At 66.0% G+C, this 54,956-nt stretch carries 58 protein-coding genes (1 of these 58 cut by a window edge); 27 read left to right on the top strand and 31 right to left on the bottom strand.

The annotated features are described in order from the left end of the window. The first annotated feature begins 136 nt into the window (after nt 1–136). Nucleotides 137–3,079 (top strand): TonB-dependent receptor, encoded by a 2,943-nt coding sequence (locus tag K9B33_RS02815; protein ID WP_224546517.1) that lies wholly within the window; start codon nt 137–139, stop codon nt 3,077–3,079. 88 nt (nt 3,080–3,167) lie between these two features. Here K9B33_RS02815 and K9B33_RS02810 read toward each other — a convergent pair whose 3' ends face one another. From K9B33_RS02810 to K9B33_RS02780, 7 genes are all read right to left on the bottom strand, one after another. Then, nucleotides 3,168–3,989, bottom strand: coding sequence for an IclR family transcriptional regulator (locus K9B33_RS02810; protein WP_224546515.1), 822 nt, complete (start codon nt 3,987–3,989; stop codon nt 3,168–3,170). Nucleotides 3,990–4,105: 116 nt separating this feature from the next. Then, the gene (gene pal / locus K9B33_RS02805) at nt 4,106–4,621 is read right to left on the bottom strand and encodes a peptidoglycan-associated lipoprotein Pal (protein WP_224546514.1); all 516 of its coding nucleotides are present in this window, start codon (nt 4,619–4,621) and stop codon (nt 4,106–4,108) included. A 285-nt stretch (nt 4,622–4,906) separates the two neighbouring features. Further along, on the bottom strand, nt 4,907–6,241 hold the full coding sequence (gene tolB, locus K9B33_RS02800; protein WP_224546512.1) for a Tol-Pal system beta propeller repeat protein TolB: 1,335 nt from the start codon (nt 6,239–6,241) through the stop codon (nt 4,907–4,909). Next, nucleotides 6,238–7,299, bottom strand: a complete 1,062-nt coding sequence (locus K9B33_RS02795; RefSeq protein ID WP_224546511.1) for a cell envelope biogenesis protein TolA — start codon at nt 7,297–7,299, stop codon at nt 6,238–6,240. The genes tolB and K9B33_RS02795 overlap by 4 nt, the downstream gene beginning before the upstream one ends. Before the next feature lie 18 nt (nt 7,300–7,317). Continuing rightward, complete coding sequence (locus tag K9B33_RS02790) at nt 7,318–7,782, bottom strand: ExbD/TolR family protein (protein WP_224546510.1); 465 nt, start codon at nt 7,780–7,782, stop codon at nt 7,318–7,320. A gap of 34 nt (nt 7,783–7,816) precedes the next feature. Further along, entirely contained in the window at nt 7,817–8,521 is a 705-nt protein-coding gene (gene tolQ, locus K9B33_RS02785; RefSeq protein ID WP_224546509.1) for a protein TolQ, read from the bottom strand. Further along, nucleotides 8,518–8,988: a YbgC/FadM family acyl-CoA thioesterase gene (locus K9B33_RS02780; protein ID WP_318011072.1), complete on the bottom strand. Its 471-nt coding sequence runs from the start codon at nt 8,986–8,988 to the stop codon at nt 8,518–8,520. Before K9B33_RS02780 ends, tolQ begins: the two co-directional genes overlap by 4 nt. 179 nt (nt 8,989–9,167) lie before the next feature. Between K9B33_RS02780 and K9B33_RS02775 the strand changes: the two genes are divergently transcribed. Continuing rightward, entirely contained in the window at nt 9,168–10,046 is an 879-nt protein-coding gene (locus tag K9B33_RS02775) for a 3-hydroxyacyl-CoA dehydrogenase NAD-binding domain-containing protein (RefSeq protein WP_224546508.1), read from the top strand. Between the two features lie 22 nt (nt 10,047–10,068). Here K9B33_RS02775 and pspF read toward each other — a convergent pair whose 3' ends face one another. Next, the gene (gene pspF / locus K9B33_RS02770; RefSeq protein WP_224546507.1) at nt 10,069–11,091 is read right to left on the bottom strand and encodes a phage shock protein operon transcriptional activator; all 1,023 of its coding nucleotides are present in this window, start codon (nt 11,089–11,091) and stop codon (nt 10,069–10,071) included. A gap of 183 nt (nt 11,092–11,274) precedes the next feature. On the opposite strand from pspF, the gene K9B33_RS02765 reads away from it, so the two are divergent. From K9B33_RS02765 to K9B33_RS02730, 8 genes are all read left to right on the top strand, one after another. After that, on the top strand, nt 11,275–11,448 hold the full coding sequence (locus tag K9B33_RS02765; RefSeq protein WP_224546506.1) for a hypothetical protein: 174 nt from the start codon (nt 11,275–11,277) through the stop codon (nt 11,446–11,448). Between the two features lie 85 nt (nt 11,449–11,533). Beyond that, nucleotides 11,534–12,214 carry a phage shock protein PspA gene (pspA, locus tag K9B33_RS02760; RefSeq protein ID WP_224546505.1) on the top strand — a complete coding sequence of 227 codons (681 nt, stop codon included), beginning with the start codon at nt 11,534–11,536 and terminating at the stop codon, nt 12,212–12,214. Nucleotides 12,215–12,218: 4 nt separating this feature from the next. Further along, nucleotides 12,219–12,485, top strand: coding sequence for an envelope stress response membrane protein PspB (pspB, locus tag K9B33_RS02755; RefSeq protein WP_224546504.1), 267 nt, complete (start codon nt 12,219–12,221; stop codon nt 12,483–12,485). Between the two features lies 1 nt (nt 12,486). Further along, complete coding sequence (pspC, locus tag K9B33_RS02750) at nt 12,487–12,867, top strand: envelope stress response membrane protein PspC (protein ID WP_224546502.1); 381 nt, start codon at nt 12,487–12,489, stop codon at nt 12,865–12,867. Between the two features lie 37 nt (nt 12,868–12,904). Beyond that, nucleotides 12,905–13,195, top strand: a complete 291-nt coding sequence (locus K9B33_RS02745) for a hypothetical protein (protein WP_224546501.1) — start codon at nt 12,905–12,907, stop codon at nt 13,193–13,195. A gap of 27 nt (nt 13,196–13,222) precedes the next feature. Further along, nucleotides 13,223–13,534, top strand: coding sequence for a hypothetical protein (locus tag K9B33_RS02740; protein ID WP_224546499.1), 312 nt, complete (start codon nt 13,223–13,225; stop codon nt 13,532–13,534). Nucleotides 13,535–13,563: 29 nt separating this feature from the next. After that, nucleotides 13,564–13,821, top strand: a complete 258-nt coding sequence (locus K9B33_RS02735; RefSeq protein WP_224546497.1) for a hypothetical protein — start codon at nt 13,564–13,566, stop codon at nt 13,819–13,821. A 29-nt stretch (nt 13,822–13,850) separates the two neighbouring features. Further along, nucleotides 13,851–14,084, top strand: a complete 234-nt coding sequence (locus tag K9B33_RS02730) for a hypothetical protein (RefSeq protein ID WP_224546495.1) — start codon at nt 13,851–13,853, stop codon at nt 14,082–14,084. Between the two features lie 125 nt (nt 14,085–14,209). On the opposite strand, the gene pheT is transcribed toward K9B33_RS02730, so the two are convergent. The 5 genes from pheT to rpmI form a co-directional block, all read right to left on the bottom strand. After that, nucleotides 14,210–16,627, bottom strand: coding sequence for a phenylalanine--tRNA ligase subunit beta (gene pheT, locus K9B33_RS02725; RefSeq protein WP_224546492.1), 2,418 nt, complete (start codon nt 16,625–16,627; stop codon nt 14,210–14,212). Then, nucleotides 16,624–17,718 (bottom strand): phenylalanine--tRNA ligase subunit alpha, encoded by a 1,095-nt coding sequence (pheS, locus tag K9B33_RS02720; RefSeq protein WP_224546490.1) that lies wholly within the window; start codon nt 17,716–17,718, stop codon nt 16,624–16,626. Before pheS ends, pheT begins: the two co-directional genes overlap by 4 nt. An 86-nt stretch (nt 17,719–17,804) precedes the next feature. Further along, nucleotides 17,805–18,425, bottom strand: coding sequence for a LysE family translocator (locus K9B33_RS02715; RefSeq protein WP_224546489.1), 621 nt, complete (start codon nt 18,423–18,425; stop codon nt 17,805–17,807). 157 nt (nt 18,426–18,582) lie between these two features. After that, on the bottom strand, nt 18,583–18,945 hold the full coding sequence (rplT, locus tag K9B33_RS02710; RefSeq protein ID WP_224546488.1) for a 50S ribosomal protein L20: 363 nt from the start codon (nt 18,943–18,945) through the stop codon (nt 18,583–18,585). Nucleotides 18,946–18,958: 13 nt separating this feature from the next. Continuing rightward, nucleotides 18,959–19,162 carry a 50S ribosomal protein L35 gene (gene rpmI, locus K9B33_RS02705; protein WP_007711873.1) on the bottom strand — a complete coding sequence of 68 codons (204 nt, stop codon included), beginning with the start codon at nt 19,160–19,162 and terminating at the stop codon, nt 18,959–18,961. A gap of 158 nt (nt 19,163–19,320) precedes the next feature. Between rpmI and K9B33_RS02700 the strand changes: the two genes are divergently transcribed. The 3 genes from K9B33_RS02700 to K9B33_RS02690 all read left to right on the top strand — a co-directional run bounded on the left by K9B33_RS02700 (nt 19,321) and on the right by K9B33_RS02690 (nt 22,491). Then, nucleotides 19,321–21,471 carry an AsmA family protein gene (locus K9B33_RS02700; RefSeq protein ID WP_224546487.1) on the top strand — a complete coding sequence of 717 codons (2,151 nt, stop codon included), beginning with the start codon at nt 19,321–19,323 and terminating at the stop codon, nt 21,469–21,471. A gap of 65 nt (nt 21,472–21,536) precedes the next feature. After that, complete coding sequence (locus tag K9B33_RS02695; RefSeq protein ID WP_224546486.1) at nt 21,537–21,950, top strand: VOC family protein; 414 nt, start codon at nt 21,537–21,539, stop codon at nt 21,948–21,950. Between the two features lie 4 nt (nt 21,951–21,954). Next, complete coding sequence (locus tag K9B33_RS02690) at nt 21,955–22,491, top strand: O-acetyl-ADP-ribose deacetylase (protein WP_224546485.1); 537 nt, start codon at nt 21,955–21,957, stop codon at nt 22,489–22,491. Nucleotides 22,492–22,517: 26 nt separating this feature from the next. On the opposite strand, the gene K9B33_RS02685 is transcribed toward K9B33_RS02690, so the two are convergent. Next, nucleotides 22,518–23,333 carry an inositol monophosphatase family protein gene (locus tag K9B33_RS02685; protein ID WP_224546484.1) on the bottom strand — a complete coding sequence of 272 codons (816 nt, stop codon included), beginning with the start codon at nt 23,331–23,333 and terminating at the stop codon, nt 22,518–22,520. A gap of 67 nt (nt 23,334–23,400) precedes the next feature. Here K9B33_RS02685 and K9B33_RS02680 point away from each other — a divergent pair, with 67 nt between their 5' ends. Continuing rightward, nucleotides 23,401–23,832 carry a VOC family protein gene (locus K9B33_RS02680; protein WP_224546483.1) on the top strand — a complete coding sequence of 144 codons (432 nt, stop codon included), beginning with the start codon at nt 23,401–23,403 and terminating at the stop codon, nt 23,830–23,832. Nucleotides 23,833–23,880: 48 nt separating this feature from the next. Continuing rightward, nucleotides 23,881–24,117, top strand: coding sequence for a hypothetical protein (locus tag K9B33_RS02675; RefSeq protein WP_224546711.1), 237 nt, complete (start codon nt 23,881–23,883; stop codon nt 24,115–24,117). Nucleotides 24,118–24,139: 22 nt separating this feature from the next. Here K9B33_RS02675 and K9B33_RS02670 read toward each other — a convergent pair whose 3' ends face one another. Further along, on the bottom strand, nt 24,140–25,075 hold the full coding sequence (locus K9B33_RS02670) for a ribose-phosphate pyrophosphokinase (protein WP_224546482.1): 936 nt from the start codon (nt 25,073–25,075) through the stop codon (nt 24,140–24,142). A gap of 224 nt (nt 25,076–25,299) precedes the next feature. Here K9B33_RS02670 and K9B33_RS02665 point away from each other — a divergent pair, with 224 nt between their 5' ends. Then, on the top strand, nt 25,300–26,961 hold the full coding sequence (locus K9B33_RS02665) for an NAD+ synthase (RefSeq protein WP_224546481.1): 1,662 nt from the start codon (nt 25,300–25,302) through the stop codon (nt 26,959–26,961). Between the two features lie 101 nt (nt 26,962–27,062). After that, nucleotides 27,063–28,391 (top strand): glutamate--tRNA ligase, encoded by a 1,329-nt coding sequence (gltX, locus tag K9B33_RS02660; protein ID WP_224546480.1) that lies wholly within the window; start codon nt 27,063–27,065, stop codon nt 28,389–28,391. A 364-nt stretch (nt 28,392–28,755) separates the two neighbouring features. Here the strand turns inward: gltX and K9B33_RS02655 are convergent, their stop codons facing one another. Both K9B33_RS02655 and K9B33_RS02650 read right to left on the bottom strand, forming a co-directional pair. Then, nucleotides 28,756–29,124 (bottom strand): hypothetical protein, encoded by a 369-nt coding sequence (locus K9B33_RS02655; RefSeq protein WP_224546478.1) that lies wholly within the window; start codon nt 29,122–29,124, stop codon nt 28,756–28,758. Next, on the bottom strand, nt 29,121–29,786 hold the full coding sequence (locus tag K9B33_RS02650) for an EI24 domain-containing protein (protein ID WP_224546476.1): 666 nt from the start codon (nt 29,784–29,786) through the stop codon (nt 29,121–29,123). Before K9B33_RS02650 ends, K9B33_RS02655 begins: the two co-directional genes overlap by 4 nt. Nucleotides 29,787–29,899: 113 nt before the next feature. Here K9B33_RS02650 and K9B33_RS02645 point away from each other — a divergent pair, with 113 nt between their 5' ends. After that, entirely contained in the window at nt 29,900–30,913 is a 1,014-nt protein-coding gene (locus K9B33_RS02645) for an adenosine kinase (protein WP_224546474.1), read from the top strand. A 48-nt stretch (nt 30,914–30,961) separates the two neighbouring features. Here the strand turns inward: K9B33_RS02645 and K9B33_RS02640 are convergent, their stop codons facing one another. From K9B33_RS02640 to tsaD, 3 genes are read right to left on the bottom strand one after another with little or no spacing between them, the layout of a single operon-like run. After that, nucleotides 30,962–32,482 carry a lipopolysaccharide biosynthesis protein gene (locus K9B33_RS02640; protein ID WP_411973982.1) on the bottom strand — a complete coding sequence of 507 codons (1,521 nt, stop codon included), beginning with the start codon at nt 32,480–32,482 and terminating at the stop codon, nt 30,962–30,964. 49 nt (nt 32,483–32,531) lie between these two features. Next, nucleotides 32,532–33,503, bottom strand: coding sequence for an NAD(P)H-dependent glycerol-3-phosphate dehydrogenase (locus K9B33_RS02635; protein ID WP_224546470.1), 972 nt, complete (start codon nt 33,501–33,503; stop codon nt 32,532–32,534). After that, nucleotides 33,500–34,534 (bottom strand): tRNA (adenosine(37)-N6)-threonylcarbamoyltransferase complex transferase subunit TsaD, encoded by a 1,035-nt coding sequence (gene tsaD, locus K9B33_RS02630; protein ID WP_224546469.1) that lies wholly within the window; start codon nt 34,532–34,534, stop codon nt 33,500–33,502. Before tsaD ends, K9B33_RS02635 begins: the two co-directional genes overlap by 4 nt. Nucleotides 34,535–34,578: 44 nt before the next feature. Between tsaD and hemC the strand changes: the two genes are divergently transcribed. From hemC to K9B33_RS02605, 5 genes are all read left to right on the top strand, one after another. Next, on the top strand, nt 34,579–35,505 hold the full coding sequence (gene hemC / locus K9B33_RS02625; RefSeq protein WP_224546467.1) for a hydroxymethylbilane synthase: 927 nt from the start codon (nt 34,579–34,581) through the stop codon (nt 35,503–35,505). Further along, nucleotides 35,502–36,173, top strand: coding sequence for a uroporphyrinogen-III synthase (locus K9B33_RS02620; protein ID WP_224546465.1), 672 nt, complete (start codon nt 35,502–35,504; stop codon nt 36,171–36,173). The genes hemC and K9B33_RS02620 overlap by 4 nt, the downstream gene beginning before the upstream one ends. Before the next feature lie 8 nt (nt 36,174–36,181). Then, nucleotides 36,182–37,078 carry a hypothetical protein gene (locus K9B33_RS02615; protein WP_224546463.1) on the top strand — a complete coding sequence of 299 codons (897 nt, stop codon included), beginning with the start codon at nt 36,182–36,184 and terminating at the stop codon, nt 37,076–37,078. A gap of 139 nt (nt 37,079–37,217) precedes the next feature. Beyond that, the gene (locus tag K9B33_RS02610; protein WP_315975805.1) at nt 37,218–37,970 is read left to right on the top strand and encodes an alpha/beta fold hydrolase; all 753 of its coding nucleotides are present in this window, start codon (nt 37,218–37,220) and stop codon (nt 37,968–37,970) included. A 440-nt stretch (nt 37,971–38,410) separates the two neighbouring features. After that, nucleotides 38,411–39,427 carry a fatty acid desaturase family protein gene (locus K9B33_RS02605; protein WP_224546461.1) on the top strand — a complete coding sequence of 339 codons (1,017 nt, stop codon included), beginning with the start codon at nt 38,411–38,413 and terminating at the stop codon, nt 39,425–39,427. 31 nt (nt 39,428–39,458) lie between these two features. On the opposite strand, the gene queG is transcribed toward K9B33_RS02605, so the two are convergent. Then, the gene (queG, locus tag K9B33_RS02600) at nt 39,459–40,517 is read right to left on the bottom strand and encodes a tRNA epoxyqueuosine(34) reductase QueG (RefSeq protein WP_224546460.1); all 1,059 of its coding nucleotides are present in this window, start codon (nt 40,515–40,517) and stop codon (nt 39,459–39,461) included. 22 nt (nt 40,518–40,539) lie between these two features. Here queG and K9B33_RS02595 point away from each other — a divergent pair, with 22 nt between their 5' ends. The 3 genes from K9B33_RS02595 to msrB are packed head-to-tail and all read left to right on the top strand — an operon-like array spanning nt 40,540 to nt 43,212. Further along, nucleotides 40,540–41,529: an ABC transporter ATP-binding protein gene (locus K9B33_RS02595; protein WP_224546709.1), complete on the top strand. Its 990-nt coding sequence runs from the start codon at nt 40,540–40,542 to the stop codon at nt 41,527–41,529. Then, nucleotides 41,526–42,716, top strand: coding sequence for an ABC transporter permease (locus tag K9B33_RS02590; RefSeq protein ID WP_224546459.1), 1,191 nt, complete (start codon nt 41,526–41,528; stop codon nt 42,714–42,716). The genes K9B33_RS02595 and K9B33_RS02590 overlap by 4 nt, the downstream gene beginning before the upstream one ends. Before the next feature lie 19 nt (nt 42,717–42,735). Beyond that, a complete protein-coding gene (msrB, locus tag K9B33_RS02585) occupies nt 42,736–43,212 on the top strand; it encodes a peptide-methionine (R)-S-oxide reductase MsrB (protein WP_224546458.1) in 477 nt (158 codons plus the stop codon). Here msrB and K9B33_RS02580 read toward each other — a convergent pair. From K9B33_RS02580 to purH, 5 genes are all read right to left on the bottom strand, one after another. Beyond that, nucleotides 43,199–44,956: a hypothetical protein gene (locus K9B33_RS02580; RefSeq protein ID WP_224546457.1), complete on the bottom strand. Its 1,758-nt coding sequence runs from the start codon at nt 44,954–44,956 to the stop codon at nt 43,199–43,201. The two genes, msrB and K9B33_RS02580, sit on opposite strands and share 14 nt — an antisense overlap. Beyond that, on the bottom strand, nt 44,934–45,332 hold the full coding sequence (locus tag K9B33_RS02575) for a GtrA family protein (protein ID WP_224546456.1): 399 nt from the start codon (nt 45,330–45,332) through the stop codon (nt 44,934–44,936). The genes K9B33_RS02580 and K9B33_RS02575 overlap by 23 nt, the downstream gene beginning before the upstream one ends. A 5-nt stretch (nt 45,333–45,337) precedes the next feature. Next, nucleotides 45,338–46,861, bottom strand: a complete 1,524-nt coding sequence (locus K9B33_RS02570; RefSeq protein ID WP_224546455.1) for an NAD(P)/FAD-dependent oxidoreductase — start codon at nt 46,859–46,861, stop codon at nt 45,338–45,340. A 180-nt stretch (nt 46,862–47,041) separates the two neighbouring features. Further along, nucleotides 47,042–47,374 carry a UrcA family protein gene (locus tag K9B33_RS02565; protein WP_224546454.1) on the bottom strand — a complete coding sequence of 111 codons (333 nt, stop codon included), beginning with the start codon at nt 47,372–47,374 and terminating at the stop codon, nt 47,042–47,044. A 175-nt stretch (nt 47,375–47,549) separates the two neighbouring features. Next, nucleotides 47,550–49,139, bottom strand: coding sequence for a bifunctional phosphoribosylaminoimidazolecarboxamide formyltransferase/IMP cyclohydrolase (gene purH, locus K9B33_RS02560; RefSeq protein ID WP_224546453.1), 1,590 nt, complete (start codon nt 49,137–49,139; stop codon nt 47,550–47,552). A 156-nt stretch (nt 49,140–49,295) separates the two neighbouring features. Here purH and K9B33_RS02555 point away from each other — a divergent pair, with 156 nt between their 5' ends. Continuing rightward, complete coding sequence (locus tag K9B33_RS02555; RefSeq protein ID WP_224546451.1) at nt 49,296–51,254, top strand: alpha/beta hydrolase family protein; 1,959 nt, start codon at nt 49,296–49,298, stop codon at nt 51,252–51,254. Nucleotides 51,255–51,362: 108 nt separating this feature from the next. Here K9B33_RS02555 and K9B33_RS02550 read toward each other — a convergent pair whose 3' ends face one another. From K9B33_RS02550 to K9B33_RS02530, 5 genes are all read right to left on the bottom strand, one after another. Further along, entirely contained in the window at nt 51,363–51,677 is a 315-nt protein-coding gene (locus K9B33_RS02550) for a hypothetical protein (protein WP_224546449.1), read from the bottom strand. 113 nt (nt 51,678–51,790) lie between these two features. Next, nucleotides 51,791–53,557 carry a heparinase II/III family protein gene (locus K9B33_RS02545; RefSeq protein WP_224546447.1) on the bottom strand — a complete coding sequence of 589 codons (1,767 nt, stop codon included), beginning with the start codon at nt 53,555–53,557 and terminating at the stop codon, nt 51,791–51,793. Then, nucleotides 53,554–54,216: a ribulose-phosphate 3-epimerase gene (gene rpe / locus K9B33_RS02540; protein WP_224546446.1), complete on the bottom strand. Its 663-nt coding sequence runs from the start codon at nt 54,214–54,216 to the stop codon at nt 53,554–53,556. Before rpe ends, K9B33_RS02545 begins: the two co-directional genes overlap by 4 nt. A gap of 89 nt (nt 54,217–54,305) precedes the next feature. Further along, nucleotides 54,306–54,797: a diguanylate cyclase gene (locus tag K9B33_RS02535; RefSeq protein ID WP_224546445.1), complete on the bottom strand. Its 492-nt coding sequence runs from the start codon at nt 54,795–54,797 to the stop codon at nt 54,306–54,308. Nucleotides 54,798–54,848: 51 nt separating this feature from the next. Then, nucleotides 54,849–54,956, bottom strand: partial view of an RsmB/NOP family class I SAM-dependent RNA methyltransferase gene (locus tag K9B33_RS02530; RefSeq protein ID WP_224546444.1) — the end only. Its footprint extends 1,185 nt past the window's final position; only the last 108 of its 1,293 coding nucleotides appear in the window; its start codon lies off the right edge, out of view; its stop codon occupies nt 54,849–54,851.

Here is a 54,956-nt window from a genome sequence, read left to right as displayed (position 1 = left end):
CATTGTGGACATGAAAATCACATGATGATTTTTCTGGCAATTGTCAGACTAGCGATATAGGATGATACCTCAGTTCACATAGTGGGACACGATGGACGTCATAAGCGATGGCGCCCGTGACAAATGGGGAGGATTTATGTTGCACACCCGTTCCGCGTTCGCCCGCCGCAGCTCGGCCCTTGCGATCGCCTCCATGCTGCTGGTTGCTGCGCCGGCCATCGCCCAGGAACAGCCGGCGGCCGATCGTCCGGCCGCGGATCCGGGTGTCGCCGACATCGTCGTCACCGGCTTCCGCGCCTCGCTCAGCAGCGCGCTTGGCATGAAGCGCAAGGAAGCCGCGGCGATCGATTCGATCGTTGCGGAGGATATCGGCAAATTTCCCGACTCCAATCTCGCCGAATCGATGCAGCGCGTGCCCGGCGTAGCGCTGGCGCGCGGCGATGGCGGCGAGGGGCGCAATATTTCGGTCCGTGGCCTGGGCGCCGGCTTCACCCGGGTCCGCATCAATGGGATGGAAGGCACGGCGCAGACCGGCTCGTCCGACATTTACGGCGCGGGCAACAACGGCCGCAGCTTCGACTTCAACGTCTTCCCGACCGAAATCTTTTCGGCGCTTTCGGTCCGCAAGACGCCCTCGGCCGATGTGGAGGAAGGCTCGCTGGGCGCAACCGTCGACCTGACCGCCCCCAAGCCGTTCGACCAGAAGGACGATTTCGTCCTCTCCATGACCGCGCGCGGCGTCTATAACGAGCTGTCCAAGAAGGTCGATCCGCGCGCCTCGTTGTTGATCTCCAAGCAATTCGGCGACAGCGGCTTCGGCATCCTCGGCTCGGTCGCCTATCAAAAGCGCCACATTCGCGAAGTCGGCTATTCGGCGGTCGATATCCTGTCCGCCAACACCAATGGCGGTTTCTGTTCGCCGATCGGCTTCGCGCCGCAAAATCCGGCGGACAATGCGATCAAGGGCGCCGATGCACTCAACTGCTCGACCGGCAATCCGCGCACCAGCACCAACGCCGCCTATCAGGCCATCCAGGATCTACGCCGCGACGACCTGTCCGGCGTGGCGGGCAGCGGCGCCTTCCTGCCGCGCATCCCGCGCTACCTCAACAGCGAGCAAAATCAGGAACGGATCGGCGGATCGCTGACACTGCAATTCCAGCCCGACGACCAGACCGACATTTCCGTCGATTTCCTCTATTCCCGCTTCGAAGTGACGCGGCGCGACAATTATATCGCCGCCATCTCCTTCGCCCGGTCGGCCGCCAATAACGGCCAGCCGATGACGTCGGTGCGCGACATCGCATTCGACGAAAACGGCTCGCTGGTTCATGGCGTGTTCGACGGCGTGGACGTGCGGTCCGAAGGGCTTGTCGACCATTTCGTGTCCACCTTCAAACAGGCCAATGTCAACTTCAGGCGCCAGCTGAACGACAGCCTGGAGGTGAGCGGCATCGTCGGCTTCAACCGCTCGATCTGGGACGGGAAGAAGCGGCTCCAGACCTTCATGGACGCGATCGACACCGATAATTTCACGATCGACTTCCGCGACGGCGGCACCACGCCAAAGCTCGGCTTCGGCATCGACGTCAACGATCCGGCCAGCTTCACCTATGGTCCGGGTCGCGCCGACGGCACCGTGCTGGGGGGCTTCAGCTTCCAGGGCAAGCCATCGCGCAACAAGACCGACAATCTGACCGCCGAGGCCAATCTCAAATGGACCGTCAGCGACGCCTTCTCGATCCGCGCCGGCGCCCAATATCGGCGCAGCGACTTCCTGTCCACCTTCCTGCGTCCCTATACCGCCGACACCGTGGTCCGCGCGCTGCCCGCCGGCACGAGCCTGGCCGACATCACCCGCACGATCAGCGGTGTCGACAAGCTATGGGGCAATGGCGCGCCGGCCAGTTGGGTCGCGATCGATCCGGAAAAATGGGCCAACACCTTCGGGTTCGATTCGGTCCGCTATTGCGGGGTCGAATGCGGCGGCGGACGCAGCCGGGTGCGCGAAGAGGTGAGCAGCGCCTATCTGATGGCCAATTTCGACCTGGAGGATGCGATCGGCATCGGCATCCGCGGCGATGCTGGCCTGCGCTACGTCAAGACCGACATGCTGTCGTCGGGCTATGTCACAGTGGCCAGCGCCGCTTCGCCCACCGGCCTCACCGGCCAGTTCGCGGCGGCCAAGAACAGCTATGACGACTGGCTGCCGTCGGCCAATATCGTGGTCGAGCCGATGGACAATCTGCTGCTGCGCTTCTCCGGCGCCAAGGTGCTGGCGCGGCCCGAACTGGGCCTGCTGACCCCGACCAGCGGGGTCAATCCGGTGACCCGTGTCGGCAACGTCAACAATCCCTTCCTCGACCCCATTCGGGCGACCACCTTCGACGTGGCGGTCGAATGGTATTTCCGCCCCGGCTCGCTGCTCTCGGCCGCCTTCTTCTATAAGGACATCAAGAGCTTCATCCAGAATGTGAACAGCCAGATCCCATTCAACCAGCTCGGCCTTCCAGATGCGCTGCTGGAAAACAGCAATACCCTGCCGACCGAATTGTTCACCGTGTCGCAGCCGTTCAACACGCCGGGCGGCAAGCTCAAGGGCATCGAGCTGAACGCCCAGATCCCCTTCACCTTCTTCGACGGGTTCCTCGGCAATTTCGGCTTCCTGGGCAATTACACCCGCGTCACGTCGAAGATCGAATATATCCTCGCCAGCGTGAACGGCGTGCCGACCGTGACGACCACGGCGGACCTGGTCGGCCTGTCCAAGAACACGGCGTCGGCAACGCTTTATTATGAGGATGAGAAATTCTCGATCCGCACTACCGGCAATTTCCGTGACAAGTTCATCCGCGGCATCCCCGCCTCGCCGGGCAGCGACCTGCAGGGCAATGCCAAAACCTTCTTCATGGACGCGTCGGCCAGCTATAATGTCACCGACCGGCTGAAGATCATGGTGGAGGCGACCAATCTGACCGACGAGCAGAACCGGCTCTATATCGACAGCCAGCGGCAGGACACCTTGTTCGAGACCCGGATCGGCCGGACCTTCACCTTCGGCGTCACCTACCGGATGTAATGCGCCTAAAGCTCCTCCCCCAACCTCAAGGGCGCGGCCACCCCGGTGACCGCGCCCTTATTGTGTCCGGCGGCCGGGCGCGCCAATCCTATCGGCGCGGTCCGCTATAACCCACTGCGGCGCCGATCTGCTCGGCCGACCGCATCACCTCCTCGGCCAGCCCCGGCCGCAGGGCGTCGGTCAGATAATGGGCGGCGCTGGCGATCGAGATGGCGATGCAGATCTGCCCCCTGGCGTCACGGATCGGCACCGCGATCGACCGCACGCCATCGCCCAGTTCGCTGTCATGCAACACTTCGCCGCGCGCCTTGTGCGCGCGCATCTCGGCGACATAGGCCTGGATCTGCGCCGGCGTCGCCTTGCCGTCCCTGGCCTCGACGTAGAGGCGCTCCCATGTCTCTTCCGTCTCGTCCAGCAACAGCGCCTTGCCGAGGCCCGTCTCCGCGATCGGGCGGCGATCGCCCGGCGCGGTGGCGACGCGCAGCCGCTGGGTGCCGGTCACCCGGTCCAGATGGCGCGACCAGTCGCCCTCGCGCTTGCCGACGAAGACGCAAAATCCGGTGCGTTCGGACAGGAGTTCCATGAAGGGGCGGGCAAGGCGGACATAATCGATCTGCTCGGTCGCCAGCACGCCCAGTTGCAGCAGCTTGGGACCGAGCGCGAACCCGTCGCGCGTCACCGCGAGATAATTGCGCGATTTGAGCGCCTGCACCAGCCGATGCGCGGTGGTCTTGCTCATGCCCAGCTTGCGGGCCAGGTCGGCGGCGCGGATCGGACCGTCGATCACCTCGTCCATGATGTCGAGCGCGCGCATCAACGTCTGCGTGCCCTTCACTGCTTCCTGCTTCTCGTCGCCGTCCTGCATGATGCCTTCGTCCACTTGCCGTCCCACATAATGGGCGCGTTCCATATAGCGGAAGCATATCGGCCAAATTGGGCAGTTTGTCAGCCGCTTTGTGGTCGCCATGCAAAAGCCCGCCGGTCATCTCCACCGGCGGGCTTTTCAGCCATGCGAAGGCCAGCGGATCAATATTGGATGGTGACGGTCACCGCGCGGCGATTCTGCGCCCAGCTTGCTTCGTCCGAGCCCAGCGCTGCCGGCCGTTCCTTGCCATAGCTGACGGTGGTGATGCGGCCGGGCGCGATGCCCAGCGAGGCGAGATAGTTTTTGGCCGCATTGGCGCGGCGTTCGCCCAGCGCGATATTATAGTCGCGAGTGCCGCGTTCGTCGGCATGACCCTCGATCGTCACGCGCACCGACGGATTCTGCTGCAACCATGCGGCCTGGCTCTGCAACGTCGCCTGATCTTCCGCATCGACATCATATTGGTCGAGGCCGAAGAAGATGCGGTCCGACGATACCGACGCGACGAAATCCTCCTGGCTACCCTTGACCGGGCCGCCGGAACCGACCGGGCCACCGGGTGCGGTCGTACCACCGGTGCCGCCAGGGGCGGGGGGAAGTTCGGCCGGCGGCTTCTTCGAACAGGCGGCCAGCGCGATGATGGCGGTCGCCATCAACAGAGTCCGGGACAGTTTCATGGGGGTCTCCTTCGATATTCTCTATGCCGCCCGCTAGTGGTCCGATTCTGACATTTGCTACCCTATCCGATAAGGCGTGCTCAAATGTCAGAATCTTTTCGGACCATTAGCAATCTTTTGATTTTAGCGGATTTTACGATTTTGACATTTGCAGACCCATCCCAACCGTCAGGGGATGCAAATGTCAAAATCAATCCGTTAAGACAGACATCAGGGTCCGTGATGTTCGTTACGCTGTCAAGACGACTAGGTTCCCCCCATGACCAAAGGCGTCTGAACGCAAGATTACGGCAGCAACGGTCCCCAGGCCGGATCGGACCCGCTCAGCGGCGTCGGAATCCGCCGCTCGTTCACGCCCGTCAGGTCGACCTGCCACACCTGGCTGCTGCCCTGCTTGCCCGGCGTCGTGCGGAAGAATTGCAGCACGCGGCCATTGGGCGACCAGGTTGGCTGCTCGTCCTGCCAGCCATTGGTCAGGATACGCTCATTGTCGCCGCTAGGCGTCATCACCGCGACCTTGAAATCGCCCGACAGCTTGGTGAAGGCGATGAGGTCGCCGCGCGGCGACCATTCGGGGGTCGCATAGCGGCCGCCGCCATGGCTGATACGGCGCTGGTTGGACCCGTCGGCATTCATCACATAGATTTGCTGGCCGCCCGACCGGTCGCTTTCGAACACGATCTGGCTGCCGTCGGGCGAATAGCTGCCGCCGACGTCGATGCCCGGCGACGTGGTCAGCCGCACCGGCGTCCCGCCATTGGCCGACACGCGATAAATATCGGTATTACCCGCCACCGCCATGGAAAAGAGGATGGAACGGCCGTCGGGCGACCAGCGCGGCGCGAAGGTCGCGTTACTGCTTTCGGTCACCAGCTTCTGCTGCCCCGCGCCTATGTCATAGATATAGAGGCGCACGCGGCTGCCCAGATAGCTGACATAGAGGATCGACTTATAATCGGGCGAGAAGCGCGGGGTCAGCGCCATCGACTGGCCGTTGGTGATGAAGCGGTGGTTCGCCCCGTCCGAATCCATGATGGCGAGGCGCTTGACGCGCGCACCCTTGGGACCGCTCTCGGCGATATAGGCGATGCGGCTGTCGAAGAAGGGGCTTTCGCCCGACAGGCGGGCATAGATGGCGTCGGCGCATTTATGCGCAGCCCGGCGCCAGTCGCGCGGCGCGACGACATAGCCCTGCCGCGTCAGTTCCTGCTTGAGCGCCACGTCATAGAGATAGCAGCCGACCGTAATGTCGGCCTCGCCCCCGGTGGTGCGCACGAACCCCTGCACCAGCGCCTGATAGGCGCCCCATTTGTCATAGACCGGGTTGGTGACTTCGGGGAAGGCGACCGCTGGCATCCCGCCAGGCCCCGACGGATCGAACAGGCCGGAGCCTTTGAGGTCGGACGCGATCACCTCGGCCACCTTGCGGCCCAGTTCGCTGGCGGTGCCGGCCGGCGTCGCCACATCCTGCTGCGCGGGCATGGCGGGGACGGCGACCTTGACGTTGCTGTCCACTTCGCCGGTCACATCGACCGACAATTGCGCCATGGCGGGCGCGGACAGGATGGCGGCAAGCGCGACGGTCGCCAGAGAGATGCGGCGAAGGAAGTTGGTCTTCATCGGTTCAGCCTCGCGTCAAAGCGGAGTGGCCGGAGCCATTTCCATTGGTCATAATATTCAGGTGGTAAATTCCGGAAGGGTGCGGCGAGTTTCACCGCCTGGATCGCGCGCTCCGCATGCAGCTTAGCCTGTGGCCGGTTGCTGGCGGTGACGCCGGTCTGGTCGATCACTTCGGGCGCGCCGATCAGCGCGCCGCTCTTGTCCAGCCGCACTTCCAGCAAGGTCACGAGCTGATCCGCGTCCGCGCCCGAAGGCGGCCGCCAGTGCGGCTTCAACTGGCGGCGGATTTCGGCGTCCAGCGCGGCCTTCTGCTGCGGCCCCATGGCGGCGGCAGGCGGCGGCGCAGGGGTGCGCGGCGCGTCATCCTTGGTGTCGATCCCTTTCAGGAAATCCTTGCCCAGCAACGACCCCTTGGGCTTGTCGGCCTTGCCTGCGCCGGATGCCCGCGCAGCAGCATCGGCCTTGGCCTTGGCATCGCTCTTCGCCTTGGCGTCGTTTTTCGCCTTGGCGTCGGCCTTGGCTTTCGCATCCGCCTTGGCTTTGGCGTCACTCTTTGCCTTGGCGTCGCTCTTGGACGGCACGGCCGCAGCCGCCTTTGGCTTTTCAGGCGCAGGCTTGGCCTTGGGCGCGGGTTTTTCTGGCGCTGGCTTGGGCTTGGGCGTCGCCTTAGCCACATCCTTCTTCGGCGGCACCGGCTTGGGCTTGGCCGCGGCTTCCTTCACGACTGGCTTTGGCGGCGTCGGCTTGGGAACCGGCTTCGGCTCGGCCTTGGGCGGCGGCGGCGCGGGCGTCGGCTCCGGTGCGGGAGCAGGCTCCGGCGCGGGCTTGGCGTCTTCCGTCGGGCCTTCTTCCGGCGCGACGCTGGGCGGCGGCGGCTGGGTCGAAACTTGCGGCGCGGTCGATTGCAGCGCGACTTCGTCCACCAGACTCACGTCCATCGGCGGCGACTTCAGCTTCAGCGGGTTTGGGGTGGCCAGGAATCCGGCCGACAGCAGCCCGAACAGCAGGACATGTCCCGCCGTCGCGACGCCAAGGCCGATCTTTTCCGCGCGCTCCATATGGCTGACCTATGGCCCCTATTCTGAACCGTCGCTGGCCGACCCGGTATCCGATCCGGTGCTGACCAGCGAAACCTTGTTCAGGCCCGCGCGATTGAGTTCGCCCATCACCCGCATCACCCGGCCATAGTCGAGCGCGGTGTCGGCGCGCAGAAAGATTTGTGGCGGTTCGGGCTGGCCCGCATGGGCCGACGCGATTTCCGCCAGCCGGTCGGGCAGGTCGGCGTCGCTGATCTGCGCCTCGTCGATGAACAGCCCGCCGTCGCGGTCGATCGACAGGATCGTCGGCTTGGCGTCCGCGTCCAGTCCCTTGGCGCGGGTTTCGGGCAGGTTCACCGGCACGCCGGTCACCAGCAGCGGCGCGGTCACCATGAAGATGATGAGCAGCACCAGCATGACGTCGACCAGCGGCGTCACATTGATGTCGGCCATCGGCGCGCGCCCGCGCCCGCGACGGGCGGAAGGAGGACCGGACATCGCCATCAGCGCGCATCCTTCTTTGCAGCGATGCCCAAGATCATCGCTGCGACTCCAACTCACGGCTCAGCGTGGAATAGAAGCTGTCGGCAAAGCGGGTCAGGCCCGCTTCCAGCCGGTTGATGCCATGGCTGAACCGGTTGTAGGCGATCAGCGCCGGGATCGCCGCGAACAGGCCGATGGCGGTGGCGAACAGCGCCTCGGCGATGCCCGGCGCGACGACCGCGAGCGAGCTGTTCTGCTCTGCCGCGATCGAGGTGAAGGCGCGCATGATGCCCCATACCGTGCCGAACAGGCCGATGAAAGGCGCAGCCGACGCGACCGTCGCCAATATGTTGAGTCGGTCGGACAGGCGATCGACCTCGGACGCGATGACGCTCGACATCGACGTCCCCAGCCGGTCGCGCGTGCCGTCGCGGTCGATCACCTTCTGTGCGGTCGATCGCCGCCATTCGGTGACGCCGGCCGCCATGACCTTGGCCGCGGGGAATTCCGCCTTGCCGCGGGCCTCATAGAAGCGGTCGATATCCTCCGCCTTCCAGAAATCGGCCTCGAACTTGCGGCTTTCCTTGCTCGCCTTGCGCAGGCTGACGCTGAAGCTGATGATGATCGCCCAGGTCCAGATGCTGGCCAGCAGCAAGCCCAGCATCACGCCCTTCACGACGATGTCGGCCTGGAGGAACAGGGCGAGCGGGGATATGGTCGCGGCGTCGGTCATGGCGCCGGCAGGCAGGTTGAGGGTCATGGGTGAATGTCTTCCCCTTGGCAAAGGCGGGTGAAAATTTCGGTCCAGGCTTTGGGTTGGCGCTGCGGCCGGCCCAGGGGCGTCAGCCATGCGACGGTGATGGCGGCGTCCGTCAACTCTTCTTGACCCCGCATGACTCTCTGATGAATGGCGCAGCTCGCCGCGCGCACATCGGTGACGCGGCTCGCCACCATCAGGTCGTCGTCCAGCCGCGCCGGGCGGCGATAGCGAATGGCAAGGTCGGTGACGGCATAGACGCCCGCACCGTCTTCATGGTTGGCGCGCTGGTCGATGCCGGCGATACGCAGCATGTCGGACCGGGCGCGCTCCATATAGCGCAGATAATTGGCGTGATAGACCAGCCCCGACAGGTCGGTATCCTCGAAATAGACGCGCAGCGGGAAATGATGCACGGCGGCAAGGAAGCGTCCGGTCGCCGGCGCGGGCATCAGGTCTGAAACGGACATCGCGCGCTTTTAACCATGGCGCAGCGCCCACGCAAAGCCGGAAATGGCGGATGAACCCGCAATCCGTCCGCCAGTCGCGCACGATCCATCGCCTGCCCGATTACATAGCTGTCCGATACTGGTCGCCGGCCCCGCGCCCCGCTAAGGGAGAAACGACGATTCATGAGGGAGAGCAAGGCATGACGGATATTCGCACGGTAGGCGTGATCGGCGCGGGACAGATGGGGGCGGGGATCGCCCAGGTCGCAGCGCAGGCTGGCTATGCCGTCATTCTGTCGGATATCGACCTGCCCCGCGCGGAAAAGGGGTTGGCGGGCATCGCCAAGCTGCTGGCCAAGGCGGTTGAGAAGGAAAAGATTGCACAGGCCGACGCCGACGCCGCGCTCGCCCGGATCACGCCGGTGGGCGACATCGCCCCGCTGGCCGACGCCCAACTGGTGATCGAGGCCGCGACCGAGCGCGAGGAAGTGAAGCGTGCCATCTTCGCCAATGTCGGCAAGATATTGGCGGCCGACGCAATCCTCGCGACCAACACATCCTCGATTCCCATCACCCGTCTGGCGCAGGCCGCGCCAGACGCGGGGCGTTTCGTGGGCGTCCATTTCTTCAATCCCGTGCCGGTGATGGTGTTGGTGGAGGTCATTCGCGGCCTCGCCACCACCCCCGAAACCGTCGCTGCGGTGGAAGGCTTTGCCGCGAAGATCGGCAAGACTACGGTTCACGCCTTCGACGCGCCCGGCTTCGTGGTGAACCGCATCCTGCTGCCGATGCTGAACGAGGCGGTGTTCGTGCTGGGCGAGGGGGTGGGCAGCGTCACCGACATCGACCAGGGCTGCAAGCTCGGCCTCAATCATCCGATGGGGCCGCTGACCTTGCTGGACTTCGTCGGCCTGGATACCGCGCTGGAAATCCTCAACGTCTTCCTCAGCACCACCGGCGATCCCAAATATCGCCCTGCGCCGTTGCTGGTCAAATATGTCGAAGCGGGCTGGTATGGCCGCAAGACCGGCAAGGGCTTTTACGATTATAGCGGCGCGGAGCCGGTGCCGACGCGCTGATTGCCCATCGAGCGCGGGCTGTTCAGCCCGCGCTCAACCCATGTTTCTTCATGCAGTGGCGCAACTGGTCGTAGGTCAGGCCCAGCCCCTTGGCGGTCGCGCGCTGGTTGTACCGAAATCGCTCCAGCGCGGCGCGGATGATCGCCGCCTCGTGCCCGTCCACGGCGGCGCGCAGGTCGCTAATCTCTTCATAGGTCATGGTGGGTGCTGACGGTGCGGCAGGGGCGTCACACGGTGCCGCCTCGGCCCGTTTCATCATTGACTTGGGCTTCCACGGCGAGGCGAAGGGGTCGAAGGTGATCTGGCTGATCGGCCGCCCCGGCTCGTTCCAGCGATAGACCGCGCGTTCGACCACATTGCGCAGCTCGCGCACATTGCCCGGCCAGCCATAGCCTTCCAGCTCCGCTGCGCAGGCCGCCGTGAAGCCGGGCCATTGCGGCCAGTCGCGCTCGGCCGCCATGCGCCGCCCGAAATGATCGGCCAGCACGGTGATATCGCCCTCGCGCGCGCGCAAAGGGGGCAGGGTGATGACCTCGAAGCTCAACCGGTCGAGCAGGTCGGGACGAAAGCGCCCGGCGTCGGCGGCGGCAGGCAAATCCTCATTGGTCGCCGCGACGATCCGTACGTCCACCCGCTGCGGCCGCGACGCGCCGATCCGCGTCACCTCGCCATATTCCACGACGCGCAGCAGCCGCTCCTGCGCCGCCATCGACAGCGTGCCCAGTTCGTCCAGGAACAGGGTGCCGCCATCGGCCTCCTCGAACCGGCCGGGCCGCGCCTTGGTCGCGCCGGTGAACGCGCCCTGTTCATGGCCGAACAGTTCCGCCTCGATCAGCGTTTCGGGTAGCGCGGCGCAGTTCATCGTGATCAGCGGCTCGCCCCAGCGCGGCGACAGATGGTGCAGCCGCTCGGCGATCAGCTCCTTGCCGGTGCCGCGTTCGCCGATCACCAGCACCGGCCGGTTGAGTTCGGCCGCGCGCCCCGCCTGCTCGACCGCGTCGAGAAAGGCGAAGCTCTGGCCGACAAATTGCGTATTTTTCTCCATGCGCCAACTTATGGTGAAATTTCCCACTCCTTGGCAAGTGGCATATTGGCCCGCTGGCCCGCAACGGCTCAAAAAGCCCAGAAAATCGGCCATTTTTCGAAACTGGCACGGCCTCTGCAAAGCTCAGGGCAATCCGCAAATAATCGCGGAGCCTATGAAGGCCAAGTTTCAGGGAGTATGACGATGACCAACCAGACCAACAGCGTTCGCGAAATCAGCCAGCTGATGTCGGCCGCCATCGCCGCCCTGCTGTTCGGATCGACCATGATCCTTTCGGCGGTCGGTCCGGCCCGCGCCAGCGAAGCCCCGATCCTTGCGACGCACGATACCCCCGCGGCCTTGCGCTACCTCGCATAAGGCGCAAGCCCTGGCCGGGGCGGGAGTGCCCCCTCTCGCCCGCCCCGGCCCCCAACAAGACGATAAGACCAGGAGTGACGTTCAAATGGGTATTTTCTCCCGCACCCGCGACATCATCGCCGCCAATGTGACCGACCTGCTCGACAAGGCCGAAGATCCCGCGAAGATGATCCGCATGATCATCCTCGAAATGGAGGAAACGCTGGTCGAGGTCCGCGCATCGGCCGCCCGCACCATCGCCGACCAGAAGGAAATGCGCCGCCACATCGCCAAGCTGACCGCCTTGCAGGACAGCTGGACCGAAAAGGCGCAGCTCGCTTTGTCGAAGGACCGCGAAGACCTCGCCAAGGCCGCGCTGGTCGAGCGCCAGAAGGCGACCGACATGGCCGATCATCTCGCCCAGGAGATCGAGACGCTGGACGACGCGCTCAAGGCGTCGGAAGAGGATATCGCCAAGCTGCAGGGCAAGCTGCGCGAAGCCCGCGCCCGCCAGAACAGTCTGGTCACCCGGATGCAGAGCGCGGAAAACCGCCTGCGCGTCCGCGAAGCCTATGCCGGCGAGAAGGTCAACGACGCCTTCGCCCGCTTCGACATGCTCGAACGCCGCGTGGACATGGCCGAAGGCCGCGCCGACGCCGCCACGCTGGGCGGCGTCCCCAAGACGCTGGAAGAGGAGATTGCGGAACTGAAGTCGGCCGACAAGGTCGATGCCGATCTCGCCGCACTCAAGGCGTCCATGAACGCCGACAAGACCGGGGGAGCCTGATCCGATGGAAGACGTGTTCCTGCCGATCATGGTCTGCGGCATGCTGTTCATCGGCATGCCCTGGCTGATCTTCCACTATGTCATCAAGTGGAAGCAGGCGCCCAAGATCACCGACGAGGACGAGAAGCTGCTGGACGACCTCCACCTTCTCGCCCGCCGGCTCGAAGAACGGCTCCAGACGGTCGAACGGATCGTCGCCGCCGACAACCCCGATTTCCGCCCCTCTCGCCCGTCGGCCGACGACGGCTATGAACTCGACCGGAGGAACTGACATGACCGCCCGCCGCACGAAATTCTACCTCGACAAGAAGAATGGCAAATGGATGGGCGTGTGCTCCGGCATCGCCGACTATAGCGGAATCGACGTGACCTGGGTCAGGGTCGGCGCGGTGCTCGTCACCCTGATGGGCGCCTTTCCCTGGACCCTCATCGCCTATGTCGCCGTCGCCTACTTTGCCGAAAACAAGCCGCTGGGTTTGTATGCCGATCGCGACGACGAGAAATTCTGGCAGGGCGTGCGCACCAACCCGACCCGTTCGACCCGCGACGTCCGCTCCAAGTTCCGCGACATCGATCGCCGCCTGGCCGACATCGAAATCCACTATACCAGCCGCAACACCCGCCTCGCCGACGAAATCGACAGCCTGCGCTGAGGCGCGTGGCAGAGGGGATTAGAGGGAGCCAAGGATCATGAGCTTCGCAGGACCAAGCTTCATCGTCGCCATCGTCGCCCTGTCCATGGGCGCCTGGGTCATCACCACCTGGATGCGGGCGCGCTACGGCTATCCGCTGACCGACGACAACGGAAATACCGTTCATCGAAGCGATCCCGACGCCGGTCGAAAAATCGACCTTCTTTCCAACGAAAACGAAAAGCTGGTGGGCCGCATCAGCCGCCTCGAAGACCGCATCGCCGTGCTGGAGAGGATCGCCACCGATCCCGCCGCCCGCACCGCGCGCGAAATCGACGCGCTGCGCTGATACCGGCCGACCAAGGGGAGTATCATCATGTTTCCATTCGAAGCCTTCGCCCCGGTGGCCGTTATCGTCGGATCGCTGGCGGTCGGCGGCTGGGTGTTCACCACCTGGTTGCGCATCCGCCACGGCTATCCGCTGGAAAATAGCTGGGGCAAGGCCGTCTATCCGCAGAAGAACGAGGAAATGGTCGAGCGCATCAAGCTGCTGAGCCAGGAAAACGCCCAGCTGCGCGCCGAGATCGGGTCGATGAAGGATCGGCTCGCCGTGGTCGAACGCATCGTCACCGACGAAAGTCACCAGCTGACCCGTGAGATCGAACAGCTGCGCGGCCCGGCCAACTGAGCGCACGATATAATCAAGGGACAAAACAGATGATCGACAACCCTTTTTCCATGGTCGTCCTTATCGTGGCGATCATCGCAATCTCGCGGGTTTTGCAGGCCAAATATGGCGTCGTTCGCCGGCACAAGGGCGAAGAGTTCATCCAGCGCGGTCCCGATCCGGATACGGAAAGGCTGCGCGCGGAAATGAAGGCGCTCAAGGATCGCGTCGCCGTGCTGGAACGGCTGGCGACGGACGGCTCCACCGCGCTGGAGCGGGAATTCGAAAAGCTCCGGGATCGCGACTGAGCGCGGTCTGACCGGACAGGGAGGCTTATATGCAAGACCCCTATCTCTATATCACCCTGGCGGCGGCTGGCCTGATCGGCCTTGCCATCATCGCGGCGGCGGCCTTGCGCGGCTGGAGCGGCTGGCTGGAGCTGAAGCGCGCCGAACTGGGCCGCCGCTTCGAAGAGGCTGCACCGCCGAGCGCTTCCGCCCGGATCGAGGTCGCCGACCTCAAGGAACGCATCCGCAAGCTGGAAGCGATCGCCGCGGGCGTGGATCTGTAGGGCGGTTGAGAGGGTATTTACCCTCTCAACCGTTCGGGCTGCGCCTGTCGAAGCCCTGTTCCTGTCGATGCAAAAGGGCGCGGTGATCGTTCACCGCGCCTTCTTTATAAAAGCGATGAGGATGTTCAGCCGCGCAGGCTTCCGCCCAGCTTCTGTGCGGCCTTGACCACTGCGGCGCTGATCGCCTCCAGCTCTTCCTGGGAAAAGCTCTTCTCGCCCGGCTGCAACGTCACTTCTATGGCCAGCGACTTGAAGCCATCCTCCACCCCCGGCCCGACGAAGACGTCGAACAGACGCACATCGACGATGCTCTTCTTGTCCGCACCCTTGACGCCCCGCACCAGCGCATCGGCCTCGACCATGTCCGGTACGAGGAAGGCGAAGTCGCGCTTCACGGCCTGCAATGCGGGCGGCGCATAAGGCGCGCGCATGAAGCCGCTCTTGCGCTTGCCCGGAATCGCATCGAGGAAGATTTCGCCGGCGACCACGGTGCCGGTCAGGCCGAACTGCTTGGCCAGCGACGGGTGCAGCACACCATATTCGGCGAGCACCGCCTTCGGCCCCAGCCGCAGCGTGCCAGACTGGCCGGGATGATAGGCGGCCGAAGCCTCCCCGAAATTCTGGAGATTGCCGACCGGCGCGCCGGCGGCGGCCAGCAACGCAATCACTTCCGCCTTGGCGTCGAACGCGTCGAAGCCCTGCGCCTTGCCGCTCTGCCAGCCCCGCGCCAGCTTCTCGCCCGCCAGCACGAATCCGACGGTCGCCCGCTCGCCTTGCTTGAAATAGCGGCGGCCCAGTTCGAACAGGCGAACGGAGTTCGCGCTGCGATCGACATTGCGCTTCGTCGCCGAAAGCAGGCCGGGCAGCAGCGATGGCCGCATGACCTTCAGCTCTTCGGAGATCGGGTTCGCCAGCGTCCAGTCGCCCCCGCCCACGGCGGCGGCTTCCTTCTGCGAAATGAAGGACCAGTTGATCGCCTCAGCCAGCCCGCGCGCGGCGGCAGTGCGGCGCACCCGGCGCTCGACCATCTGCTCGGGCGTGGCGGTCGGGCGAGCGACGCCCGGCACGCGCGGCAGCGGGGTGGAGGGCACATGGTCGAGACCGACGATGCGCACCACCTCCTCCACGATATCGGGCCAGCCATCGACGTCGCGGCGCCAGGTCGGGACCATGATCGTCCAGCGACCCGGCACCGTCACCGGCATCCCATCTTCATATTCGACGCGGCTCGCTTCGCCGCTGACGCCGAAGCCCAGGCTTTCAAGGATATGCTTCTGTTCATCGGCGGGCACCTGCACGCCGGCCAGGGCCAGGCACTGGTCGGGCGCATAGGCCACGGTCCGCGGCGTCGCGGGCGGGGTGCCGGCGCGGGTCGCCTCGCTGGGCGTGCCGCCGCACAGGCTGACGACCAGGCTGGTCGCGATCGACAGGCCGTCGTCCAGGAACGCCGGGTCGACCCCTCGTTCGAAGCGGCCGCGCGCGTCGGAGGTCAGGGTCAGCTTCTGCCCCGTCACCGCGATCCGCTCCGGCGTGAAATAGGCGCATTCGATCAGCACGTCGGTCGTGGCGCTCGTCGCACCCGAATGTTCGCCGCCCATGATCCCGCCGATATCATGCACGGCTTGCATGTCGGCGATGACGGTCATCGTCTCGTCGACGGCGTAGCTCTTGCCGTTCAGCGCCAGCACTTCCTCGCCGGCCTTGCCCTTGCGCGCCACAAGGCCACCTTTGAGCGTCGCCATGTCATAGACATGCAGCGGCCGGCCGAGATCGAACATGATGTAATTGGTGATGTCGACCAGCGCGCTGATGGGCTTCTGGCCGATGGCCTTGAGCCGCTTGCTCATCCATTCGGGCGAAGCGCCATTGGTGACGCCGCGCACGGTGCGCGCGAAGAAGGCCGGGCAGCCGTCGCTATCGTCGGTGCGCACGTCCGGCCCCGGACCCACGCCCTCGATCGTCGGCACGATGATGGCGTTGAGGGTACCGAGGCCCGCTGCCGCCAGATCGCGCGCAATACCGCGCACGCCCATGCAATCCTGCCGGTTCGGGGTGATCGACACATCGATGACGGGATCGTTCAGGCCAGCCCAGTCGGCATAGACCTGACCCACCGGCGCATCGCCGCTCACTTCGATGATCCCGTCATGATCGTCGCCCAGTTCCAGCTCGCGCGTGGAACACATCATGCCGTTGGATTCGACGCCACGGATCGCAGTCTTTTTCAGCACCATGCCGTTGGCCGGCACTACCGCGCCCTCGATCCCGAACACGCCGACCAGCCCCGCGCGGGCATTGGGCGCGCCGCACACGACCTGCAACGGGCTACCGTCGCCATGATCGACGCTCAGCACCTGCAACTTGTCGGCCTGCGGATGGCGCTCCGCCGTCAGCACCCTGGCGATCTTGAACCCGCCGAGCTTTTCGGCCGGATTCTCGACGCCCTCGACCTCCAGCCCGATGGCGTTCAGCGTCTTGAGGATCGTCGCCAGGTCGGCATCGGTGTTGAGATGCGTCTTGAGCCAGCTCAGGGTGAATTTCATGCGCCCACTCCTCCGCTCAGCGTGGGCACGTCGAGCGCCGAGAATCCATAATGTTTCAGCCAGCGCAGATCGCCGTCGAAGAAGGCCCGCAAGTCGTTCATCCCATATTTGAGCATGGCGAGGCGATCGACCCCGGTGCCGAAGGCGAAGCCCTGCCATTCGTCCGGGTCCAGTCCGCACGCCTCGATCACGCGGCGGTTGACCATGCCGCTGCCCAGCACCTCCAGCCAGCCGCCGCCCGCCGCATCGCCATCGCCGCCGATAACGCGCTGGCCGTTCGTCAGCGTATAGCCGACATCGACCTCCACCGACGGTTCGGTGAAGGGGAAATAGCTGGGACGCAGGCGCAGGACGATGTCCTCCCGCTCGAAGAACGCCTTGAGGAAGGTTTCCAGCGTCCATTTCAGGTGGCCGAGCGTAATGCCCTTGTCGATCACCAGACCTTCGATCTGGTGGAACATCGGCGTGTGCGTGGCGTCGCTATCGCTGCGATAGACGCGGCCGGGCGCGATGATGCGGATCGGCGGCGGCGTGCCGTTCATCATCGTGCGGATCTGCACCGGCGAAGTATGGGTGCGCAGCAACATCTTCTTCGCGCCTTCCTCGTCCGGGAAGTAGAAAGTGTCGTGCATCGCGCGCGCCGGGTGCGTCTCGGGAATGTTGAGCGCGGTGAAATTATGCCAGTCGTCCTCGATCTCCGGCCCGGTGGCGACGGAAAAGCCCAGGTCCGCGAAGATTTCCGCGAGTTCGTCCATTACCTGAGACACGGCATGGACCGATCCCTGTGCGCCAAGATCGGCGGGCAGGGTCATATCGACCTTCTCCGACGCCAGCTTGGCATCAAGCGCGGCCTGCTCCAGCGCCGCCTTCCTGTCGGCCAGCGCCACCGTCACGCTCTCGCGCAAATCCTGGATCGGCGGCCCTTTGTCCATCCGCTCTTCCGGCGACATCGGCCCCAGCGTCTTAAGCAGGCCCGTCACGACCCCGCTCTTGCCCAGCGCGCCGACCCGCAGCGCCTCCAGCGCGTCGAGCGTGTCGGCCGCGGCGATGTCGGCGATCAGGCCGGCTTTCAGATTGGCAATTTCAGTCATAAATCTTCCAGAGCCAGTGGTGGCGGATGCATGTCCGCGCCTTAGCGGGGCATGGCGATCAAGGAAAGGGGCGGGCCAGGAAAGGGTTAGGCCCTTGCCCCCAGCAACGCGCCGCCAAAACCGATGAACAACAGTCCGGTGCCACGGTTGAACAGTTTCTGCCGATTGGCGGGCTGCAACCAACGGGCCAGGCTGAGGCCGCCCAGCGCATAAACGGCATACCAGAAGCTTTCGATCACAACGAAACTGGCGATCAGGATTGCCAGTTGCAACCAGAAGGGCCGGTGCAGGTCGATGAACTGGGGGAAAAGCGCCGCTGCGAAGATGATCAGCTTGGGATTGGACAGTCCCGTCAGCATGCCCGTGCCATATAAGGCGCGGAGCGACCGCGCCCGGGTCGCGCCCATCGCGCCAATATCGTCCACCGGCGCGCGCCACGCCTTGACCCCCAGCCACAGCAGATAGGCCACGCCCGCATAGCGCAATATGGCAAACAGCCCCGGCGACGCCTTGAGCAGCGCGCCAAGCCCCAGCGCCGAGGCCGTCAGGCACAGCAGCACCGCGCTCATCAGGCCCGCCATCGTCGCGGTCGCCTTGCGCGGGCCATGGGCAATGCTCTGCGTCATGACATGCAGCATGTTCGGTCCCGGCGTGGCCGAGATCAGGAAGACGGCCGTGACGTACAACCACCACAGATGCAGCGACATGGGATTAATCCCCTCAGATGTCCGGCCACCCCTCAATCCGTTCGGGCTGAGCCTGTCGAAGCCCTACCCTCGTCCAAACGAACGGAGGCCGGAAAACAAAAAGGGCGCCGGAAGCATCTGCCCCGGCGCCCTTTTGACGATCTTGCGATCGGTCCGCTTAAGCTGCGGGCAGCGCAGCCTTCGCCTGGGCGATGATGGCGCTAAACGCCTCGCCTTCGTGCATTGCGATGTCGGCCAGGACCTTGCGGTCCAGTTCGACACCGGCCAGCTTCAGACCGTGCATGAACTGCGAATAGGTCAGGCCTTCGGCGCGGACACCCGCGTTGATGCGCTGGATCCACAGACCACGGAACGAACGCTTCTTAACCTTGCGGTCGCGATAGGCGTACTGGCCGGCCTTTTCGACGGCCTGGCGAGCGATACGGATCGTATTCTTGCGACGGCCATAATAGCCCTTCGCCTGATCCAAAATCCGCTTATGCTTCGCCTTGGTGGTTACACCACGTTTTACGCGTGCCATTGTCCTCTACTCCTTACTTCAGGCCGTAGGGTGCCCAGAGGCGGACGTGCGCCACGTCGGCATCGGACAGCACGGAAGTGCCACGGTTCTGGCGAATATATTTGGCGTTGTGGCTGATCAGGCGGTGACGCTTGCCAGCGACGCCGTGCTTGACCTTGCCGGTCGCGGTGAACTTGAAGCGCTTCTTCACACCGCTCTTGGTCTTCATCTTGGGCATTTTCGTCTCCTTGTCTGGCGCGACGATTACAGACAGCCCCGGCAGCCCTAGTTAGCCGGGCGGTCTCACTGAATATCGCGAACGGCGCGCATAGGCGGGCATCGGCCGGAAAGCAAGACGATTCGGACCTAAAGCATGGGCGCGGCGTTACCCCTGCCATGGCCGACATCGATTCCCCCCCCAATGTTGCGCCATCGGACGGACTCCATGCCCATGTCCGCCGCGCCCGCGACCGCTGGCGGCGCTTGCCGCTGCCGGTGCGAATCATTCTGGGGATCGTCGGTATCCTCTTCGCCTTGTGGCTGATCCTCTTCATCACCAAGGGCCGTTTCCTCAAGGGACCGTTCGAACGCATCCTGACCAGCCGGCTGGAACGGCAGGTACGCGTGGGCGGCGACTTCCAGCTCTATTTCGCGCCCCTCGCCATCAAGTTCCGCGCCGAAGGGTTGCACGTCGCCAACCTGCCCTGGGCCAGCCGCCCCGACCTGTTCCGGGCCGAGCTGATCGACAGCCGCATCGCCCCGCTCAGTCTGATCTTCGGCGCCAAATATCGCGTGCCCTGGCTGGAACTGCGCAGCGCTGCCGTCGATCTGGAATGGTCGCGCGATCACAAGAGCAACACATGGACCTTCGGCGACCCCGACCGGAAGGGCGAGCCGCTCAACCTGCCGTTGATCCGGCGCGCGCTGCTGGCTGGCACGACGCTGCGCTATCGCGACCCCGTGCTGCAACTGGCAACCGACATCGGGTTCGAGACGGTGCGGGCGCAGGACACGCGATTTGCGCAGGACATCCGCTTTTCCGGTCAGGGTATGATGCGTGACCGGCCCTTCACCCTGACCGGCGGGTTGCTGTCCCCGAACCAGACGATCAGCCGTGGCAAGAACGCCCTGGCCGCGCGGGCGGTGGCGGGCGCGACCGTGCTGGAGGTCAGCGGCACCTTGCCCGGCGCGACCGAACTGGAGGGCAGCGACCTGCGCCTCGTCACCCACGGCCCCAATCTCGGCCTGTTGTTCGATTTCCTGGGCGTCGCCATCCCCGACACCCGCGCCTATCGCTTCACATCGGCCCTGACCAAGGCCGGCGAAGAATGGCGCTTCACCCATTTGAAAGGCCATTTCGGCGACAGCGACCTCGCCGGGAAGATGACCGTGTCGCTGCCGAGGGCGCGGCTCCTGATCGACGCCGACCTCGCCACGCAGACGCTCGACATCATCGATGTCGGCCCGTTCATCGGCTATGACCCCGATCGTCTGGCAGCGCAGGGGGCGGCCGGCGCGGTGGAGACGGTCGGCGGCGCGCCCCGCATCCTGCCCGACGCCCCGCTGCGGGTCGAAGCGATCCGCAATTTCGACGCCAATGTCCGCTACACCATGCGCACCATCCGCGCGCCCAACCTGCCGGTGTCCAACGCAGCCGTCACGGTGAAGCTCGACCATAGCCTGCTCACCCTGTCGCCCTTGACCTTCGACATGTCCGGCGGTCATGTCGCGTCGGACATAGAGATCGACGCGCGTCATCGCCCCGTCCGCACGACCTACGACATCCGCCTGTCGCCCACCCCGATGGGCAAGCTGCTGGCGCGCTGGGGCGTGGAGGAATCGGGTACCAGCGGCACGGTCAAGGGGCGGGTGCAGATGACCGGGCTGGGCGATACATTGCATGATTCGCTCGGCACTGCGAACGGCCGCATCGCCATCATCCTGCCCGCCGGCTCGATGTGGGCGCGCAACGTCCAGCTGTCCGAACTGGATGTCGGCACGTTCGTCACCAAGATGTTTTCCGGCAAGTTGAAGCAGCCTGTGGAGATCAATTGCGGCCTGATCGCCTTCACCGTGCGCAACGGCGTGGCGGCGGCCGATCCGATCCTGATCGACACGAAGAAGAATGTGATGATCGGCCGCGGCGGCTTCTCGTTCAGGAATGAAAGCCTCGATCTTGCCTTCCGCGCCGACGGCAAGAAGATCAGCCTCTTTTCCGGCCAGTCGCCCGTCGGCATCAACGGCTATTTCGCAAAACCGGGCATCGCCGTGGTCAGCCCCGAACTGCTGACCCGTGGCGGCGCGGCGCTGGCGCTGGGCGTGGTCGGCACGCCGATCGCGTCTTTGCTGGCCTTCGTCGATTCCGGGGATGCCAAGGGCGCGGCCTGTGGCCCGATCCTGGCGGGTGCCAGCGCGCAGGCGCAGCGCACCAAGGGTGGCCAGCCGCGCGACGATGTCGGCCGCGGAACCACGGCCAAGGATGAGAAGGGCCGGGGCAGCAAGGGCGAGCAGAAGCGCCAGGACAAGAAATTCCTCGGCATCTTCTGATCGGCTTCTGATCGGCGGTGCGCAGGTTTATCCTGCGCGGACAACGACTCGAAGAGGAGAAGGCCATGAGCGACGCACCCTTCGTCATGCCGGGGGTCACCCCGCATCTCACCATCGCCGACGGCCGGGCGGGCGAAGCGATCGCCTTCTACGCCACGGCCTTCGGCGCGACCGAACAATCGCGCCACATGGCCGACGACGGCGTCCGCATCATGCACGCCCACCTGATCGTCAACGATGGCGGGCTGATGCTGAACGACCATTTTCACGAGATGAGCCATGGCGAGGCCGTGCCGCCGCCGGCCGGGGTCACGCTGCATCTGGAAGTCGATGATGCCGATACATGGTGGACCCGCGCGCTCGACGCCGGCGCGACCATTCGCTTTCCGCTCGACAACCAGTTCTGGGGCGCACGCTACGGCCAGGTGATCGATCCGTTCGGCCATATCTGGTCGATCGGCGGCCCGGTGAAGGACTGACGCAATGAACGTCGGCGCGACCCGCTGGGATGTGGTGACGGGCGACATCACAAGCTGCGCGACCGACGCGATCGTCAACGCCGCCAATAACAGCCTGCTGGGCGGCGGCGGGGTCGACGGCGCCATCCACCGCGCCGCCGGGCCGGACCTGCTCGCCGAATGCCGCACCATCGGCGGCTGTCCGACCGGGGAGGCGCGGATTACCCGCGGCCATGGCCTGCCCGCCCGCTATGTCATCCACACGGTCGGGCCGGTCTGGCAGGGCGGGGGGCAGGGCGAATGCGGGCTCCTGGCCAACTGCTATGCCCACGCACTCGGCCTGGCGCGGCATCATGCCCTGCGTAGCATCGCCTTTCCGGCCATCTCGACCGGCATTTACGGTTTCCCCAAGCCCCTTGCCGCCGCGACGGCCGCCGATGCCGTGCGGGACGCGTTGCGCCTGCATCCCGATGCGTTCGACCATATTCTCTTCGTCTGCTTCGACGAATCGACCACCGGCCTGTTCGACCTCGCCGTCAGGAACGCCGCCCCGATCGATTAATGCCCGATCGATTAATGCCCTATCGATTAATGGTCGTGATGATGATGCTCCGGCGCGCTGCCCAGCGCCTCCAGCACATCCTCCAGCCGCGCCGGATCGCCCAGCGCCAGCACATGGCCTTCGCTCTCGGCTGTCAGCGGCTCGCCATTCCAGTCGCACATCAGCCCGCCAGCCCCCTCGACCACCGGCACCAAAGCGGCGAAGTCGTAGCTTTGCAGGCCCGATTCGATGACGATGTCGAGGAATCCCGACGCCAGCAGGCCGTAATTATAGCAGTCCCCGCCATAGACCGGACCCTGGCGCGGCGAGCCACCCGACACCGCGGCGACCAGCGCCATATAATGGGGCACGTCGCCCTCGCCGAACAGATGCGGGCTGGTGGTGGCGATGCCTGCGCCCTCCAGCGCCTTGCACGCGCGGGTGCGCACCGGCTTGCCGTTGAAGGTGGTCGGCTGCCCGCTCATCCCGGCCCAGCGTTCGCGCGCGATCGGCTGGTCGATGATGCCGATGGTCGGCCACCCCGCCTGCGTCAGCGCAATCAGCGTGCCGAAGATCGGCCGCCCGGCGATGAAGCTGCGCGTGCCGTCGATCGGGTCGAGGATCCACACCCGCTCGGCATCCTCGCGCACCGATCCATATTCCTCGCCGATGATGCCGTCGCCCGGCCGTTCCTGTTCCAGGATCGCGCGGATCGCGGCTTCGGCGGCGCGGTCGGCCTCCGTCACCGGCGATTTGTCCGCCTTGATCTCGGTGTCGTAGCGGGCGCGGAAAAAGGGACGGATGGCGGCGCCGGCGGCGTCGGCAAGGCGGTTGGCGAGGGCCAGGTCGTCGCGGGTGGTCATCCCCTTCGCCTAGCGACTTGGACCGCGATACGCTAGACTGAACCACCGACGAGAGAAGGAGAGGAAGATGCCCGGTTCGCCCGTCATCCCATGCCTGCGCTATGCCGACGCCCCCGCCGCGATCGATTTCCTGTGCGCGGCCTTCGGCTTTGCGCGCCACGCCGTCTATCCCGACGAGGCCGACCCCGCCATCATCCATCATGCCCAGTTGGTGCTGGGCGACGGCATGGTGATGCTGGGCAGCGTCAAGGACATGGAGGGCGAGTCGCTCTACACCTGGTCCACCGTCCGCGACCTGGGCGGCATCACGGCCTGCGTCTATGTCGTCGTGCCCGATCCCGACGCCCATTGCCTCCACGCCCGCAACGAAGGCGCGGTCGTGGTGCAGGAGCCGCAGGACAATGACGGCTATCCCGGTCGCGGCTACACCGCGCTCGATCCCGAAGGCAATGTCTGGAGCTTCGGCAGCTACGATCCCTGGACGCCGATCCCCGATTAAGGCTTCGGCAACCCGACCGTTCTAGCCTGCGACGCAAAGGGGGCACGCATAGCGCTGCTGGGTTGGATATTGAGCTTCATCACCCTGTTCGCGGGCCTCGCCCTGCGGCAGGATATGCCGATCGGCGGCTCGGCGACTTTGTCCAACATGGCGATCGGCTTCGCGCTGCTCGCCTGCCCGATGCTCTGGCGCGAAAAGCCGCTCGGCATCTCGCGCGGCCAGCGCATCGTCGTCGCGCTGGTCATGATCCTGACGGTGCCGCTGGTGATGCTGCCCGCGGCCTGAGCGCCGCCAGCCCATTCTCCTTTCAGTCGAACAGGCTGGACACCGAACTCTCGTCCGCGATGCGCTTGATCGCTTCGCCCAGCAGCGGGGCGATGGGCAGGTGGCGGATGCGCTGGGACGTGTTCACCGCCTCGGTGCCCTGGATCGAATCGGTGATGACCAGTTCCAGCAGTTCCGACGCATCGACGCGTGCGACTGCGCCGCCCGACAGCACGCCATGGCTGACATAGGCGATCACGCCCTCTGCGCCCTGCGCCTTGAGCGCGGCGGCGGCGTTGCACAGGGTGCCGGCCGAATCGACGATGTCGTCGATCAGGATGCAGAAACGGCCCTTCACGTCGCCGATGATGTTCATCACTTCCGATTCGCCGGCGCGCTCGCGGCGCTTGTCGACGATGGCGAGCGGGGCGTTGTCGAGCCGCTTGGCCAGCGCGCGGGCGCGCACCACGCCGCCCACGTCGGGGGACACGACCATGATATTCTTGTCGCCGAAGCGCGCCTGGATGTCGGCCGACATCACCGGCGCGCCGAACAGGTTATCGGTCGGAATGTCGAAAAAGCCCTGGATCTGCCCGGCGTGCAGGTCGACCGACAGGACGCGGTCGGCGCCGGCGGTGGTGATGAGGTTGGCGACCAGCTTGGCGCTGATCGGGGTGCGCGGGCCGGGCTTCCGGTCCTGGCGGGCATAGCCGAAATAGGGGACGACGGCGGTGATTCGCTTGGCCGACGCGCGCTTGAGCGCATCGATCATGATCAGCAATTCCATCAGATTGTCGTTGGTCGGATAGGCCGTCGACTGGATCACGAACACGTCTTCGCCGCGGACATTCTCATGAATTTCCACGAAAACTTCTTCGTCGGCGAAGCGACGGACGCTGGCGTCGGTCAGGGGGATTTCGATATAGTCGGCGATGGCGGCCGCAAGCGGCTTGTTCGAATTGCCGGTCATGAGTTTCATGGCGAAAAACCCCAAACTAATTGGCGTGACGAATTGATGACGATGCGCGAAACGCGGCCCCTTTAGCGGCGCAAGTCCCATGTGGAAAGGCGCTTTTGCGCCGTGGGGCAAAATGGACATGCGCATTTTCAGGACGTGCGCGCAGCGGATGTCCGGTTCGAAAATGCGGCATCGAAAAACAGAGCATTTTCGCAAGCGGCGAAAATGCTCTAGGGCGCCGGACCATGACCGACAAACTCGTGATCGCGCTTGCGCAGATGACCCAGTCCGTGGGCGACCTGAAGGCCAATGCCGACGCCATGCTGGCATGGCGCGCCCGCGCGCAGGGCGCCGACCTCATCGTCTATCCCGAACTCCAGTTGATCGGCTACCCGCCCGAAGATCTGGTGCTCAAGCCCGCCCTGGTCGACCAGGCCAATTACCAGCTCGACCGGCTGGCGCAGGAAACCGCCGATGGCGGCCCGGCGATGCTGGTCGGCACGGTGGTCGCTTCGCAGGGCGTTCTCTTCAACGTCGTCGCCCTGCTGGACAATGGCGCGGTCACCGCGATCCGGCAGAAGCGCGAGCTGCCCAATTACGGCACCTTCGATGAAAAGCGCCTGTTCGCCCCCGGACCGCTGCCCGCGCCGATCGATTTCAAGGGCGTAAAGATCGGCGTGCCGATCTGCGAGGATATCTGGTTCCCCTTCGTCACCGCGCATCTGCGCAGCGAGGGCGCCGAAATCCTGATCAGCCCCAATGGCAGCCCCTATGAGGTGGACAAGGACGATCGCCGCTTGAACGCCGTCGCCGGCACCCGCGTGCGCGAAACCGGCCTGCCGCTCGTCTATCTCAACCGCGTCGGCGGGCAGGACGAACTGGTGTTCGACGGCGCCTCCTTCGTGATGAACGGCGACCTGACGCTCGCCCAGCAGCTCCCCGACTGGGAAGAGGCGCTGGTGCTGACGCAATGGGAGAAATGGGACGGCCAGTGGGTCTGCCTGCCCGGCGAGCAGCATGACCTCGATCCGCGCCCGGCCGACATCTACAATGCGATGGTGCTGGGCCTGCGCGACTATGTGAACCGCAACCGCTTTCCTGGCGTGGTGCTGGGGCTTTCGGGGGGCATCGATTCGGCCCTGTCCGCTGCGGTCGCCGTCGATGCGCTCGGGCCGGATCGTGTCTGGTGCGTGATGATGCCTTCGCGCTTCACCAGTCAGGACAGCCTGGACGACGCCGTAGAATGCGCCCGCCTGCTCGGCGTCCGCTATGACACCATCCCGATCGAACCCGCCGTCACGGCCTTCGACACGATGCTGGCACCCGTCTTCGAGGGTCGCCAGCGCGACCTGACCGAAGAGAATATCCAGTCGCGCATTCGCGGTGTGACGCTGATGGCCCTGTCCAACAAATATGGCCATATGCTGCTGACCACCGGCAACAAGAGCGAGATGTCGGTCGGCTATGCCACCATCTATGGCGACATGGCGGGCGGCTATTCGGTGCTGAAGGACGCCTATAAGACGACTGTTTTCGACCTGTGCCGCTGGCGCAACGAAAATGTCCCGTCGCTCGGTCTTGGCATCGGGCCGGAAGGTCCGGTGATGCCCGAACGGGTCATCACCAAGCCGCCCAGCGCCGAACTGCGCGACAATCAGCGCGATGACGACAGCCTGCCGCCCTATGAGATTCTCGATCCGATCCTCTACGGACTGGTCGAGGAGGAATTGTCGGTCGACAAGCTGGTCGAGCGCGGGTTCGAGAAGGAAACGGTCGCCCGGATCGAACGGCTGCTCTATATCGCCGAATATAAGCGTCGCCAGTCGCCGCCCGGCGTGAAGCTGGGCATCCGCAATTTCGGCCGCGACCGTCGCTACCCGATCACCAACGGCTTTCGCACGATATAGGCAACAAAAAAGGCCGTTCGGGCCGAGCGAAGTCGAAGCCCTGCACTGAGCGAAGCGAAGTGACTATGCTACGCGCGAACCGAACGGGTTTAGGACCAATCATGACCGTCATCACCCGCTTCGCCCCGTCGCCGACCGGCCATCTCCATGTCGGCAATATCCGCGCCGCGCTCCACAACTGGCTGTGGGCGCGCAAGAGCGGCGGGCAATTCCTGCTGCGTCTCGACGATACCGATCTCGAACGCTCACGCCCCGAATATGCGGACTCGATCAGGGCGGACCTAGCGTGGCTCGGCCTCCACTGGGACGGTGAGGAGAGGCAGTCGGACCGTTTCGCCCTCTACGAATCCCGGTTCGAAGCGCTCAAGGCGGCGGGCCATGTCTATCCGGCTTATGAAACCGCCCAGGAACTCGACCTCCGCCGCAAGATACTTCTCGGCCGCGGCCTGCCGCCGGTCTACGACCGCGCCGCCCTGTCGCTGACCCCCGACCAGATCGCCGCCTTCGAAGCCGAAGGCCGCGCCCCCCATTGGCGTTTCAAGCTGGACCATGACCAGCCGATCGTCTGGACCGACCTGATCCGGGGCGACCAGCGCTTCGACCCGAAATTGCTGTCCGACCCGGTGATCCGCCGTGCTGACGGTAGCTGGCTCTACATGCTCCCCTCGGTGATCGACGATATCGCCATGGGCGTCACCCATGTCCTGCGCGGCGAGGATCATGTCTCCAACACCGCCACCCAGATCCAGATGTTCACGGCGCTGGGCGCACCGCTCCCGGCCTTCGCCCATGAAGCGCTGCTGACCGGCAGCGAGGGCAAATTGTCGAAGCGCCTCGGCTCGCTCGGCGTCGCCCATTTCCGCGAAATCGGCCTCGAAGCCATGAGCGTCGCATCCCTGCTCGCCCGCCTCGGCAGTTCGCAGCCGATCGAGCCGTTCGCCGACATGCAGCCGCTGATCGACAGTTTCGACTTCGCCCATTTCGGCCGCGCGCCCGCGCGCTTCGACGAAGGGGAACTGGCGACCCTCAACCAGAAGATCGTCCATCTCCTGTCCTATGACGCGGTGGCCGACCGCCTGCCTGTTGGCGTGGACGCTGCCGCATGGGCCGCGATCCGTCCCAATCTGGAGACGGTGGCGGGCGTTGCGGACTGGTGGCGGATTGTCACCGGACCCGTGGATGCGCCTCCGCCAGCGGAAGAGGACCGCGATTTCCTTGCCGCCGCCCACCGCATCCTTGCCGATGCCCCCTTCGACGCCGACATCTGGCGCACGCTGACCGGCGCGCTCAAGGATGAAACCGGACGCAAGGGCAAGGCGCTCTTCCTCCCCCTGCGCCGCGCGCTGACCGGACTGGATCACGGCCCCGACATGGGGCAGCTTCTGCCGCTGATCGGCAAGGATGGGGCATTGGCGCGCCTCCGACGCTGACCACGGATTCGATCAAAAACGGGCTTCTTCGCTCCCTGCCCCGCAAGAGAGAAGACCGTCTTTAATCGACGTTTCAGGCGGTGGCCCACTCCGCCTGTGTCACGCCACAAACCGCTTCCAATGTAGGATTTCGTCTGATCTATCCGGGGTCGTGGACCGGCTTGTTCGCCTCCTGCCGCTTCGGGCCGCGTCGTCGCGCGACAAGCATGGGGCTGTCGCCACACCGGCGTGTCGGCGTCGCGAGGGCGTGACCTATATGCCACCTTGCCGTGACCTGACCGTGGCTTCGAAGGGGCTTTACCGTGGCTATTGGCCCGGCAGGCCCGACAACGGTGTGAACTTCGCCGTTCGCTTCACGAATCGGTCATTTCGCCTGCAACGCCGTCGCACAGGCAGCAGGATCGACATCCGTCCCGGCCGGGCTGCGTGCATCGACATGCGTGACAACCGGCTCCTTGCCGCGCGCCGGCGCGTAGAGATAGGCATCGAGGATGCAGCGGCCGTTGGCGAACTGCAATTTGCGCACCGTGGTTTCGCGGATGTCGAGCCGGGGTTGGCCGAACATCTGGGTCAACGCGCGCGCGTCCGACCCCATCAACGGCCCCTGCTTCATGAAGGCGCTGGCGGGAGGACCGGCCGGCGATGGGGTGTAGCCGGTCCTGGGCACGACGCCACCGCCGCAGGCGGCCAGCGGCAGGCACAGCGCCGCCGTTACAAAAGATCGGAAATTCATGCGGATGTCTTTCGCCCGAGCAACATATGCACGGCCATAGCCGCGGTCCAGATCGGCGCAAGCAGGTTGACCAGCGGGATCAGGAACGCAAGCGCCGAAACGAGCCCCAAAAGCCACCGGCTGCTCCGCGGGATCGGCGGAAGGGCGGGATGACGCGGCTCGACCATGTCGGCCATGTCACGGCCCAGCAGATAGGCGTTCAGAACCAGGAACAGCCCGATGGTCCCCACCCCCGTCACCAGCAACAGCATATAGGCGGGCAACGCCAGCAGGTTCCAGCCCAGCGTGCGCGCCAGCGAGGCCAAGGCGAAGCGCAGGCTGCGCGCCCAGCCGACCGGCCGGGCGGCGAGCGCCGCCTGCGGATAACTGTCGCGCTCCACCGCTTCGATGATGTCGTCGGCGAACAGGCCCATCACCGCCATCGCCACTGCGCGGAACAGCAGCCACCCCGCGCCGACCACCAGCAGCGCCGTGGCGGTCGCTTCGGCAAAGCCGCCGCCGCCCCAGCCCAAATGGAGCCGCAAGGCATGAAAAGCGGCCCAGAGCGCGGCGCCTAATCCTGTGAACAGGAACAAAGTCAGCACCAGCGTCTTGAACAGGAGACGCAGCGCCGCGCCGTGAAAAATGGAAGGAAAGGCGCGCAGGGCGGCGGTCAGGACCATGGCTCCGTCTATCCTCCCGCATGGACGCAAGGTCAATCAGCGCCGTTGCATGGGCGGGCGCGGACCGATAAAGGCGACGAAATTTTATTTCCATTTCAAGATAAGGATATTGCGTGACCGCTTCCGCACAGGTTCCGCCCCCGGCGCTCGACGTTGTCGCGATCGGCAATGCCATCGTCGATGTGCTCGCCCGCAGCGACGACGCCTTCCTGGCCGAACATGCGCTGACCAAGGGCGGGATGCAACTGATCGACGCCGACATGGCCGAGGCCCTCTATGCCGACATGCCGCAGGCCAAGGAGATCAGCGGAGGCTCCGCCGCCAACACGCTGGCGGGCCTTGCCGCGCTGGGGATGAAATGCGGTTTCATTGGCCAGGTCAATGACGATCAGCTTGGTGCAGTGTTCGCCCATGACGTCCATGCCCTGGGCATCCGCTTCGACACAGCGGTGATGCATGGCGAAGTGCCGACCGCCCGTTGTCTGATCCTCGTGACCCCGGACGCCCAGCGGACGATGAACACATTTCTGGGTGCGTCGCAATTCCTGCCCGAAACGGCGGTCGATTTCGACCTGATCCGGTCGGCCAAGATCCTCTATCTCGAAGGCTATCTGTGGGATCCCGAGCAGCCGCGCGCGGCGATGCGGGCAGCGATCGACGCGGCGCGCGGGGCGGGCCGCAAGGTCGCCTTCACCCTGTCCGACAATTTCGTGATCGACCGCCATCGCGGCGACTTCATCGACCTGATCGATCAGGGGATGATCGATATCCTCTTCTCCAACGAGGGCGAGATTCAGTCGCTCGCCCAGATCGACGATTTCGACAAGGCGCTGGCCCGTTTCGCCGACAAGGTGCCGGTGCTGGTATCGACCCGCAGCGAAAAGGGCGCCGTGGCGATCGTGGATGGCGTGCGGCATGAAGCGCCGGCCGCGCCGGTCGCGCAGATCGTCGACACGACCGGCGCGGGCGACCTGTTCGCCGCCGGCTTCCTGGCCGCCCATATCGACGGCCGCAGCGTCGAGGATGCGCTGGCGCTGGGCGCGGCCGCGGCCGCCGAGGTGATCTCGCACTGGGGCGCGCGGCCGGAAGCCGACCTCGTCGTGATCCGCGACGCGCTGTTCGCCTGACCGGGAAAAGGCCCGCCTCTCGTTGGGGAAGCGGGCCTTTCTATCGGGTCACTCCGCCTTCTGCTTGCGGAACAGGGCGCGGTCGTCGGACCCGAAGCCCCAGCGCCAGATGACGAGGCCATAGGCCCCCAATATCGCCCAGACGCCGACTGCCAGCTCGACCCATTCCAGCCGTGGCGGCAAGGCGACGAAACCCGCGCCGACGATGCAGGCGACACCCGCGGCGCTCAGCAGCGGCCAGCGCCAGGCATTGATCGGCGCGTCGAGCAGCCGGGCGAGCAGTCGCGCCTTGACGAAGGCGCCGACCGCCAGCGCCAGGCAGAGCGCCAGCGCCGGCGCCGCCGCCACCCACATCACCGGCATGGCCAGCCGGCGGGCCAGCAGGATCAGCGCAAAGCTGAAGCCCGCCTGCAATCCGATCATGACCAGCGAGATCATCAGGTTGCGGTGGCGGGCGATGTAGACCAGCGCCGATTCGCTGACGACCGCGGTGGCCGCCACCACTTCGGCGAGCAGCAGGAAGGCGAGCGCGCCGGTGCCGCCGACGAAATGCGGGCCGACCAGCCCCATTACCGCTTCGCCGGGGATGCCGAGCGCGAGCGCGATGCCCGCCTGCGCCGCGATGATCCAGAAGCCGACCTGGCTGACCTGGCGGGCGATCGCGGCCAGGTTGTTTTCGGCCAGGTTGCGGGTGATGACGGGCCCCAATATGGGGTCGAAACTCGTCTTGAGCTTTTGCGGCAGCGAGGCGACCTGCTGCGCGACATAATAGATGCCGATCACCGCCGGGCTGACGAACAGGCCCAATATCGCCATGTCGAGCCGGCGCGAACCCCATTCCACGCCGTCCGCCGCGGCGAGCGGCAGGTTGCGTCGCGCAAGCCGCCACAGCCGCCCGGCATCCGGCTTCCAGCCGCGTGGGCGGCCATAATGGCGCGCCATGGGAATGATTGACGCCACCATCGCAGCGATCATCGAGACCGCATAGGAAAGGATGAGGCCGTCGCGCGTCGAGTAGAAAGCGAAGGCGAAGGCGCCGATGCTGATTGCCCAGGGTTCGATGATCGATCGGGCGCGCACGGTCGCGCCGACATCGAAGCGATAGGCGCAGGCCGCCAGCGCCACGTCCGACCCCGCCACCGCGATCACCACCAGCGCCAGCAGCCGGTCGAGGCCGTTGATGCCGCTATTGGGGAACATCGCCTGGGGAAAGGCGACCAGCAGTCCCGCGCCGACCAGCGCCGCGAGCAGGGTGACGACCATGGCGTCGGTCACGACATGAGCATGGGGCCGTTCGGTCTGGCTCAGCGCGCCAGCGAGGCCGCGCTTGAGCCCTAGCGTGGCGAGTTGCGCCACGAACTCGACCACCAGCACGGCATAGGCGAAACGGCCCAGCGCGTCCGCCCCGTACCAGCGTCCCGCGATGAACAGGAAGGGCAGGCGCGCGGCGAGCCGCAGCAGAAAGCCGAATATGTTGGTGCGCCCACCCTTGGCCAGGGCGGCGATGTCATCCTGATCCTTGGATGCGGATGCCTGTGTCGCCAAAGAACCCTGAACCCCCTGCGTCATCATGTTTCTATTATCTGTTCTAGGCGCAATGCGGCGGCGGCGCGACGGCTTATTCGGGCCGCAACGGCCGCGCGAGCAGCGCGTCGATCACGGCGCCGAGCGGCGCGGCGTCGGTGAGCAGCGCACACACCGCCTCCACCACCGGCATTTCCACGCCCGCCGCGCGTGCGGCATCGCGCAGCACCGGCGCGGTGAAGGCCCCTTCCGCCACGGTGCGGCGGTTGGCGAGCAGGTCTGCGGCGCTTGCACCTTCGCCCAGCCCCTTGCCGAGCGAGAAGTTGCGCGAATTGGTGGAGGAGCATGTAAGGACCAGGTCGCCCAGACCCGACAGGCCGCCCAGCGTTTCGGGGCGGGCGCCGCGCGCCAGGCCGAAGCGGGTCATTTCCGCGAAACCGCGGCTGATGAGTGCGGCGCGGGCGTTGAGGCCAAGACCTGCGCCCTCCGCGACGCCGCAGGCGATGGCCAGCACATTCTTGACCGCGCCGCCAATCTCCGCGCCGATGACGTCGTCGGACAGATAGGGGCGGAAGGACGGGCGGGCGATGCGGGCGGCGAGGCGCTGGCCCAGCGTCCGATCCTCGCAGGCGAGCGTGATGGCGGTCGGCAAGCCCTTCGCCACTTCATGGGCGAAGGTCGGGCCGGACAGGACCGCGATGGGCGAGGTCGGCTGCGCCTGCTGCGCGACTTCCGACATCAGCAGGCTGGTGCCCGCCTCGATCCCCTTGGAACAGAGAACAAGCGGCACGCCGGCGGGGGCATGGGCGACGACGCTGCGCAGATGCTGGGCGGGGCTGACGACCAGCAGCAGGTCGCAGGTCGCGAGGTCGGTCATGGCGCCCGTCGCCCGGATCGAGGCGGAGAGCGGAATATTGGCGAGATAGAGCGGGTTCTCCTGCCGCCCGTTGATCGCGTCGACCACGTCCGGCTCCAGCGCCCAGAGCGCGACCGGCTGGCCATCACTGGCCAGCAATTGCGCCAGCGCCGTGCCCCAGGCGCCCGCACCGATGACTCCTGCCTTCATGCTTTCACTCCTGCGCCGCGCGCCTTTTCGGCCGCCGGGTCGAGCGGCCAGCGCGGCCGGGCGGGGACGGTGAGATCGTCGATCAGGCCGACCGCATAGCGCTCCGCCCCGGCCCAGGCGATCATCGCCGCATTGTCGGTGCACAGCCACAGCGGCGGTGCGACGAAGGGCAGGTCGTGGGCCGCGGCGAGCGCTTCGAGCGCGGCGCGGACCGAGCTGTTGGCGGCGACCCCGCCCGCCACGACCAGCGCAGTGATGCCCTCGCTCTGCCCCAGGGCGCGGCGGGTGCGGTCGATCAGGCAGTCGATCACCGCCTGCTGGAAGCTCGCGGCGATATCTTCGGTCGTATATTGGCCCGACTGGACCGCACGCATCACCGCGCTCTTGAGGCCCGCGAAGGAAAAATGCGGCTCTTCGGTATGGATCAAGGGGCGAGGCAGAGGAACGGCCTTGGCATGACCCAGCGCCGCCGCCTTTTCCACCTGCGGGCCGCCGGGATAGCCCAGGCCGAGCAGCTTAGCCGTCTTGTCGAAGGCTTCGCCTGCGGCATCGTCGATGGTTGTGGCGAGACGGACATAGGCGCCCGGCCCCTGCACATGGAGCAACTGGCAATGGCCGCCCGACACCAGCAGCAGCAGATAGGGGAATTGCAGCGTCGGATCGGCGAGGCGGGGCGAGAGCGCATGGCCTTCCAGATGGTTGACCGCGATCAGCGGCTTGCCCGCGGCATGGGCGAGCGCCTTGCCGGTGACGAGGCCGACCATGACCCCGCCGATCAGCCCCGGCCCGGCGGTGGCGGCGATGACGTCCACGTCCGCCAGCGTCATCTTCGCATCGGTCAGCGCCGCTGCGATCAGGGGACTGAGCGCCTCGACATGGGCGCGGGCAGCGATTTCGGGGACGACGCCGCCATAGGGGCGGTGCGCCTCTTCCTGCGTGGCGAGGCGATGCGCGAGAATCCGGCCGTCGGCACTCACCAGCGCCGCCGCGGTTTCATCGCAGCTCGATTCCAGGCCAAGGATGATTGTCATTGCCGCTTCCATCTAATGCCCGTGGTCATTAGAGCAAGCCGCATATGCTTTTGTCCGATCGACCGTTGCGCCTCGGCACCAGAGGATCGCCCCTGGCGCTGGCCCAGGCCCGCATGACCGCCCGCGCGCTGTGCGCCGTCCATGGCTGGCCCGACGAGGCGGTGACGATCGTCACCGTCCAGACCAGCGGCGACCGGATACAGGACCGGGCGCTGGCCGAGATCGGCGGCAAGGCGCTATGGACCAAGGAACTGGACCGGGCTCTGGTCGAGGGCGAGATCGATTTTGCGGTGCACAGCATGAAGGATGTGGAGACGCTGCGGCCGGATGCGATCCGTATCGCCGCGATGCTGCCGCGCGCCGATGTGCGCGACCGGCTGGTGGGCGCCGATGATTTCGCCGCCCTGCCCGCCAATCCGGTCGTCGGCACCAGCTCGCCGCGCCGCGCCGCGCAGGTCAAGCGGCTACGCCCCGATGCGACCATCACCCTGTTCCGCGGCAATGTCGCGACCCGGCTGGCCAAGCTGGCGGCGGGCGAGGTCCATGCCACGTTGCTGGCGGCGGCGGGGCTGGACCGGCTGGACCAGCGGGATGTCGGCGCGACCGTGGCGATCGACGTCATGCTCCCCGCGCCGTCGCAAGGCGCGGTGGGGATCGAAACGCTGGGCGACAATGTCGCCATGATCGAGGCGCTGGGCGCGATCAACGACCGCGACACCTGTGACGCTGTGATGGCCGAACGGGGTGTGCTGAAAGCATTGGGCGGCACCTGCCATTCCCCGATCGCCGCGCTGGCCCGGGTTGACGGCGAAAACCTGCACCTGATCGCGGAGATCATCAGCCCGGACGGGCAGGAGACGGTCCGCGAAGAGACGCGGCTGGCGCGCGGCGACGACAAGGCGGCGCAGGCGGTCGGCCATGCGCTGCTGGGGCGGGCCAGTCCGGCGTTGCGGGCGCTGTTCGACACGTGAACCGCGTTCTCATCCTGCGCCCCGAACCGGCGGCGGGCAGGACGGCGGCCAAGGCGGCGGCGCTGGGCCTGGGCGTGCGGGTGCATCCGCTGTTCGCGCCGCAGCCGGCCGACTGGACGTCCCCGCCAGCCAGTCATTTCGATGCCCTGCTGCTGACCAGCGCCCATGGCGTGCGCCTGGCCGGACCGGGGCTGACCGCCTTTCGGGGACTGCCGACCTATGCCGTGGGGGAAGCGACCGCGCAGGCGTTGCGCGAAGCGGGCTTTGCCGATGTGGTGGCGGGCATGGGCGACGGCACCGCCATCGCGGCGCGCATCGCGGCGGATGGGCATCGGCGGTTGCTCCATCTGGGCGGGACCACCGTCGCGCCGATGGCGGCGGAGGCGATCGACGTGACGCGGGTCGCGGTTTACAGCATGATCGCCCTGCCGCCGGACCCGGCGCTGGTCGCCGACGCGGCGCCCGGATCGGTGCTGCTGGTCCATTCGCCGCGCGCGGGCGAAAGGCTGGCTGAGCAGATGGAGCAGGACAGGCGCGCGTCGCTGCACATTGTCGCGATCAGCCCGGCGGCGCTTGCCGCCTGCGGCGAGGGCTGGGCGAGCGGGCAGGCGTCTGCGCTGCCGGTCGATGACGAGATGCTGGCTCTCGCCGCGCGATTGTGCGAATGACGGGCATAATGACAGACGAAAGGGCCAGCATGAGCGATGAGGATGGGGTCGGCCACGCGACCGTGACGGCGCCGCGCCGCCGCACGATCCTCCCGCTGCTCATCCTGATCCTGCTTGCTTTTGCCCTGGGCATCGCGCTCACCGTCTGGGCCTGGCCCCAGATTCAGCGTCGCTGGGGTGATCCACAACCGCAGCCGACCGCCCCGACGCAACCGCAGGGCCTGATCACCGGCACCGGCGCGAGCGCGACCGTCCGGCCGCTGACCACCGATGCGGCGCAGATGCTCGATACGCGCGTCATCCAGTTGGAAGAGCGGCTCAACCGCATCACCGTGGAGGCGCAGGCGGCGTCGGGCAATGCCGCCCGCGCCGAAGGGCTGCTGGTCGCCTTCGCCGCGCGCCGCGCGCTCGATAGCGGGACGCCGCTCGGCTATGTCGAAGGGCAGTTGCGGCTGCGCTTCGGCCAGGCGCAGCCGCGCGCCGTCGCCGCCGTCATCAATGCGGCGCGCGAACCGATCACGCTCGCCGACCTGCGCGGCGGACTGATGGACGTCGCCACCCGCGTCACCACGCCCCCCGCCGACACCGGCTGGTGGGATGCGCTGGAGCATGAGGCGCGCGAACTCGTCACCATCCGCAAGGCATCGACCCCCTCACCCCGGCCGCAGGCGGCGATGGACCGGGCGCTGCGCTATATCGACGGCGGCCGGGTAAGCGCCGCGCTGGGCGAGGTGGAGCGGATGCCGGGCAAGGCGGCGGCGGACCGGTGGATGCAATATGCCCGCCGCTATCTGGAAGCACGGCGCGCGCTGGACCTGATCGAGACGGCCGCGATCCTGGAACCGCGCCAGTTGCGCGGGACCGAGGGCGCGACCGTGGCCCAGACGTCGCCGTTGGCGCCCTGAACGCCGCCACCAGGCAGTGTCACAAACGACGAACCGTTGATCGCATGCGGCGAAACCGATAGACGCGTGCAGCGTTGTCCCGATAATGTCATCGTTTCCGGTCGCGCAGCCTGCGGCGGGGTTCAAGGATATCATCGTCGTGCCGCCTTACGCTCAAGCTGTCAGCAGTTTCTGGAAAGACCGCTTAGCGCCCGGACCACGTGCGGCACAGCTTCCGCCTTTGCAACAGTTGCTGGGCAATCTGACCGTTCCCTTCGACCTCAGCCGCACCCGTGCGCAGGCCGCCTTGCTCACCGGCCAGATGCAGGGCGACGGCCGGTCGGTGCTGCTTATTCCCGGACTGATGGCGTCGGAACAACGGATGGGCTGGTTGCGCGACATATTGAACGCGGCGGGCTATGACGCGCATGACTGGGGCATGGGCCGCAATTTCGGGCCGAAGCCCGACAGCCTGGACAAGATCGATCGGCGGGTGGACGCGATCCGCAAGCGGACCGGCGCGCCGGTGACGCTGGTCGGCTGGAGCCTGGGCGGGCTTTATGCCCGCGAATATGCCAAGTTCGCCGCCCACAAGGTCGGCGGCGTGGTGACGATGGGTACGCCCTTTTCGGGCGACCCGCGCGCTAATCACGCCTGGCGTCTGTACCAGTTGGTATCGGGCTTTCCGGTCGATCGCCCGCCTTTCCCTTGCACCCGCGAGGCCAAGCCGCCGGTGCCGACCGTGGCCTTGTGGTCGCAGCGTGATGGCGTGATCCTGCCGGAATGCGCGCGGGGGCGCGCGGGGGAGCGCGACAAGGCGATCGAAGTGGATTGCACCCATATGGGCTTCGCGGCCGCGCCGGAGGGGATAGCGGCCGTGGGAAAAGCGCTGGAAGCGATCGGGCGCGCCTGAGACGATCCTTCTTCTGTCGATCCGGTCTGGCGATCGACACAGGCACAGGGGCGAAGGTCATTCCGTTGCAGGACTTGTCGAGCCAATAGCTAAGGGAAAGCCCCTGCCAACGCCCGTGCGACGACGCGGTCTATGGCGTATCGGGAGGGTGCGTGCCGGAAGGAGGGGTGAATGGCGGACTGTCTGCTTCTTACCTCTCCTCCCTCTTTCAGGGCAGGGGTCAAGAGCGGCCGATATCGGTCGCCCCAAGACAGGCTGTTTTCTTGCCGATCGCCAAGCGGGCACGTTCCGCCTGCCTATGGATTGATCGGTCGGGCATGATGGCCAGAGGCGCCCTGCGCGCCCCTGAACCCCGCACATATCAGGGCCACGATTCTTGACGCCGGTTTGCGCCGATCATAGCATTGTCGCAGGCTGGCCCGACATGCGGAGGCATTCCCATGGAAGATATCCCCGAGGAGCGCGCGCCCGGATATCGCTACTCCCGGCGTGGCACTTTGCCGCTGATCCGGCAATTGTCCGTCATCGACAACCGCCGCAACGCGCTGCTGCTGCTCCTGCAATGGGCGATCGCAATCGCAGCGGGCGCGATCGCGATCCATGTCGATCGAATTGCCGTCTATATTCTGGCCGGATTCGTTATCGGATCGCGCATTCAATGCCTGGCGGTGATGATGCACGACGCCTGTCACGGGATGTTTTTCAGCAATCGTCGCCTCAACGATCTGATCGGCGACCTTTTCGTCGCCTATCCGCTGGGTTTCAGCATCCATCTGTACCGCGCCAACCATATGCACCATCACCGTCACACCAATACGCTGCGGGATCGCGACTATCGCGTCCAGCGGCGGGACCCCGACCAGCATTTTCCGAAGAGCTGGGCCGCCATGGCCTGGCTGCTGGTTCGCAGCGTGGCCGGCCTCAACTATTATCGCATGGCGCGAGACAGCCGGGTCTGGGCGCCCATCGCCAATTTCCACAATCCCCGCCGCTTCGGCTATGATTATAGCCTGTCGTTGCGGCTCCGCTATGTCGCCTGGGCCGTGCTGTTCTACGGCGTGATGCTGTGGTCGCCCTTACGCTGGCAGCTATTGGGCCTTGTCCTGATCCCGCAATTCATCTGGGCGAACGTCATCAATCGGATTCGGTCGATGGCCGAGCATAATGGCGTCGCCGACGAGAGGGAGCTGAACGGTACGCGCACCGTCATCCCCACCTTGCTCGACAGGTTCATGATCGCGCCGCTCAATGTGAGCTATCATCTGGAACATCATCTGTTCCCGTCGGTGCCCTGGCACCATCTGCGCCGGCTGCACGTGCATCTGATGACCGATCCGGCCTATGCGGCGGATGCGCATATCACGCAGGGCTATTGGGGCGTCATCCGGGAGTTGATGCCGCCGTCCGTCTTGCCCGCCACGACCATGCCCTCTACCCGCGCCGCAGCGAAGCGCTGACGCCAGCCGTCAGGCATCACGGCGCGTCAGCTCATCCGGAGAGCTTGCCGATCGCCCAGGTCGCCGCTTCCGCCACCACCGGGTCGTCATCGCCGATCAGCGCTTCCAGCCGGCCCAGCAACCGCGCATCACCGCTGTTGCCGGCCGCAATCGCGGCGTTCCGGACCAGGCGGTTGCGGCCGATCCGCTTGATCGGCGAGCCTGAGAAAATCTCGCGGAAGCCGGCATCGTCCAGGTCGAGCAGGTCGGCGATGGCCGGCGCGGCCAGTTCCGCCCGGCCGACAAAGGCGCGGTTCGCCGCCGCGGCGTCGGCGAACTTGTTCCAGGGACAGACCGCCAGGCAATCGTCGCAGCCATAGACGCGGTTGCCGATCCCGGCGCGCAGTTCCTCAGGGATCGGCCCCTTATGCTCGATCGTCAGATAGGAGATGCAGCGGCGCGCATCGACGACATAGGGCGAAGGGAATGCGTCGGTCGGGCAGGCGTTGAGGCAAGCGGTGCAGCGGCCGCAATGGTCGGTTTCGCCGTCGTCCGGCGCCAGCGCCATTTCGGTATAGATGGCGCCCAGGAACAGCCAACTGCCATGGTCGCGGCTGACGAGGTTGCTGTGCTTGCCCTGCCAGCCTAGGCCCGCGCCCTGCGCCAGCGGCTTTTCCATCACCGGCGCTGTATCCACGAACACCTTCAGGCTGCCGGGCTGTTGTTCGACCAGCCAGCGGGCCAGCGCCTTGAGCGCTTTCTTGACGACGTCATGATAATCCTTGCCCTGGGCATAGACCGAAAAGCGCGCCCGGTCCGGCACATCGGCCAGCGCCAGCGGATCGCGCCCCGGCGCATAGCTCATGCCCAGCATGATGACGCTGCGCACGTCGGGCCAGAGGCCCTTGGGCGATCCGCGTTGTTCGGCGCGCTCCTCCATCCACAGCATGTCGCCATGATGGCCCGCGTCCAGCCATTGGCGCAGCCGATCGCCGGCCAGCGGCGCGGCGTCGGCGGGCGCGATACGGCAGACGACGAAGCCCAGACGCGCCGCTTCCGCCTTCAGGCGCTGTTCCAGGGGTTCGGCCAAGGTTTCTATAGGCACGGGCATGGGTCCAGACTATCAGGACGGGATGATCGGCGACACCCCGGCTCCATCCTTCATGTCCGCGCCCGTTCCGGCGGCCTCCTATGCCGTCGAGGGCCATGGCCTTGTCAAGACATTCGGCAGCTTTCGCGCGGTCGACGGGATCGACATCGCCGTGCCTGCGGGCGCCATCTATGGCGTGCTCGGCCCCAATGGCGCGGGCAAGACCACGCTGCTGCGCACCTTGCTCGGCATCATCGACCCGGATGAAGGGCATCGCACGCTGCTGGGTGACGCGCAGCCGCTGCGCATGGCGCGACAGGTCGGCTATTTGCCGGAGGAACGCGGCCTCTATCCGTCGATGAAGGCCTATGAAGCGATCGCCTTCATGGGTGCGCTGCGCGGATTGCCGCTCAGGCAAGGCCGCGAGCGGGCGCGGGCGTTGCTGGAGGGGCATGGCATGGGCGCGGCGGCGGACAAGCCGATCCGGCAATTGTCCAAGGGCATGGCCCAGACCGTGCAATTATTCGGCACGATCATCCACGAACCCCGGCTGATCGTGCTGGACGAGCCTTTTTCCGGGCTGGACGCGATCAACCAGGAAAAGCTGGAGGCTTTGATCCGGGAACAGGCGCGGCAAGGTGTGACGATCCTCTTTTCGACCCATGTCATCGCCCACGCCGATCGATTGTGCGAGCGGATCGCCATCGTCGCGGGCGGCCGTATCCGGTTCGAAGGGACGCCGGGCGACGCGCGCGACCAGTTGCGATCGCAGGTGCGGCTGCGCACGCGGGTCAGCGACGGCGGCTGGCGGCGCGCGCTGCCGGCCGATACGGTGGCGGAGGACGGCGCCTGGCATTTCGCCTTGCCCGACGAAGGGATAGAACCGCTGCTCCGGGCGCTGCTCGACGGACAGGCGGGCATAGAGAGCTTGTCGATCGAGCGGCCCGGCCTGCACGACGCCTTCGTCGCGATCGCCGGGGCGGCCGCCGCCAAACAGATGCAGGGCGAGCCGGCGCCGGAGGAGGACGCATGAGGGAATTGCTCCGCGCGGCGCTGGTCATCGCCCGGCGGGATTTCACCGCGGTCGTACTGTCGCGCACCTTCATCCTGTTCCTGCTGGGGCCGTTGCTGCCGATCCTCATCGGCTTCGCCTTTGGCGGCCTGGGCGACAAGATTTCCAGCACCGACCTGCGTCCTGTCGTCGGTGTCGCCATGTCCGCAGCGGACACGGCAGCGCTGGAGCGGGCGCACGACCGGCTGGCCGAGCGGATGGGCGACCAGACCCTGCCGCGCCTGCGCCCCGCGCGCGCCAGCCCCAGCCCGCGCGTCCAGCTCGCCCGGCCGGATTCCGAAGTGGTGGCGATCCTGTCCGGCTCGCTGCTGCACCCCGTGCTGACCGGCAAGGTGGAGGATCTGGACAAGTTGCAGGGCGACATCAGCCTCTTGTCCACAGCCGCGCTGGCCGAGCGCACGCTCCGGTTCGTCACCATCGAACGACAGGAAGTGACCACCAGCCTGGGCGCACAGGCGCAGGCGCGGCTGCTGATCGGCCGGGCGGCGCAGGTGGTGATGTTCTTCCTCACCATATTGCTCGCCGGCATGATCCTGTCCAACCTGGTCGAAGAAAAGACCAACAAGATCATCGAGATTCTTGCCGCCGCCGTACCGATCGACGCGATCTTCCTCGGCAAGCTGATGGCGATGCTGGCGATGAGCTTCGTGGGCATCGCCTTCTGGGGCGGGACCGCCTTCGCCATCTTCCTGGCGCTGCATGGCGGCGGCGGGGCGCTGCCCGCGCCGGCGGTGGGCTGGCCGATGTTCCTGCTTCTGGCGGTGCTCTATTTCGCGATGGCCTACACGCTGCTCGGCTCGCTGTTCCTGGGGATCGGCGCGCAGGCCGCGACGGTGCGCGAGGTCCAGACGCTCAACATGCCGGTCACCATGGGGCAGATGCTGATCTTCTTCTTCGCCAGCTATGCGGTGGACCATATGGGATCGCCGGCGGAGGTCGCGGCCTGCATCTTCCCGTTCAGTTCGCCCTTCGCGATGATCGCCCGCGCGGCGCAGGACGGGGCGATCTGGCCGCATCTGGTGGCGCTGGTCTGGCAGGGGGCGTTCGTTGCCCTCATCATCCGCGTCGGCGTGCTGCTGTTCCGCCGCCATGTCATGCAGTCGGGCGGCCGCTGGTGGAAGCGGCTGTTCAGGCCCGCGACAGGCTGAGGCGCGTATGTCCGGCGGGATGGACAGACGGCATTTCCTGGGTGGCGTCACGACTGGCGCAGTGGCTTTGGCCTTGTGGCAATTGCTGCCCGAAAAGGCGCAGGCGGCCTATCCTTTCGCCTTGAGCGATGCGGAATGGAAGAAGCGGCTCAGCCCCTGGGGCTATAAGGTGCTGCGCCAGCAGGCGACCGAATATCCCGGCAGCAGTCCACTCAACGACGAGCATCGCGCCGGCATCTTCGCCTGCGCCGGCTGCGACCAGAAGCTTTTCAGTTCCAGGACCAAGTTCGACAGCGGCACCGGCTGGCCCAGTTTCTGGGCGCCGCTGCCCAGGGCGGTCGGCACCAGTCGCGACGGCCTGCTGGGCTATGCCCGCACCGAAGTCCATTGCGCGCGTTGCGGCGGCCATCTGGGCCATGTGTTCGACGATGGGCCGCGGCCGACCGGCAAGCGTTACTGCATGAACGGCGTGGCGATGACGTTCAGTCCCGCCTGATCCGCCATATGCGGAGCGGGCTTTTCGCGGGGAGCGGCTGCAGCCAGTCGGGCGGCGATCCTTTTGCCAGCAGCGCCGCCAGACCCTGTCCATTCTCCTGCCCATAAAGCCGATATTCGGTCAGTCCTTCGCAGGTGACGACATAGGCCGCGCTCGTCCGCGCGATGACGGCGCGGGCCTGGGCCGGCGCATCGACGAACCCCTCGATCACCGCGGTAATGCCCGCCGCATTGCGATGATGCGCGGTGCCGATGACGCTATGGCGCGTCTGGACGAGGATGTCGGGGCCAAGGTCGAGCGGCGCGAACAAGGTGGCGGGCGGTAGCGCCTTTAGCGGCGCCAGCACGCTGGCGGCGCGGCAGTTGGCGCTTGCCGCCTTGGCCGGTTCGGGCTTGGCCGCCACCGCCACCCAGGCGGCGCACAGGCCCGCCGGAGTCAGCAACACCAGCCCCACCGATCCCGTCACCCGCACCAGCGCGGCGCGCGACGCCTGCACTTTGAGGAACAGCCGCGCCACCAGCCAGGCGATGCCCGGCAGCGCGAAGACATGGGCGACCGACAGCGCCCGCATCACCAGCAGCGCCACCAAGGTCGACCCGGCGAGCAGCAGCGCCAGCACCAGCCAGCGCATCCGCGCATCGCCCCGGTGCGCGCGTGCGGCGATCAGGCTGGCATAAATCCCCAGCAGCGAGGGCAGCAGGATCACCCCTTGCATCGACAGGCTCTGTTCCCAGATCGGCCGTCCCTCCATCACCTGCAGATACCAGAGCTTGTAGGCGATTGGCCCCAACGCGGCGAAGGGGTCGCCCGACAGGCACGGCCCGCCGGTCACGAGGAAGGTCGCCAGCGCCGCGCCGCCGCCCATCGCGGCAATGCCCAGGCGATGGCCTGCGGTCGCTGCGCCGATCAGTCGCGCCGCGATCGCCGTCGTCAGGGCCAGCGCCACCAGCGGCCAGAGATAGACGAAGGACAGCGCGTCGCACTTTCCATCGAACAGCGCCTGCGGCCCGCGCAGCAGCGCCAGCAATATGAGCGCGGCCCCACCCAGCGCGGCCGCAAAGCCGATGAAGCGGGGCGCCTGCTCCCGCGCCATCCAGTGGCGCAGGGCGAAGGCGCTTGCGAACAGCACCGCATACGGCAGCGCCTCGCTCGAAATCTGCAGCCAGAGCGCCAGTGCGAGACCCGCGACGATCCCGCCGCGCGCCGGCCGCGCATCGAGCGCGCCGCACAGCGCCAGCGTCGCCAGCGCGATCTGCCAGCCATGATGGTCGATCCGAAGCGGCGTGAACTGCACCAATATGCTGGGGCTGGTCAGCAGGAGGGCGACGCCGAGCAAGGCGATGCCGCGACCCGCTACCCGCCGCGCCGCGACGAACAGCGCGGCGGTCAGTGCGCCGAGCAGCAATAATGGCACGACCGCGCAGGCGACCAGTTCCGCGCTGCCCAAGCCGATCATCGGCCGCAGCAGCAGGATCAGCGCCGCGATCGGCATATCGACGATCCGCGACCAGTGCATCGGCCCGCCGACGGGCGGATTCACCCGGTGCTGGCTGACGTCCCAGAATGCCTGCCCGCCGATCCAGTCGCGTATCTGCGCCAGCCGCATCGCATCGTCGGGATCGCGAAAGGCAAGTGCGGCAAAATCGCCGTGGAACAGCCAGAGCATCGCCATGCTGCACAGCAGCCAGGCGAGCAGCGCCGACAGCGCGGCGCGCGGCGCGTCAGCCGCGCGCAAATATGCCATATTTTCGGATCGCATAGACGGACAGGAAGCTGACCGGGACCGACGCCAGCTTGGCGAGGGCCGGCGACAGGCCAAAAGCGCTGAGCGCGCCGACCAGCGCCATGGTGATGCCCATGCCGATCATCGCGCTGGCGATGAAGCCGATGCGCTGGCTGTGCGTGGGGCCGTCCCCCAGGTCGAAGACGAAGCGGACGGAGATGATCCAATGGACGATGAGGCCGACCGTATAGCCGCCCAGCGCCGCGACCACCGGCCAGGCGCCGCTATGATCCAGCGCCAGAAAGGTGGCGAAGTCGCTTGCCAGCGCGGCGATGCTCGCCAGCAGATAGCGGGCGAACATCAGCCGCGCGACCAGCGCGCCAATCCGCTCCGCCATGGGGATCAGGCCGCCTTCAGCCGCGATGGCACGGCGCGGACGCTGGCCAGCGCGGCCTGCGCGTCGGCGTCCTGGCCTTCTTCGCCCGCCTCATGATATTCGGCATCCTCATTGACCTGCCACACGTCATGGACGCGCGCGCCCGCGACGATGTTGCGCACGGTCAGCATCGCCGTCATCATCGCATGGTCCTGATTGTTGTAGCGGTGCATGCCGTTGCGGCCGACCAGATGCAGCGTCGGATAACGCGCTTCCAGTTCGCTGCGCATCGCCAGCACATTGGCGGCATAGTCGTCGTCGTAGACGGGATAGGCCTTCTCCTGCCGCACCACGGCGCCGCCGACGACATCGTCGGGGCTGCACAGGCCGAGTTGCGCCATCTCGCGGGTGGCGAGCGCGATCAGATCCGCATCGGCCGCGGCCCAGAGGCCGTCGCCCTCGAAGCAGAAATATTCCAGGCCCACGCAGGCGAGCGAGGGATCGGGCACCATTTCGGGCGACCAGCTACGGAAATTCTGGATGCGGCCGACCTGCACCTTGCTGTCGTGGATATAGATCCAGTTGTCGGGGAAGATATCCTCCCCCTTCACCATCAATGCGACGGTCAGGAAGTCGCGATATTTGAGGTCCATCGCCTGGGGCAGCGTGTCAGGCAGCGGGTGGATGCGCCCGGCCAGTTCGCGCATCGGCGCCGACGAGATGACATGGACGGCGTTGATGACGACATCGCCCTCCGGCCCTTGCGCCACCAGGCGCCATGCGCCGTTCGCCTGATCTTCCTCCAGCCGCTTGAAGCTGTGCGCCATCAGTATCTGGTTGCCGCCCTCGACCACCCGGTCGCGCGCGGCTTCCCACATCATGCCGGGGCCAAGGCGCGGATAGCGGAACGTCTCCAGCAGCGTCTTGGTCGCCATGCCGTCATTGGGCCGCTTGTTGAGGCCGAGCGAGCGCTTCAGCCCGTCGATCACCGCGCCCCAGAGCGACAGGCCCTTGATCCGCTGCGCCGCCCAGTCGGCCGACATTTCGTCGCAGGGCATGCCCCACACTTTTTCGGTGTAGGTCTTGAAGAAGATGGAGAAGAGCTTGTGGCCGAAGGCGTTGACGGTCCAGTCCTGGAAAGAGCGGACGTTGCGATTGGGGAACAGTCTGGCCTTGGCGAAGCTCGCCATGCACAGGGTGGAGCGCCAGACGCCCAGATTCCACAGCGCCTCGAACGCGCGCAGCGGATAGCTGTAGAATTTGCCTTCATAATAGATACGGCTCATCCGCGGACGCTGGATGAAGTCGTCGGGCAATATCTCGTTCCAAAGGTCGACGACCTGCTGTGACTTGGAAAAGAAGCGATGCCCGCCAATATCGAATCGGAACCCGTCCAGCTCGACCGTGCGGCTGATGCCGCCGACATAGACCGGGTCTTTTTCGATCACCGTGACGCGCAGCCCCTGCTTGGTCAGCAAATAGGCGGCGGTCAGGCCCGCAGGGCCGGCGCCGATGATGGCAACGTCGACGCTTTGATCGGTACGCGGCATGGCAGGCTATTCCCCCGAAAGATCGTTCGTGCCTGCCGGAGTGAAGGAAATCCTCTAAGGAGTGGTTAATGCACGGTAAGCATGTGGCGTGCGCCGGATGCCCGACATGACAAAGGGCCGCCCCACTTGCGTCGAGCGGCCCCCTGCAGTTCCCCTTCGTGCGGGGAAGGCGCTATGATGTCAGCTCCGGCGCTGGGCCAGCGTACTGAGGTCGCTGCGCGCGCCGTCGATCGCACTGCCGAAGCAGCTCCGATAATCGTCGGTCGCGGGCAGGATCGATCCGTTGACCCAGCCGCACACCTGCTTGGAGGCGCGGACAAGGCGCGAATCGGCGCGGCGCATACCGTTGGTGCTGGCGAGGTTGAGGTCGGCCACCGACACGGCGAGAGTGCGCGTTTCCGTGCCGGCATGGCCGTCCACGATCACATCCATGTCATTGCTGCCGGCGCTCGCCACGCCGGGCAGCGCAAGGGCCATCGTGGCGGCCAGCGCCACCCACGTCTTTCTGGTCATCCAAGTCTCCTGTCGAACATGTTTTCTAATTGTCTGCCCCACGTCTGACGTGGAAGTAGGGTCTTGTCCTAAATAGGCCTTGCCGGTGCGGATGAAAAGAGGCCAATTGATAAAAATTGGCGGTTTTCCGCGATTTTGCGGGTGCGAAGGGATTGGCTTCGCACCCGCATCAACCTTAGTGGCGGAAGTGGCGCATCCCGGTGAAGACCATCGCCAGACCGGCCTCGTCCGCGGCCGCAATCACCTCGTCATCGCGGATCGACCCGCCCGGCTGGATCACTGCCGTGGCGCCGGCTTCCACCGCCGCCAGCAAGCCGTCGGCGAAGGGGAAGAAGGCGTCGGAAGCGACCGCAGACCCGATCGTGCGCGGCGTGGCCCAGCCGGCCTTTTCGGCGGCGTCCTTGGCCTTCCACGCGGCGATGCGCGCGGATTCGAGGCGGTTCATCTGACCCGCGCCCACGCCCGCGGTGCTGCCGTCCTTGGCATAGACGATGGCGTTCGACTTCACATGCTTGGCGACGGTCCAGGCGAAGAGGCAATCCTTCAGCTCCTGCCCCGTCGGCGCGCGCTTGGTGACGAGCTTGAGCGCATCTTCCGTCACCTGACCGTTGTCGCGGCTCTGGACCAGCAGGCCGCCGGCGATGCTCTTGATCTGCAGGCCGGGGCGGGCCGGATCGGGCAGGTCGCCGGTCAGCAGCAGGCGCAGATTCTTCTTCTTGGCGAAGATCGCCTTGGCTTCGTCATTCGCGTCGGGCGCGGCGACGACTTCGGTGAAGATGCCGCTGATCGCTTCGGCGGTCGGGCCGTCGAGCGGGCGGTTGACGGCGATGATGCCGCCAAAGGCCGACACGCTGTCGCAGGCGAGCGCGGCCTCATAGGCCTCGATCAGCGTCTCGCCGGTCGCCACGCCGCAGGGGTTGGCGTGCTTGACGATGACGACCGTGGGCGGGCCGTCGCGAAACTCGCTGACCAGCTCCAGCGCGGCGTCGGCGTCGTTATAATTATTGTAGCTCAGTTCCTTGCCCTGGATTTGTTGCGCCTGGGCGATGCCCTTCGCCGACGGGCCGGTGGGCAGATAGAGCGCGGCCGACTGGTGCGGATTTTCGCCGTAGCGCAGGGGCGTGCCCAGCCTGCTCGCCACCACCAGCGTGTCGGGGAACATCGTGCCCTGGTCGGCGAAGGCGAACCAGCTGGCGATCATCGAATCATAGGCGGCGGTGGCGGCATAGGCCTTGGCCGCGAGCATCCGGCGGAAGTCGTAGCTGGTCGCGCCGCCCTTTTCCGCCATCTCGGCGATCAGCCGGGCATAGTCGGCCGGATCGGTGACGATGGCGACGCTTTCATGATTCTTGGCCGCGGAGCGCACCATCGACGGACCGCCGATGTCGATATTCTCGATGATCTCCTCGCGCTCGGCGCCCTTGGCAACGGTCGCAGCGAAGGGATAGAGATTGACGACCACCAGGTCGATCGCGCCGATTGCATGTTCGTCCATCGATGCGACATGCTCGGGATTGCCCCGCACGGCGAGCAGGCCGCCATGGACCTTGGGATGCAGCGTCTTGACGCGGCCGTCCATCATTTCGGGGAAACCGGTGAGGTCGGAGATGTCCTTCACGTCCAGCCCCGCCTCGCGCAGCGCCTTGGCGGTGCCGCCAGTCGACACCAGTTCGACGCCATGCCGGCCCAGCGCGCGGCCCAGTTCGATCAGGCCGGCCTTGTCGGACACGGACAGGAGGGCGCGCTTGATGGGGACGTCGGTCATGAACAGGGGCTTTCTACAGGCAAAGGGCAGGACGGCTTTGCGCCAGCCCCATAAGCCCCGGCAGCGTAAAAATACAGTACGAAAGCGCGATTCCGCTTGGCTTGGGACACCGCGTCGATAGTGTCCTGCCACGCTATCACAGTTGGGGGAGTCACCATGCGCCGTCTGCTTGCCGCCACCGCCTTGCCGTTGCTCATGGCGCTGCCCGCCGCCCACCCCGCCATCGCCCAGATCGCCACCCCCGACCGTCCCGTCACCGACCCCGCCAGCCTGCAATCGCCGGTCAATCCCAAGGCGCGCGCCGTACCGGTGGCGGACATCGGCGCATCGCGCACCCTGGGCAGCGTGGCGTGGAGCATCGACGGCAAGCAGATTTTCGTCGCGACCAACCTGACCGGGCGCACCAATATCTGGCGGACCGACACGGCGGGTAGCTGGCCGGTCCAGCTCACCCAGTCCGACGACGCGCAGACCGGTCTCACCGCATCGGCAGACGGCCATTATGTCTATTTCCAGCAGGATGTCGGCGGCAACGAATATAGCGACATCTATCGCGTGTCGGTAGACGGCGGCGCGGTCGAGAATCTGACGAACACGCCCGACCGGCGTGAGAGCGGGATGCTGCCCGGCCCGGTCGGCGGGCTGGTCGCGCTGTCGACCAAGCTCAAGTCGCAGGGGCAGACCAATGTCGCGGTGATGGACGCGACCGGCGCGGTGCGCGTGCTGACGCAGGAGGCCGACCCGCAATATGGCTGGACGCCGATCGCCTGGATCGATGGCGGCAAGGCGCTGATCGCCAATCGCGACCGTATCGATTCCAAGGTGGGCGAAGTGTGGCGGATCGACGTCGCGAGCGGCGGCGCGACCAAGCTGATCGCCAAGGCCGATACGGTCTATGATGCGGCGGACGCGACCGCCGACGGCAAATGGATCGCGGTCAACACCGACGTCGGCACCGGCCAGATTCATGCCGGGCTGTATGATGTCGCCGCCAAACGCTGGACCTGGCTGAAACCGACGCCATGGGAGCAGACCGCCAGCCTCTTCACCCGCGACGGCAAGACGCTGATCTTCGGCACCAACGCCGATACCCGCAGCACGCTCTACGCCTATGATCTGGCGACCGGCGCGGAAACTGCGCTGCCGATCCCGCCGGGCGTCAATTATCCCGTCGGCCGCGAACCGCGATCGCCCGACGGCCGCACATTGATGGTCAATCATTCGGGCGCGGATTCGCCGGCCAACCTCTATCTCTACGATCTGGCGACCGGCGCGTCGCGGCCCGCGACCCAACTCGCCATCGCCAGCCTCCAGCCCGACGTGCTGCCCAAATCGACCGTCGTCACTTACAAGAGCTTCGACGGCACGCTGGTCAGCGCGATCGTCACCATGCCCGCCAATCTGAAGCGCGACGGCGGCAATCCCGCGATCGTCCTGCCCCATGGCGGCCCCACCGGGCAGGCGCAGGATGGCTACAGCCGCTATGCCACCGCCTTCGCCAGCCGCGGCTATGTGGTGATCCAGCCCAATTTCCGCGGCTCGACCGGCTATGGCAAGGCGTTCCAGGACGGCAATTACAAGGATCTGGGCGGCGGCGACCTGAAAGACACGATCGCGGCCAAGGATTTCCTGGTGAAGACCGGCTATGTCGATGCCAAGCGCGTCGGCATCTTCGGCGGCAGCTATGGCGGCTTCATGACGCTGATGGCGATCGGCCGCGCGCCCGACGAATTCGCGGCTGCGGTGCAATGGTTCGGCATCATCAACTGGCGCACCATGTATCGCGACCAGGACGAAGAGTTGAAAGCCTATCAGCGCGGGCTGCTCGGCACGCCGGAAAGCGACCCCAAAGTCTATGACGCGGCCTCGCCGCTCACCTATATCCGCGACGCCAAAGCGCCACTGCTGACGATCCAGGGCGAAAACGACATCCGCGTGCCGCGGGGGCAGGCGCAGGAAGTGCATGACATATTGAAGGCGAAAGGGAATGTGGTCGAAACCATCTTCTACCCCGCCGAGGGCCATGGCTTCCAGAAGCGCGAGAACCAGCTCGATTCGCTGACGCGGACGGTGGCGTGGTTCGACAGATATTTGAAGCCCGCTGCGGGGCAATGACGGGGAGCGCCAAGGCAAAAGTGCTTGGCTCTCGGTGGTGAACCTGCAGAGATATGGCCGATTTGGGTGGGAAGCGGACGGGCGGCTATTGGGTAGGCGGGCTGCTAATTAAGACTCGCCATTCCTAATGGGCACTAGCTGCCGCAGGATTTCACGCATAGCAACAACCTTGTCAGCAGCCGTACTAGCCTCAGATGACCTTTCTCCGTTTATAGCTGAAACATACTCCCGCTTTGATTGGTGCATCGCGTCAATCGCCAAATCCATAATTGATTGAGCGAAATCTGCGTTCCCAATTGTCATGGTCACGATCGCTGGCTTTGTAAACGGATTAAAAGCTTCAATTGTGCTCGACGACAACTCATCTATGAGGTCGTCGAATTCGTCACGACGCAGAATTTCGTTGATATCCCATGGATGCATTCTCGTCTCCTGCTGCAAAACAGCTCAACCTAATGTCAGCTTTACTGCAACATTGCGATTGCCGTAAACGGCGAAAAATGGTCGTTTTCAGACGACCCGCGATCCAACCGGCCTCACCCGACCCGCTTGAAAATCCAGCCGATGCTCGATCCGCCGGGCAGCGCTTCGCTGGTCACGACCAGTTGTTTGGTCGGATGGGGGCGGCCGTCGCCGTCGACCCACAGGCTGTCCTCGATGCTCAGCACGCCCGCGCCGGTACGATATTGCCAGAGTGCGCCCAGATCGATGCGCAGCAGTGCGCCCTGGCTGTCCGCCGTCAGCGTCGGCTCGACGCCCGGCGCGAGGTGGAAGCGCAGTTGCACCGGCTGTTTCGCGGGCTTGCGCCGCCGCTGCGCCGGGGTCAGCATATCCTCGCCGCGGATCTCCTTGCCGTCGCCGCTCATCATCAGCAGGCGGCGGTGGACATAGCCCAGCCGTCGGACATAGCCGTCATGCGACAGGTCCAGCCGGCTGCCATTGTCCAGCTCCTGCCGGTTCAGCTCGACCTCGGTCACGCCCTTGCCCAGCGTCCCGTCGGGCAGCAGCGCGGTCGAATTATTGTCGTTGAGGATCAGCGTGCTGTGCGCCGCGGTGGTACGCAGTCCCTGGGCCAGGTCGGACGGTATCCACGCCCCTTCCAGCGCTGCGCCGCCGCAATTGACCACCAGCCGCAGAGGGCCGTCGCTGATCTCGATCGCGCCGGTCGATGCGCAGCCTGCCTCGGCGAGGCGCGCGACCGGGGGCGGGGCAGCGTCGATCTGCAGCACGGTCGATCCCGCTGCGATCCGTTGATAGCCCCAGTCGCGCGCCTGGCGCAGCGGTCGGGCGCGCACCTGGCTCGCCGCGACCACGGCGGACACCAGGTCGGGGTCGATCGCGCCGGAACCTTGCCAGTTGCCCAGGCCACCATCGCCATGGGCGAGGCCCAGCAGCGCCGGGACCGCGCGGTTCAATCCTTCGGTCAGGCAGGCCGGGGGGGCTTCACGCCGCACGTCATAGACGGCGCGCAGCATGGACAGCAGCATCACCGCTTCCAGTTGCGCCAGCGGGGAGCGCGACACGATGCCGCCGTCAGGGTGGAAGCCGCTGTCGATCGCGCGCTTCAGGCCCGCTTCGCCGAACAGCTTGCGTGCCGCCCCGCCGGGGATCAGCAGCGCGGCGGCGACGATGCCGCACCAGGCGACCAGCCGGGGCAGGCCCATCGGCGCCTTGTCGGCGCTGCGGTCGAGGTGGCGCGCGGTGCGGGCGATGCAGTTCAGCACCAGCGAGCGATAGACGAGGTCGCTGGACGAAAGGATCAGCGGCGCGTGGGCGGTCCAGAAGAGCAGCCGCCAGCCGGCATTGTCCGCGCGCCAGGCCGGTTCGCTGGGCGTTTCGTGATGGGCCGCCAGCCATTTGCGCATGATGCTTTCGGCGATCGGCGCACCCTGTTCGCGGGTCGCGCTGCTGGCAAGGTCGCGCAGCCAGCGGAAGCCGTGGAGATAGTCGGCAAAGGCCGGGCCGACCGACAATTTGGCGAAATCGAGCGCATCGACCGGCAGCTTGTGGCCGCGGAACAGGAAATAACCCGCCCGCATCGCCGCGCCTGCCCGGCCGTCGCCGGGGATGGCGTCGTCGGGCACCGCCAGCAGCTTCAGCGGATATTTGCCGCGCAGCTTGCGGCCGTGGATCGGCGTCTTCCAGCTGAGTAGATAGAATTGATTGGCGATCTTCTGGGCCAATGACAGCCCCTTGTCATCCGCGACGCGGATGAGACGCTTGCCTTGCTCTATGCCATCGTCGCCGGCTTCCGGTGCAGCGTCGGGGGTGGAGCGGCTGGCGATGCGCCGATAGTCGTTCACCCGCCCCGCAGCTTCCTGATATTGTCGGCATAGGCGGAGGGGCCGCCACGGAAGGTGGCGGTGCCGGCCACCAGAACGTCCGCGCCCGCGTCGATCGCCTTGGGCGCGGTGGTGAAATCGATGCCGCCGTCGACCTGCAGATGGATATCGCGGCCCGACTTGTCGATCATCTTGCGGATCGCTTCGATCTTGCGCAGCTGGTTTTCGATGAAGCTCTGCCCGCCGAAACCGGGGTTGACGCTCATCACCAGGATCAGATCGACGTCATCGATCAGATAGTCGAGCATCTTGGCCGGGGTGCCGGGGTTCAGCACCACGCCCGCCTTCACGCCCAGCGACCTGATATGCTGGACGGTACGGTGGATGTGCGGCCCGGCTTCGGGATGGACGGTGATGATGTCGGACCCGGCGGTGGCGAAGGCTTCGAGATACTGATCGACCGGAGAGATCATCAGATGGACGTCGAAGACCTTCGTCGTGTGCGGGCGCAGCGCCTTCACCACGTTCGGGCCGATGGTGATATTGGGGACGAAATGCCCGTCCATGACGTCGATATGCACCCAGTCGCAGCCCGCTTCGTCGATGGCGCGGACCTCCTCGCCCAGGCGGGCGAAGTCGGCGGAGAGGATGGAGGGCGAGATGAGAATGGAACGGGTCATTAACCGTTCGCCTTAATCGCCACCGCAGGCGAGGGCAACGGACATTTGCAGGCGATTCGCGATTGTTTCCGGCAGGCGTCCGCTGCCCGTCAGAGCATCACGAAAATCGTGGGGTCCAGCCGTTGGGATGCGGGCGCGCCGCGGGGCAGCAACTGCTTGACGCCATGCAGTCCGACCACGATCCCGTCATCGTCCAGCACCGGCGCGGCGATCAGTCGCATGGCGCATTGGCCCGCGCCGTCGATCTGGTTGATATCGACGTCGAGGGTGAAGCCGCGCTTGTGGCGGATGGCGTAGGCGCGCAACCGCTCCATCGCGTCGCGCGATTCCGGGGCATAGAGTGAGACGGACAGGGGACGCGAGACCGCACTGTCCCGTTCCAGCCCGAATATGTCATAGACTCCGGCGGTCCAGCTCAGTGCGTTGTCGGCCAGGTTGCAATGCCACAGCCCAAGCCCGCGTTCCGCCAGCGCCGCATCGTTGCGGGCGATGCTGGAATCGAGCAGCACCGGCGCAAGATGTTCCCGCAGGTCGTAGAGCGGCCAGCTATGATTCAGAGGAAGAGGCTCGATCGGACGCACAGGGCACCTTTAACGCGGGAAAATCCTCTCTAAGCTCCTCATGGTTAAGGCTTAGTTCGCCTTCTTTGCAAGCCTCGCGATGAAAAATCCGTCCGTGCCGCCCTCGGCCGCCAGCGTGTCCGGCAATGTCCGCAACCAGCCCTGCTCCGCAGGCGCGAT

The organism is Sphingobium sp. 3R8 (assembly GCF_020166615.1).
Classification (GTDB): Bacteria; Pseudomonadota; Alphaproteobacteria; order Sphingomonadales; family Sphingomonadaceae; genus Sphingobium; species Sphingobium bisphenolicum.
Note: the sequence above shows the minus strand (reverse complement) of the source record. Positions and strands in the feature narration are given on the sequence as shown.

Bases quoted from the DNA above. Each gene is read 5' to 3' on its own strand.
- hemC (WP_224546467.1), top strand. From the start codon at position 34,579: ATGCTTTTGTCCGATCGACCGTTGCGCCTCGGCACCAGAGGATCGCCC.
- K9B33_RS02570 (WP_224546455.1), bottom strand. From the start codon at position 46,861: ATGCCGCGTACCGATCAAAGCGTCGACGTTGCCATCATCGGCGCCGGC.
- K9B33_RS02550 (WP_224546449.1), bottom strand. From the start codon at position 51,677: ATGCATCCATGGGATATCAACGAAATTCTGCGTCGTGACGAATTCGAC.
- K9B33_RS02795 (WP_224546511.1), bottom strand. From the start codon at position 7,299: ATGGAGCGCGCGGAAAAGATCGGCCTTGGCGTCGCGACGGCGGGACAT.
- tolB (WP_224546512.1), bottom strand. From the start codon at position 6,241: ATGAAGACCAACTTCCTTCGCCGCATCTCTCTGGCGACCGTCGCGCTT.
- msrB (WP_224546458.1), top strand. From the start codon at position 42,736: ATGGACAGACGGCATTTCCTGGGTGGCGTCACGACTGGCGCAGTGGCT.
- K9B33_RS02810 (WP_224546515.1), bottom strand. From the start codon at position 3,989: ATGGAACGCGCCCATTATGTGGGACGGCAAGTGGACGAAGGCATCATG.
- K9B33_RS02565 (WP_224546454.1), bottom strand. From the start codon at position 47,374: ATGACCAGAAAGACGTGGGTGGCGCTGGCCGCCACGATGGCCCTTGCG.
- pspF (WP_224546507.1), bottom strand. From the start codon at position 11,091: ATGGAGAAAAATACGCAATTTGTCGGCCAGAGCTTCGCCTTTCTCGAC.
- K9B33_RS02775 (WP_224546508.1), top strand. From the start codon at position 9,168: ATGACGGATATTCGCACGGTAGGCGTGATCGGCGCGGGACAGATGGGG.
- K9B33_RS02715 (WP_224546489.1), bottom strand. From the start codon at position 18,425: ATGTCGCTGCATCTGTGGTGGTTGTACGTCACGGCCGTCTTCCTGATC.
- K9B33_RS02635 (WP_224546470.1), bottom strand. From the start codon at position 33,503: ATGAAGGCAGGAGTCATCGGTGCGGGCGCCTGGGGCACGGCGCTGGCG.
- K9B33_RS02745 (WP_224546501.1), top strand. From the start codon at position 12,905: ATGAGCTTCGCAGGACCAAGCTTCATCGTCGCCATCGTCGCCCTGTCC.
- K9B33_RS02730 (WP_224546495.1), top strand. From the start codon at position 13,851: ATGCAAGACCCCTATCTCTATATCACCCTGGCGGCGGCTGGCCTGATC.
- pheT (WP_224546492.1), bottom strand. From the start codon at position 16,627: ATGAAATTCACCCTGAGCTGGCTCAAGACGCATCTCAACACCGATGCC.
- pspC (WP_224546502.1), top strand. From the start codon at position 12,487: ATGACCGCCCGCCGCACGAAATTCTACCTCGACAAGAAGAATGGCAAA.
- pheS (WP_224546490.1), bottom strand. From the start codon at position 17,718: ATGACTGAAATTGCCAATCTGAAAGCCGGCCTGATCGCCGACATCGCC.
- pspB (WP_224546504.1), top strand. From the start codon at position 12,219: ATGGAAGACGTGTTCCTGCCGATCATGGTCTGCGGCATGCTGTTCATC.
- K9B33_RS02575 (WP_224546456.1), bottom strand. From the start codon at position 45,332: ATGGCGGAGCGGATTGGCGCGCTGGTCGCGCGGCTGATGTTCGCCCGC.
- rpmI (WP_007711873.1), bottom strand. From the start codon at position 19,162: ATGCCCAAGATGAAGACCAAGAGCGGTGTGAAGAAGCGCTTCAAGTTC.
- gltX (WP_224546480.1), top strand. From the start codon at position 27,063: ATGACCGTCATCACCCGCTTCGCCCCGTCGCCGACCGGCCATCTCCAT.
- K9B33_RS02640 (WP_411973982.1), bottom strand. From the start codon at position 32,482: ATGACGCAGGGGGTTCAGGGTTCTTTGGCGACACAGGCATCCGCATCC.
- K9B33_RS02765 (WP_224546506.1), top strand. From the start codon at position 11,275: ATGACCAACCAGACCAACAGCGTTCGCGAAATCAGCCAGCTGATGTCG.
- K9B33_RS02555 (WP_224546451.1), top strand. From the start codon at position 49,296: ATGCGCCGTCTGCTTGCCGCCACCGCCTTGCCGTTGCTCATGGCGCTG.
- K9B33_RS02655 (WP_224546478.1), bottom strand. From the start codon at position 29,124: ATGAATTTCCGATCTTTTGTAACGGCGGCGCTGTGCCTGCCGCTGGCC.
- K9B33_RS02780 (WP_318011072.1), bottom strand. From the start codon at position 8,988: ATGTCCGTTTCAGACCTGATGCCCGCGCCGGCGACCGGACGCTTCCTT.
- rpe (WP_224546446.1), bottom strand. From the start codon at position 54,216: ATGACCCGTTCCATTCTCATCTCGCCCTCCATCCTCTCCGCCGACTTC.
- K9B33_RS02815 (WP_224546517.1), top strand. From the start codon at position 137: ATGTTGCACACCCGTTCCGCGTTCGCCCGCCGCAGCTCGGCCCTTGCG.
- K9B33_RS02605 (WP_224546461.1), top strand. From the start codon at position 38,411: ATGGAAGATATCCCCGAGGAGCGCGCGCCCGGATATCGCTACTCCCGG.
- K9B33_RS02615 (WP_224546463.1), top strand. From the start codon at position 36,182: ATGACAGACGAAAGGGCCAGCATGAGCGATGAGGATGGGGTCGGCCAC.
- K9B33_RS02740 (WP_224546499.1), top strand. From the start codon at position 13,223: ATGTTTCCATTCGAAGCCTTCGCCCCGGTGGCCGTTATCGTCGGATCG.
- queG (WP_224546460.1), bottom strand. From the start codon at position 40,517: ATGCCCGTGCCTATAGAAACCTTGGCCGAACCCCTGGAACAGCGCCTG.
- purH (WP_224546453.1), bottom strand. From the start codon at position 49,139: ATGACCGACGTCCCCATCAAGCGCGCCCTCCTGTCCGTGTCCGACAAG.
- K9B33_RS02650 (WP_224546476.1), bottom strand. From the start codon at position 29,786: ATGGTCCTGACCGCCGCCCTGCGCGCCTTTCCTTCCATTTTTCACGGC.
- K9B33_RS02735 (WP_224546497.1), top strand. From the start codon at position 13,564: ATGATCGACAACCCTTTTTCCATGGTCGTCCTTATCGTGGCGATCATC.
- K9B33_RS02695 (WP_224546486.1), top strand. From the start codon at position 21,537: ATGAGCGACGCACCCTTCGTCATGCCGGGGGTCACCCCGCATCTCACC.
- pal (WP_224546514.1), bottom strand. From the start codon at position 4,621: ATGAAACTGTCCCGGACTCTGTTGATGGCGACCGCCATCATCGCGCTG.
- K9B33_RS02680 (WP_224546483.1), top strand. From the start codon at position 23,401: ATGCCCGGTTCGCCCGTCATCCCATGCCTGCGCTATGCCGACGCCCCC.
- K9B33_RS02685 (WP_224546484.1), bottom strand. From the start codon at position 23,333: ATGACCACCCGCGACGACCTGGCCCTCGCCAACCGCCTTGCCGACGCC.
- rplT (WP_224546488.1), bottom strand. From the start codon at position 18,945: ATGGCACGCGTAAAACGTGGTGTAACCACCAAGGCGAAGCATAAGCGG.
- tolQ (WP_224546509.1), bottom strand. From the start codon at position 8,521: ATGACCCTCAACCTGCCTGCCGGCGCCATGACCGACGCCGCGACCATA.
- K9B33_RS02790 (WP_224546510.1), bottom strand. From the start codon at position 7,782: ATGGCGATGTCCGGTCCTCCTTCCGCCCGTCGCGGGCGCGGGCGCGCG.
- tsaD (WP_224546469.1), bottom strand. From the start codon at position 34,534: ATGACAATCATCCTTGGCCTGGAATCGAGCTGCGATGAAACCGCGGCG.
- K9B33_RS02590 (WP_224546459.1), top strand. From the start codon at position 41,526: ATGAGGGAATTGCTCCGCGCGGCGCTGGTCATCGCCCGGCGGGATTTC.
- K9B33_RS02690 (WP_224546485.1), top strand. From the start codon at position 21,955: ATGAACGTCGGCGCGACCCGCTGGGATGTGGTGACGGGCGACATCACA.
- pspA (WP_224546505.1), top strand. From the start codon at position 11,534: ATGGGTATTTTCTCCCGCACCCGCGACATCATCGCCGCCAATGTGACC.
- K9B33_RS02580 (WP_224546457.1), bottom strand. From the start codon at position 44,956: ATGGCATATTTGCGCGCGGCTGACGCGCCGCGCGCCGCGCTGTCGGCG.
- K9B33_RS02700 (WP_224546487.1), top strand. From the start codon at position 19,321: ATGGCCGACATCGATTCCCCCCCCAATGTTGCGCCATCGGACGGACTC.
- K9B33_RS02595 (WP_224546709.1), top strand. From the start codon at position 40,540: ATGATCGGCGACACCCCGGCTCCATCCTTCATGTCCGCGCCCGTTCCG.
- K9B33_RS02670 (WP_224546482.1), bottom strand. From the start codon at position 25,075: ATGAAACTCATGACCGGCAATTCGAACAAGCCGCTTGCGGCCGCCATC.
- K9B33_RS02665 (WP_224546481.1), top strand. From the start codon at position 25,300: ATGACCGACAAACTCGTGATCGCGCTTGCGCAGATGACCCAGTCCGTG.